The sequence below is a fragment of the Acinetobacter sp. ANC_7512 genome, from assembly GCF_056779935.1.
Genome location: NZ_JBWYIX010000012.1, coordinates 1 through 57,671, shown reverse-complemented (window position 1 = coordinate 57,671; position 57,671 = coordinate 1). Strand labels below are relative to the sequence as shown.

Sequence of the window (57,671 nt, the reverse complement as noted above, 5' to 3'; positions counted from 1 at the left end):
CTTTTAAAAAAACAAATTACTCGTCAGCATTTACGTGATTTTTTTCAGCAAGATTCTAATCGCTTTCAAAATTGTGCGATTCATTTCGAGCCACTCATTTTTGATTATAGTAAGCAGCGTGTTGATCGCTCTGTGGTTAATGCTTTAGTTGATCTGGCCCAAAGCTGTGACTTAGCGGGTTGGATTAAGCGCTTATTTTCTGAAGAGCGGATCAACTACACCGAAAGTCGAGCCGCCATGCATTGGGCATTACGCTTGCCGCAAGATCATGCTGAACATTCACAGATCGCCAATCAAGTACATCAGCAACTTGATCGTATGTATGCTTTGGTTGAGAAGATACATATGGGTCAGTATCGTGGTGCATCAGGTGAAGTGATTCAAGATGTTGTCAATATTGGGGTGGGGGGATCGGATCTGGGTCCACTGATGGTCAGCCATGCGCTATCAGATTTTAAGAAAACCACTCAAAAACCATTGAATGTGCATTTCGTATCGACCATGGATGGAAGTCAGCTGTCTGACTTGCTGCATAAATTGCGTCCTGAAACGACGCTGTTTATTATTTCTTCCAAGTCATTTGGCACCATTGATACCTTATCCAACGCACAAACGGCGCGCTTGTGGCTTGAAAAAGCATTGGGTGAAGAGCTTACCATTTTAAAACACCATTTTATTGGGGTGTCAACCAAGCCTGAGAAAATGACCGAATGGGGAATTTCCCTTGAAAATCAACTGCTCCTTTGGGATTGGGTGGGTGGTCGTTATTCATTATGGTCATGTATTGGTTTGCCTATTGCATTAAGTATTGGCGTGGAGGGGTTCAAGCAACTGCTCGCAGGGGCTTATGCGATTGACCAGCATTTTCAAAGCACCGATTTTTCACACAATCTTCCGGTGTTGATGGGATTACTGGGAATATGGAATATTAACTTTCTAGCAATGAAAACCCATGCAGTTTTACCCTACGATGGACGACTTAAATATTTTGCTGCGTATTTGCAACAATTGGAAATGGAGTCCAACGGTAAATCTGTGCAACGCAATGGTGAGAAAACTACGTCAGATACCTGCCCGATTGTATGGGGTGAAGTCGGCCCTAATGCGCAGCATGCTTTTTATCAGTTACTGCATCAGGGTACACAGGCGGTTAGTAGTGACTTTATAGCACCCATTGAACGTTATAACGGTGACCAATATACCTATGTGGATAATGCCGAGGCACTCAAGCAACAGCATTATCTCGCGTTATCCAATTGTTTAGCTCAGTCACGATTATTAGCTTTTGGCAATGATGCTTTAAATCCTCAAGAGCTTGAGGGTTTACCGCTCTATAAACAATATGAAGGTAATCAGCCCAGCACGACAATATTGATGGATGAGCTCAATCCTTACAGTTTGGGTATGTTGATTGCTTTGTACGAGCATAAAGTGTTTGTGCAATCTGTCATTTGGAATATTAATCCTTTTGACCAATGGGGGGTTGAAAAGGGTAAAGAAATTGCCAATCAACTCTTGCCGATTCTAAATGGTGAACAAAACGATTTGTCTAAGCTTGATGCGTCGACACAAGGTTTAATACAAATATTGATAGGCAAAGATAAAGTCTAAAGTTTTAGTGATGGGTCGTGCAGGTTAGATTGGTTCGCCTACCTGTGTTGAGTTGTTCAATGCAGGGCATGAGGTTGTCGTACTGGATAATTTATCGAATAGCTCACCAGAATCTTTGAATTGGGTTCAAGCTTTAACCTCTAAATCTTTAGAATTTATCGAGGGTGATATTCTTGATCAAGCGATTTTGGATCAAATTTTCCAAGATCATCAGATTGACGCCGTGATTTATTTTGCTGGTTTAAAAGCTGTCGGGGAAAGTCAGCAAATCCCATTGAAGTATTTCGAGAATAATATTTCTGGCTCGATTAGCTTAGTCAAAGCCATGGAACGTGCCCAAGTCTTTAAGTTGGTCTTTAGTTCTTCTGCAACCGTTTATGATGAAGCCAATGTCTCTCCACTCAATGAAGAAATGCCAACAGGGATGCCAAGTAATAACTATGGTTATACCAAACTGATCGTTGAGCAGTTATTGCAGAAACTCGCGCAAGCAGATGCATGTTGGTCGATTGCTTTATTGCGTTATTTCAACCCTGTCGGTGCGCACAAAAGTGGTCAAATTGGTGAAGATCCACAAGGTATTCCAAACAACTTAATGCCTTATGTGACTCAAGTGGCTGTGGGTCGTCGTGAAAAACTATCAATTTTTGGTAATGATTACGATACCGTCGATGGCACGGGTGTGCGTGACTATATCCATGTGGTGGATTTGGCGAATGCCCATTTATGTGCACTAGAAAATCGTTTAAATGCACAAGGCTGTCGTGCTTGGAATTGGGACAGGCAATGGCTGTTCGGTGCTGCAAATTAAAAATACCTTTGAAAAAGTGAATGGTATTGAGATTCCTTTCGAATTTTCACCGCGTAGTGCAGGGGATGTCGCAACATCATTTGCAGATAATGCGCGTGCAGTTGCTGAATTGGGTTGGACGCCAAAATTGAATTTGGAAGATATGTTGGCAGATAGTTGGAATTGGCAAAAACAAAATCCAAATGGCTATCGTGAATAAAAAAATGGAGCGTTACAACGCTCCATTTTTTATGCGGTTTTAAGCCTGAATGAGTTGAGTGAGCTCATCGATATAAGCTTGCATCGGCTTTGGATTTTTGTCTTTACGGCTTTCAATATTTAAACGGAGTAAAGGCTCTGTATTTGAAGCACGTACATTTAAACGCCAAGCACCAAAATCTAAACTGACGCCATCCGTTTCATCAATTTTGGGTTTTTGGTCAGCAAAATGATCAAAGATGTTTTGAATGGTTTCTTTTGTGTCCGCAACTTTAAAGTTAATCTCGCCAGAACAAGGGAACTTTTCAATCATTTCCTCAACCAGAGCAGAGAGAGGTTTTGCCGTTTCAGAGACAACTGAGATTGCTAATAACCATGGAATCATGCCACTGTCGCAATAGGCAAAATCACGGAAGTAGTGGTGCGCTGACATTTCACCGCCATACACTGCATTGTGTTCACGCATTTTATCTTTAATGAAGGAGTGGCCTGATTTCGATTGCACAGCTTCACCTTGATACTGTTCAACAATATCGAAGGTATTCCACACCAAACGCGGATCATGCACAATTTTTTCGCCTTTTTGTTTCAGTAAAAAGGCTTGTGCCAAGAGACCGACGATGTAATACCCTTCAATGAATTGACCTTTTTCATCAAAAAGGAAACAACGATCAAAGTCACCATCCCAAGCGATGCCCATGTCAGCATGATGTTGAAGTACAGCATCGGAGGTGCTTGCACGGTTTTCAACTAAGATAGGGTTGGGAATACCATTTGGGAAGTTGCCATCCGCTTCATGATGAATTTTGATAAATTCGACTGGAATATTCAAGGTTTTAAATTTATCTTCGATCGCATCGATCACATGACCTGCTGCACCATTACCCGCATTGACTACGAGTTTTAGTGGTTTGATTTTAGCAGGGTCAATATAGGTCATCAAATGATCAATAAATTCAGGCAAGATATTATAATGCTGAGTTGTGCCTTTAATTTCGACTGCTTTGAACTGATTTTTTTCAGCAAGAAGTTGGATATCTTTTAAACCCGAGTCTGCACCAATCGGACGAGCATTTTCACGTACAAGCTTCATGCCGTTATAGTCCATCGGGTTATGGCTGGCTGTTATTTCGATCCCGCCTTGCACATCAAGATGGAATGCACCGAAATAAACTTCCTCAGTCCCAGTCATGCCTAAATCTAAAACATCAACACCTGCATCATTCAGGCCATTGATTGTAGCTTGTTTAAGTGCTTCACTGGTTAAGCGAACATCGCAACCGACTACCACTTTTTGAGGTTGATAAATTTCGCCATAAGCACGTCCAACACGGTATGCGATATCTTCATTGAGTTCTGTGCCCAATTTTCCGCGGATATCATAGGCTTTGAAACAGGTTAATTTTTCCATGTTAAGGTTCTAATCTATTGAGCAAATTGAATACGAAAATTATAGCGATTTTGATCTAAGTACGGCATGGGTTGAGATGAAAAATTACATTTAAATTCAGTAAATTAATTTACGTTATGATGCTTATTGTTGGTTGTAAATCAAGCAGCGCTCATAAGTGGATGAATTTTTTTGGAAAAAATGTAGTGAAACTTTATTGAATGTAAAAAATTGAATTTATAAAAATTTAATAATAAAAAAGCCCTGATATTGATCAGGGCTTTTTTGAATCTGGAGCGGGAAAGGAGACTCGAACTCCCGACCCCAACCTTGGCAAGGTTATGCTCTACCAACTGAGCTATTCCCGCGGAGTCTATCAATTTTTTAAGTGAAAAAACTGAATGAAAAAATTTTGAGCGGGAAAGGAGACTCGAACTCCCGACCCCAACCTTGGCAAGGTTATGCTCTACCAACTGAGCTATTCCCGCATGCCGTGTATAATACAGCATGAAAAATCAGGGTCAACAACTTTATAAAAAAATATCGTGTGATTGAATAAAATTAAAGCATTTCAATGTATTTCGCTTAATTTTTGATAGGTCTTAAGCTCAACATCATAGCGCATCTATCCAATGGCTGTGTGGTTTATTTACTTTTTATTCTAAAACTTCACGGTATACTGCTGGCAACCAATGAATGCGTGTGGAATGTAAGCATGACTTTAGAGCAACAATTAATTGAACGTTTACAACAATTGTCTCCTGTGCACTTGGACGTGGTGAATGAGTCATCAGGTCATGGTGGCTATTTCCCTGGTAAAGAATCGCATTTTAAAGTCACTGTTGTAAGTGAAGTGTTTCAAGGCTTACGTTTAGTACAACGCCATCAAAAAGTATATGCACTGGCGGGTGACCTATTGAGTCCAGGAAAGATTCATGCTTTGGCGATTCATGCTTATGTGCCAACTGAATGGACTGGTCAAGCGCCAAATAGTCCTGAATGTGCACATGCACCGAAAGCTTAAATTTTAAAAGTAGGAGAGTGGCTGCAATGGATACACACTTAGTCATTAAAATCGTGCATATGTCGAGTTTGCTCTTGTTGATCATTGCTGTATTAGCACGTGCGACAACCTTATATTTTGGCGTCGAAAATCAACAACCCAATCCGAAAGGACGTAAGGCTTATGTTGCGCTTCAACATTTGGCATTTACTTTGGTCATTGGGACAGGCTTGATTTTACTGTCTTTGAATAATTTTCAAGTTCAGCCTTGGTTCTATGCCAAAGTGGTCTTAGTGATCGTGATGTTATCTTCATTAATTAAAGCATATCGCCAAGATGCGTCTGTACTGTTAATTCAACGTCGTGCGGGAGTATTGATTAGTTGTGTCGCATTTATGGCTATTATTGGCATCGTGATGATTAAGCCAACTTTCGGTTAATTGTTAGACACAATCGCTTAGGCTCTCACCCCTCTAGGTTAAACTTGATTCATAGAATGAATTGAGCCTAGAGGGAATGATGCATACACGTGTGGTGTTTAATCAAAAAGGTGGCGTTGGTAAATCCAGTATTACGGTAAACTTGGCTGCACTCAGTGCACATCAGGGTTTTAAGACGCTTGTCATTGACCTCGATCCTCAGGCCAATTCTAGTCAGTATCTATTGGGGGATGATGCGACTTATAATGTCGATAAACCTGCACTAGAACCCAATATTGAAAATTTTTTCGAAGGTGTATTGGCGAATCAGTCCAGCAAAGGTTTGATTGGTCAAGCCATTGGAAATTTGCTCAAAAATAAAAATAAAGGCTTAGAAGCTTATATACATCAGTCACCATTCCCATCTCTCGATGTTTTGCCGGCAAGTCCCTCGCTTGGTGCTTTAGAGCATAGTCTCGAATCCAAACATAAAATTTATAAGCTGCGTGACGCGATTCAGCATCTAGCAGGGACTTATGATCGGATCTATATCGATACACCGCCTGCATTTAATTTTTTTACTTTGTCGGCATTAATTGCAGCAGACCGAGTGTTGATTCCATTCGATTGTGATGTCTTTTCTAAGCGTGCCTTAAACACGTTGATCGAAAACATTATAGAAACTCAAGATGATCATAATGATCGATTGGAAATTGAAGGTATCGTCGTTAACCAGTTTCAAGCGCAAGCAAAGCTTCCTCGTGAAGTGGTACAGCAGCTTAGAGATGAACAACTACCTGTGCTCAATGCGATGTTGCCACCGTCGGTATTAATGAAAGAGTCTCATCATAAAAATATGCCGTTAATCTATTTAAATACAGATCATAAATTGACGCAGGCCTACCAATCATTGTTCAATGAAATCGAGAATAAATAAGATTTGAGAAGAGTATGAACTCACGCGCGATGAAAATGGTCATGCAACTTAGTGCATTCGGTACGGTTGCTGTATTGATGACTGCTTGTGCGACAACGGTTAAACCGAGTTATGTTTCTCCGACGCAATATCAAGCATTGAACTGTGTACAACTTGGTGCTGAATTCAATCGTATTCAGCAGTACATCAATAATGGTGTACAACCGCCTAAACGTACAGGTGTTGGCGTTGGTCTAGGTGTTGGTGGTGGCTGGGGCCGTGGCGGTTGGGGCTTTGGTCCTTCAGTTTCCGTCAATATGGGACAGTCATCGAATACCAAAAATACTGAATTGTCGCGATTATATGGTGAGCAAGATGCGATCTCACAAGCGGCAACATTTAAAAATTGTCCTTATGTTCCTAAGCGTCAACAGCAAGCTCAGTAATTTAAAAGGGCTGTTCAAACTGAGCTTGAGCAGCTTTTTTTTAGCAAAATGTTTCAATGTAAATTTATTAAAATCAATATTTTATAAAATTATTAACTGAAAATAGACGCGACATTCATCATTCCTTCACTTTAAAAACTTGTCTTTAAATTCGTTTTTCGTTTAAGGTGTGCCTCCTCTAAATCTCTGATTTTAATCTATGGTAGAAAGTTGGCTTTATATTTTTGCAGTGTTCGCGGTATTACTTATTCCCGGTCCAACCAATGCATTATTGGCTAGCGCAGCACATCACCATGGCGTATTAAAAGCATTCTATTTCGTACCTCTTGAATTACTGGGTTATATCTACGGCATTAGCATTTGGGCACTGTTGGTGCATTTAACCCTACCAATTTGGCCGATGCTGATTCATATCTTACATTTGGTGAGTGCAGTTTATGTGATTTGGATGGCTTTTCATTTATGGAAAGCTTCACACCTTAAGCAATTGAGCCAAAAAAACATTCGAATGAGTCGCAGTCATCTTTTTAAATCGACTCTGAAAAATCCAAAATCTATTTTGTTTGCAGTTGGTATTTTTCCAGCATGGACTTGGGATTCTTTTCAAAACTATTTTTTAGTTTTGGGTGTATTCACCTTATGTTTAATTCCATGTGCTTTATTTTGGATGTATTTTGGTCGTAAAGTCTTGGCAGGGAATCAGACGGTGGTCAGCGCAGATCGCTTATACAAAGGTTCTGCCATGTTACTTATGCTCAGTATGTTACCTGTCATTATTGGATTTTTCTAAGCCATTCAATATTTTGTAGTGATAAAAAAAGCAAATTCTTGGTGGAGAATCTGCTTTTTGAAGTCTAAGATCATTACATCATTTCGGGATTTTTCTTTGGGAAAAACTTGTGGCGAATAAAGCCAATGATCCCCGGCAATACGCTTAGAATAATGATTCCGAAAATTAAATGGGTGAAATTGTCTTTCACGATCGGCATATTACCGAACAAGTAACCCAAGGTGATAAACGAAGAAATCCACAAGAAAGCACCAACGACATTGTAAGTAATGAAGTATTTGTAGTTCATGCTTCCTGCACCAGCGACGAAGGGTGCAAATGTACGCGCGAATGGGACAAAACGCGCAAAAATAATGGTTTTACCGCCGTGTTTTTCGAAGAATTTTTGCGTATAAACCAAATGTTTTTTATTGATAAATCGAGATTCAATCTCAAAAACACGTGGTCCGATATATTTTCCAATATGATAATTTAAGGTATCACCCAATACTGCTGCCGTGAATAACAAGACGCCCAAAAGCCACGGATCCATTGCACCTGTTGAGGCTGCTAAAGCACCTGCTGCAAACAGTAAACTGTCCCCGGGTAGAAAAGGCATGACCACCAAGCCCGTTTCTACGAAAATAATCAGGAATAAAATTCCGTAAATCCAAATGCCATAATTGGTAATAAATTCAAGTAGATGATCATCTACATGCAGAATAAAATCGATTAAATCCATGAGGGGTGAACTGAGCAAAAATGTGTTCAAATGCTAACAGCCAACGGCGCTGATGTCAGTAGTCAATTGATTTAAATTATAGGTGAATGATTGTTCTGATTATGCAACGCTGATTCTTTATATTGATTATATATCCTAAAAATAAAAGCTACTAATCTAGAGTCATTACCAAAAACAAAACATAGATAGGTCAGCCCAATGTTTAATCCAAATCAAGTGATTCAAAAAATTGTTGCTCAACTCACAGTGCATGCAACTTTAACCCTCGTCGCACGTGTCCTTTTAGCATATATCTTTATTGTGGCGGGATGGGGCAAACTCGCAGGTTATAGCGCGACAGTTGGATATATGGAAGCGATGGGTGTGCCAGGTGCATTATTGCCAATAACCATTTTGGTTGAACTGGGGGGAGGCTTAGCACTGTTGTTTGGGGTGCAAGCACGATTATTTGCAGCAGCTTTAGCTGGTTTCAGTTTAGTTACCGCATTTATTTTTCATGGTACGCCTGAAGATTCGATACATTTCATGAAAAACTTTGCTATGGCGGGTGGTCTAATCTTTCTCGTATTGCATGGTGCAGGTCAATGGAGTGTGGATCAGCGTTTTGAAAAATAAATGACGAATACGCAATGCAGGTGAAATGAGAGAATTATTCACCTGCTGCATCGTGATCTGAATGTAACGCCAAAGCTTGTATGATCAAAGCAATCGACTGAAATTGTTGAATAAAAAGACATTATTTAATAATAATGTATTGAAATATAGAGAGATTTGAATAGTGTGCGAAAGCTTAATAAAAATGATAGAATAGCGCGCTAATCCTTCGTTAGCCTTTCATAGTTGTTATCATGACTACCAATACTCAAATTACCGAAGATCGTATCCTGATTTTGGATTTCGGCTCTCAATATAGCCAATTGATCGCACGTCGTGTACGTGAATCAGGCGTATATTCTGAAATGTATGCTTTTGATATGTCGGAAGAGGACATCCGCGCATTTAATCCAAAAGGGATTATTCTTTCAGGTGGTCCTGAGAGTGTTCACGTTGAAGGCAGCCCACGTGCGCCAGAAGTTGTGTTTAACTTAGGCGTACCAGTATTGGGTATTTGTTACGGTTTACAAACGATGTCTGCTCAGTTGGGCGGTAAAGTTGAACCGGGTACAGTTCATGAGTTTGGCTATGCTGAAGTCGATATTAAAGTACGTGATGCTTTAATTGGCGATCTTGAAGATTCAGCAGACAAATTGAAAGTATGGATGAGTCATGGCGATAAAGTGACTCAAATTCCAGAAGGTTTCCAAATTACTGCAAGTACACCAAGCTGCCCAGTGGCAATGGTGTCTGACGAAGCTCGTCGTTTCTACGGTATCCAGTTCCACCCTGAAGTAACCCATACTGCTAAAGGTAAAGAGTTACTTGAGAACTTTGTACAAAAGATCTGTGGTTGCCGTAGCCTATGGAATTCTGAAAACATCATTGATTTGCGTGTTGAACAATTACGTGAACAGATTGGTGATCAGAAGGTTCTTCTTGGTCTTTCAGGTGGTGTAGATTCATCTGTTGTGGCTGCATTGCTTCACAAAGCAATTGGCGATCAATTGACATGTGTATTCGTTGACAATGGTCTTCTTCGTTTAAATGAAGGGGATCAAGTGATGGAAATGTTTGCGAAAAACATGGGTATCCGTGTGATTCGTGCTGATGCTGAACAACGTTTCCTTGATGCTTTGGCAGGTGAAGTTGATCCTGAAGCAAAACGTAAAATCATTGGTCGTGAGTTCATCGAAGTATTTGCTGAAGAAGCACGTAAGCTTGACGGTGTAAACTTCCTTGCGCAAGGTACGATTTATCCTGATGTGATTGAATCTGCTGCAAGCAAACAAGGTAAAGCGCATGTGATAAAATCACATCATAACGTGGGTGGTTTACCAGAAGATCTCGCTTTTGAATTGGTTGAGCCAATTCGTGATTTATTTAAAGATGAAGTACGCCGTTTAGGTACGACTTTAGGTTTACCATTTGAGATGCTTTATCGTCACCCATTCCCAGGACCAGGTCTTGGTGTTCGTATCTTGGGTGAAGTGAAGAAAGAGTATGCTGACATTCTTCGTTTAGCCGATGACATCTTCATGCAAGAACTTCGTGCAAGTGGTTGGTATGACAAAACTGCACAAGCATTCGCTGTATTCCAACCAGTAAAATCTGTGGGTGTAGTCGGTGATGGTCGTCGTTATGCATGGGTGATTGCACTTCGTGCGGTTGAAACGGTTGACTTTATGACGGCTCGTTTCGCACATCTCCCTTATGATCTTGTTGATAAAATTTCGACGCGTATCATGAACGAGATTGCAGAAGTTTCACGTGTTGTTTATGACGTATCGTCTAAACCACCAGCTACGATTGAATGGGAGTAATTTAGGGCTTTCAAGAAACAACGTTTCTTGCCTAAATTACGCCAAGAGCTATGCTCGCGGCAGTGAGGGATTTCGGACAGCATGGCTGTCCGCTTGAATTACCCCAAGCGCTGCGTGAGCGGCAGTACCTGAAAAGGTACATCCAATAAAAAAGGACGCTTAGGCGTCCTTTCTATTTATTATCTAAAATTTAATTCAGAAGAATTCTATGTTTGAAGAATTAGTCAAAATACGTAAAGCATAGGAAGTCATTAGCCCAAATAACGTTGTTTTAAGAAATTTCCCAAACTCTTGTTGTGGCAAGGCAAGCAATTTGATTGCTACTTACTTAGAATCTAAAGGATAAGGTGAATTTCAATATATTTTAGGAAAAAATATAAAGGAAACAGAAAGTCATGCTTGGCTTTTAAATGTAAGAAGTAGATATATAGTTGATCTAACAGCAGATCAATTTGGATTGGATAAAATTATTTATACATTAGAGCATGAGTATCCTTTATCGCAGTTATTTCCAAAACAATTAAATCAAGGGCGGGCAAGCATTCTATTTTTAATACATACAAAACTCTAATTGTCCTACCTATAGTATTCAGCGTATTAAGTCTAAGGTGGTTCAATTTGCATGACCTTGTTAATATCTATAACAAAGATAGCCATTTGCCAAACTTTTAGGATAACAACATGACCAATAATACTTATACCGAATTGTCTCATTCAGAAGACTGTGAAAAGCACGCCAACCAATTTATTCAGGAATTTCCACTGCGCCGTGCAGAAATTGGTCAAGGAACAGTGATCAAACGCGCTTTACCAAGTCGCCATAAGCGTATGATTGGCGCATGGTGCTTCTTAGATCATGCAGGTCCTGTGACATTTGAAGCTGGACAAGGTCTAGATGTTGGACCACATCCACACATTGGTCTTCAAACCTTTACTTGGATGATTGAAGGGACCATGTTGCATAGCGACAGCTTAGGGACAACAGATCAGCTGATTCAGCCCAAGCAAGTCAACCTCATGACAGCAGGTCGAGGTATTTCACATACTGAAGTCGCGCCAGCGAATGAAACAAAAATGCATGCTGCACAACTTTGGATTGCATTGCCTGATGACAAACTTACCATCGATCCAGCTTTTAACCACTATCCAGAATTACCCGTCGTCAATCAGTCAGGTATCGAATTTACGGTATTGGTCGGTGAGTATCTAAATACAGTATCACCAGTCAAAGTACATACTGAGCTTTTAGGTGTTGATTTATTTGCGCAAGCAGCCACAAAGGCACGTTTACCTTTAAATCCAAAGTATGAATATGGATTCATGTCGCTTGAAGGTACAGCAACTATTAATGGTCATCATTTAGATGAAGACAATATGGTGATTTTAGAGCCAGGGCTAGAATATGTGGAAGTAGAAATCCATGACAAGAGTCGTGTACTGCTTTTGGGCGGTGAGCCATTTGAGTCGCCAATTTTATTATGGTGGAATTTCGTTGGACGTACGCAAGAAGAAATCAAAATTGCACGTGATCAATGGATAGCAGAAGATCCACGTTTTGGGTCAATTCCATCATACCAAGGCGAGCGTTTGAAAGCTCCGATATTGCCTGATAGCATGCGTCCATCTAAATAATAAGACAAAGAAGGAAAATAAAATGGCAACGATCGCAAATGCAAAGGTCACCACACTACCTGAAAAATGGGGTGGTGAAATTCAATCTGGTCAGCACACATTTCTCACCGATAAACCTGAATCATTCCAAGGTTTAGATCGTGGGCCTGCACCGTATGATTTTATTTGTTCAGGATTAATTTCCTGCACAATGATTACATTACGGATGTATGCTGAGCATAAAGGACTGGATTTAGGCGAATTTAGTGTCGAGGCAGATTTTAAAGCCAATAAGGAAGGGCAGGAATGGATTGAGCGTCGTTTAAGTTTTAAAACTAACTTGGATGAAGCGCTACAAGAAAAAGTTTTAAATGTGTGCCAAAAAACACCAGTTACTAAAACAATGCTCAGAAGTGTCGAAATTAAAACAACAATTATTTAAATATAGACAACTTAATAGGCATCAACATTCTGTATTTTTGTAATTTACAGCTAAAAAGAAGACATTTTGTGTAAAGCAGGATGTCTTTTTTTTATTCAAAATGGCTATATAGAGAGAAATAAAATTAGGTGGTCTTATGCTGACATTACATCATTTAGAAAAATCACGTTCTTCAAGAATTATTTGGGCGCTAGAAGAGTTGGGTGCTGAATACCAAATTCAACATTATAAAAGATTGCCAACTTACGCCGCTCCACCAGAATTGAAGAAGGTTCATCCTTTGGGGAAATCACCAGTGATTACTGATGATAATTTAGTGATCGCAGAATCGGCGGTGATTTTAGACTATCTGGCAGATCGCTATGATACTCAGCATCAATTTAAACCCCAGTCACAGCCGGACTTAACACAATATCAGTATTGGATGCATTACGCTGAAGGCTCATTAATGCCACTTTTAGTGATGACCTTAGTTCTCTCGTTTGTACCTCCTAAAGTACCTTTTGTGATTCGACCAATTGCCAATAAAATTATTGATGGGGTGACTGATGGATTTATACAACCGCGTCTCGCTGAACATATTGAATTTTTAGAACAGCATTTGGCGCAACATGAATTTTTTATATCTCAGTTTTCATTTGCAGATATCCAAATGAGTTTTCCCTTAATCGCGATGGATGAGCGCTTAAATGGAAAATATCCGAACATTCATGCGTATGTAAAACGCATAAAACAAAGACCTGCTTATCAGCGAGCGGTCATCAAGGGTGGTGATTAAGATGGCAGATCAGGCAGTGAAATTAATCTTCCTGCCCGGAGCATCTGGCAGTACTGCATTTTGGAAACCTGTTCAATCACATTTTGAATCTGAGTACGACACGCACATCATTGCTTATCCCAGTTTTGGTGAATATCCTGATCATCCACATGTAAATTCAATGTCAGATTTACAAGATTATGTATTTGATCATCTTCAGCGCACAAGTATTCTGATCGCTCAATCTATGGGTGGGGTCATTGCTGTTCAAGCGGCGTTGAGGTATCCAAAATTGATTCAAGGTTTGGTGTTGGTCGCTACGTCAGGTGGCGTTGATTTAACACCATTTCATGTTAAAGATTGGCGTGCAGAATATCAAAATGAATATGAAGTGCCGCACTGGTTTATTGATGATGAAACCAAATTAGATGAACGGCTTGCTGAAATTGAATGTCCTGTACTATTAATCTGGGGCGGAGATGATGACATTAGTCCTGTCGCAGTAGGTGAGTATTTAAATCACGCTTTTAAGTATTCAGAGCTGAATGTGATCCCGAACGGACAACATGATTTAGCTAAAGTTTATGCGTCAGAGTGTATTTCTTTTATCCAACGCTACTTAGCAAAATTTTAGGTTTGCTCTAGACTAAAAAAGGATGCTAATCGCATCCTTTTTTATGATTATCGTTTTACAACGATTGAATCAATACCGCTGTGTTGTAGGGTTTGCTGAGCGATGACAGCAGCTTCTTGAGAGTCATAAGGTCCAGAGACAACCCGATACCAGGTTTGACCGCCTTCCGTGGTTTTAATGACATCTGCAGATAAGCCGTTGAGAATAATTTCAGCACGACGTGCATCAGCACTATCTGGATCTGGATAACTTCTGACTTGTAAAAGGTAGCTACTCGCTACGGGTTGAGGTTCTGCATTTTCAATCAGTTCACCCTCTGTCGTTGTAGCATCAGCAACCACAGGTGCTTCCACGATGACAGGTGCGGTGTTCACTTGCTGATTTTCAGGTACAGCTTGATCGGGGATTGGAGTCACTTGTTGTTGAGGCAATAAATCGTAGAAGCGATAATCTTTATTCGTATCTTCTTGATAATGTTCAGATTGAATATCATTGCTTTTGGGTTGGACTGGCGCCCACGGTTTCCATAGCATTAAGGCTACGGCAAAACTCAGTACAATTAAAATCAGAACAAGCATACCTAACCATTTTGGTATTAATGGTTGTTTAGGTTTGTTAGGTCTTTCTGATACACCACGCTGCGTTTTTCCAAACACTTGGAAACCTCTCTTATTTTAAGATCATGCAATGGAAAATTGGATTACCATCACATGGAGTTTTTATCTCATTTTTTTCAATAATAAAAGTCTAAAGAGGTGAATCTTTTAAAAAGATTCACCTTCGATGACTTACATGCTTTCAGGTGCAGAAACGCCTAAAAGCTCTAAACCATTTTTCAAGACTTGACGAACATTTACCGATAACAACAAACGTGCTTGGGTCAGATCAGCATCATCACCGAGTACTTTATTTTCGTTGTACCAACCATGGAACAATGCTGCAAGTTCTTTTAAGTAGTTACCTACTTGATGCGGTTCATGGCTGTTTGCAGCACGTGCAATAATTTCAGGGTATGCTGCAAGTTTTGCTAAGATTTCAGTTTCAGCTTCTAATTCAAGCTTTGCGGCAAAACCACGCGCAGTGGTCGCATCGAAGTTGATGTTCAAGCTGCTTGCTTTTTCTAGCATACGACAAATACGTGCATGAGCATATTGAATGTAATACACCGCATTGTCTTTACTTTGAGAAACCGCGAGATCTAGATCAAAGTCGATGTGCTGTTCAGACTTACGCATGACATAGTAGAAGCGAGCAGCGTCGTTGCCGACTTCTTTACGTAGATCACGCAATGTGACAAATTGACCTGAACGAGATGACATTTGAACCATCTCACCACCGCGCCATAGGCTGACGAATTGTACTAATAACACAGTCAGTTTTTTTGAGTCATATCCCATCGCATCAATCGCCGCTTTTACACGTGCGATATAACCGTGGTGGTCTGAACCCCAAATATCAATAATGTCAGTATAACCACGCTGAAGTTTATTCAGATGGTAAGCAATGTCAGAAGCGAAGTAAGTGGTTTGGCCATTACGACGTTTTACAACACGGTCTTTTTCATCACCAAATTCTGTTGATTTGAACCAAATGTTGCCATCTTTCTCATAGAGGAAGCCGCGTTGATCAAGTGTTTGTAATGCTTCTTCAATTTTTTCAGTCAATGATGCTTCACTGAACCATTGGTTGAAAGTCACACCAAATTCACCAAGATCATCTTTGATATCATCAAGAATTGCTTTTAACGCAGCTTGATGAAAAACGCGATAACCTTCACCTATTAACGTCTGCGAGTTAAAAATTAGACCATCAATGTGTTTTTCTTTATCGCCAGAAATTACAACCTTGTTACCTTCGGCATCAAGTTCTTCAGCATACTGCACATCTTCTGGCACATCTTTATAAACATCAGCTACAGGGCGAACATATACATCGCCGTCTTGATCAATAATGCTTTGTGCGATTTCTTTGACATAGTCGCCTTGGTAAGCATTTTTAGGGAATACTAATGTTTGACCAGTTAACTCAAGGTAACGTAGATAAGTAGACGTCGCTAAAATATCCATTTGACGACCAGCGTCATTCACATAGTATTCACGATCCACTGTAGCACCAGTTGCTTCAAGTAAATTCGCAACCGTCATGCCATATGCTGCGCCACGACCGTGACCCACATGTAAGCTTGATGTCGGGTTCGCAGAGACAAACTCAACTTGGATTTTTTTCGTAGCATTTACTTGTGTACGACCAAAATCATTAGCTTGTGCCTGAATAGCATCAAGAACAGCAAAACGTTGGTCTGCATTCAAGAAAAAGTTGATAAAACCAGGACCAGCGATTTCCGCTTTACTGATATCCGCAACTTCTGGCAGTGCAGCAAGAATTTTTTCTGCTAAATCACGAGGCTTCATACCTGCAGCTTTAGACGCGATCATTGCGATATTCGAAGCGAAGTCACCATGGCTTCGGTCTTTGGTTCGCGTTAAGTTTCCGCTGTTGTTAAAGTCAGATGGGAGGACCCCTTCAGCTTGAAGAGATTGCACTGCATGATCGAGAGCTGCTTGTATTGCCGTATTCATAATTTATCGAAAAATTAATGTCGCAGAAAAACGACAAATATAGCAAATTTAGCGCTCATTAGCGAAGCAGATTTGCGTTGAATAAAACTTATCCGACATAAAAAATAATAAAATCAGTTTTTTTAATCACTATGCGCTATTTGCAGAATTAACGATGATGAAATTAATCTTTTACATCTAATGCATATCGATGATTGAATTGAGCCTGATTGTCTTTATCTCATTTAATGTGAATTTAAATAGAAATCAGGCAATTTTATGACTCGAAATTAAGCCATACACGTGACAGGCTTATTTAGTAATTCTGCTTTACCATTTTGGAAAGTGTATAACTTAGATGCATGGAAGATTTTAATGGTTTTGGCTTTTTGAGCAGCAGTTTGAAATGTCGCTAATTTTTTTTGATTCGCCAAACTAAAAGGATTTCCGTAATTCTTATTGTCGAGTAGTACTTGGATCGTTCCAACTTCAGGCTGAAGACTATTTAAAATTTCTGATCCTTCCGCATTTTGTATGCTGAGACTTGGTTTTTGGACACTATTCTTACAATTTAAGCGCAGGAACAGCATGTGACCATCAACTGCTTTGTTTTGTAAGTCATAAATTCCTTGAAGGTCATTTTCGATATATACCCACTGACCAATCGGCATATTTTGTTTAAGTTTCTCAATTTGCTCGAGTGTTGTTTTACTAATATCGACAATGCCTTTTTTATCAATTTCAGGGGTCTTATCGGCGCGTGCTAAACCCACCATTGAAAGTGCTTTATCACCGACCTTTGAGGTCGTGTCAGTGATGGTTTGGCAACCCGTTACATTTAGCAGTGAAATAATAGTTAATGGCAAAATGGCAATTTTAGCTGTAATTTTCATGTGGGTCTAATAATGAAGTAAAAATACGATTGAATCCGATATTAGCTGAATCGTTCAGATTAGTTTGCAAAAAAAAGTTAATAAACATGAATAATACATTTGAAATGTGACAGTTTTATCTAATTTTCTATCAATAGAATGATGGATTGAAGTTATAAAATTTAAAAATACTGCCAATATTATTATCAATTTTATAAATATACATTTGTCTTCATTTCGGCTTAAGCTATTTCTTAAATAAATGGTAAAAATGAAATGAAAAAGGTCTGAATTTAGGCCTGATCCATGAGATTAGAGATGACAACTGAACACACTGAAGTAAAACACCCTCTTTATACCCCTTATGCTGGCTTTACTTTGCTTGAACTACCTCTTCTTAATAAAGGCTCTGCGTTCACTGAGGAGGAGCGAGCGAGTTTTAATCTAAACGGTTTGCTGCCTCATGTGATTGAAACGATTGAAGAGCAACACCAACGTTCATATCAACAATTTACGTCATTTCATGACGACATTAATAAGCATATTTATCTGAGAAATATACAAGACACCAATGAGACTTTGTTTTATCACCTCATAGAAAATCATTTATCAGAGATGATGCCGATTATTTATACCCCAACGGTAGGTGAGGCTTGCCAACGATTTTCTGATATTTACCGCCGTCATCGTGGTGTATTTATTTCATATCCTGATCGTGCCAACATTGACGATATTTTACAAAATGTGAATAAGAACAACGTCAAAGTCATTGTAATCACAGATGGTGAACGCATTCTTGGTTTAGGTGACCAAGGGATTGGTGGGATGGGAATTCCAATCGGAAAATTATCTCTCTATACCGCATGTGGTGGTATTAGCCCAGCGTATACATTACCCATTACATTGGATGTAGGAACCAATAATGCACAGTTGCTAAATGATCCAATTTATTTAGGTTGGAATCAGCCTCGTATTAGTGGCGATGAATACTATGACTTTGTGGATGACGTACTTCGTGCGATTAAACGCCGTTGGCCAAAAGCTTTGATTCAATTTGAAGATTTTGCTCAAAAAAATGCAATGCCATTGCTGGAAAAATATCGTAATCAATATTGTTGTTTTAATGATGATATTCAAGGCACTGCTGCTGTTGCAGTCGGCAGCTTAATCGCAGCAAGTCGTGCTGCAGGAAAGCAATTACGTGACCAGAAAGTGGCATTCTTGGGTGCTGGTTCAGCGGGCTGTGGTATCGCTGAGCAAATCATTGCGCAAATGGTGGCTGAAGGTTTGAGTGATGCTGAGGCAAGATCAAGAATCTATATGGTCGATCGTTTTGGATTATTGACCGATAATCAACCAAACCTTTTAGATTTTCAGCGTAAACTGGTTCAAAGTTCAGAAAATGTATCCGCGTGGGCTGATGCGGAAGGCATCATTTCATTGCTAGATGTTGTAAAAAATGCACACCCGACTGTGTTGATTGGTGTTTCTGGACAACCGGGTCTGTTCACTGAAGAAATTATTCGAACTATGGCATCCAATTGCGAGCATCCTATTGTATTGCCATTGTCGAATCCAACGTCGCGTGTAGAAGCCGTACCAGCAGATATTATTCAGTGGACGGACGGTCGCGCTTTGATTGCAACTGGTAGTCCATTTATGCCAGTTAATTATCAAGATAAGCTACACAATATTTCTCAGTGTAATAACTCTTATATTTTCCCAGGGATTGGCTTAGGGGTGATTGCTGTGCAGGCAACGCGTGTTACAGATAATATGCTGATGGCATCAAGTATGGCGTTAGCAGATTGCTCTCCAAAATTGCAAAACCCTGACGACGACTTACTTCCTGATCTCAATGATTTGCAGAAAGTCTCCCGAATCATCGCGTTTAAGGTTGCAAAAGCGGCAATTGAGGATGGTGTTGCTTTGCCATTGAGTGATGAGCTGATCGAAAAAAGTATTGAAGATAATTTCTGGAAACCTGAATATCGCCGCTATAAGCGAATTCCATTTTAAAAAACTTGAATTTTCAATATAAATTGATTGGAAATAAATAGGAATCAATGCGTTGGTTCCTATTTTTTTGTTTAGAATAATTACAATATTTAAAAGCAAGATTGAGCGGAATACGCTACAATTTTCAAAAATCATAATAATAGCTTTAATCATTCTATGCTCAATAATATCAATTCAATTATAGAAGGCTTGGGTCTGAGCCCGCAAAAGCGCGCGTTACATATTAAATTTTCTAATCCAATATTAGATAGCCAAGTTTTCATTCAACGAATTCAGGGTCAACACTTTATTAATCAAGGCTTAAAAGCTGAAGTATTATGCTTATCGACGAATGCGCATTTACAACTTAAGCAATTCATTGGTTGTTTAGTGGCTGTCGATCAAGTTACGGATCTTGGAAAATTAGCTCGGACTACTGGGATTGTGACAGGGGTGAGCCATGGTCAAAGTGATGGAGCGTTGACCTTATATAAGTTGACTGTTGAAGATGCAACTTCACTTTGGCACAAACGCCGTAACAGTCGCGTATTTATGAACAAATCCGTGGTTGATATCACTGAGATTATTTTTAAAGAGTGGCAGACGAAAAGCGTGTTATTTAGTGCCGCTTTGAGTCTGTCAACGGCGGGTTTAAAAGCATCATATGATATACGTCCATTTGTGATGCAAGCCAACGAATCAGACTATGATTTTCTAACACGCTTATGGCGGAGTGAAGGCATTAATTGGTTGATTGATGAGACAGATCAAACTGTGCCATTCTCAGTGAAAGAAATTCAATCACAAAAATTAAGGCTAATAGATGAAAATAGTCAGTACGAGCCTTTAGATCGACGCACGCTCAGATTCCATCGCAGTCATGCAACAGAACGTTTTGATACGATTACCAGCTTTATTGCTCAACGCTCAATACAATCTACAGCAATTCAGGTACAACGTTGGCAGGGCGATATACTTGCGCAAGATCAAGATGATTATCAACTCAGTGCTCATCAACATAGTGACCAGTTGGACAATGAAACCTTAAGTCTAGAACAAGCATGGACTGTGAGTCCTGCTTGGATTGCTGATTTAAAAGGTGAAGATCAAGCCACTCCATCAAACAATTCACAACTGCAAAAACTGAATACACAACTCAATCAATACCAAGATTTGCAGGCTAAATACTTTACTGCGGTGAGTAGCGTTCGAGATGCCAATGTTGGGTATTGGTTTGAATTTATGGGTCATCCAGAAATAGATCAACATCAAGGGGCAGATCGCCAATTTATTATTTTAGGAAAACATTTTTTTAATCAAAATAATTTACCTAAAGATTTAAATAATCAAATTGAAACATTAATTGATTTAAGTCGTTGGAAAAAGACAAAAACAGATGAGCGTTTATCTACAGAACTGAGTTTAGTGCGCCGAGCTATACCTATTGTTCCAGAATATGATCCATTGAAACATCGTCCAGTTGCTTATCCTCAACGGGCAAAAGTGGTTGGACCTGAAGGTGAAACGATCTATGTGGATCAATGGGGACGTATTAAGGTTCGCTTCGTATTTACACGTAATGATGACCATCAACATGATGGTGGGGCAGGGGCGAATGATAATGATACAGACTCTGCATGGGTTGATGTTTTAACCTCTTGGGCTGGGGAGGGTTATGGATCAAGATTCCATCCACGTATAGGTGAAATTGTAGTCATTGACTTCTTTGATGGAAATGTTGATCGACCTTTCGTTGTTGGGCGTTTACATGAGGCTGAACGTCATCAAACCATGTTTGATGTTAAGGGGCAGTTACCTGATACAAAAAAACTCAGTGGAATTCGCACGGCAGAAGTTGGTGGTTCTGGATTTAACCAACTCCGATTTGATGATACGACAGGACAAATTAGTACTCAGTTGCAAAGTAGTCATGCGGCAACTCAATTGAATCTGGGTAATTTGAGTCATCCTAAGGATAAGGAGAAAAGTGATGGACGTGGAGAAGGATTTGAGCTGAGAACTGATGCTTATGGTGCTGTTCGTGCAGGGAAAGGAATGCTCATTACGACTTATGCACAAGAAAAAGCAATTGCTGACCATCTTGAAGCTGCACAGGCTCAATCATTGTTGAGTCAGAGTGAGCAGAGTATGAAAGTGCTCAGTGAAATTGCAGTAAAACAACAATCGGATGCATTAAATGTAATTAGTAGATTACCTAAATTTATTCAATCATTAGAAATCAAAAGTAGTGCTCAAGCTTTGCAGTCTACAGTGAGTTTATTTAAAGAGGGAATAGCGAAGGATCCAGTAAATGCATTGAAAGATTGTGGTGGCTTTATTAAGGATATTGGTACTTTAGGTGGTAATGCTGCTGGTATTGTAGATGAGTTTAATAGTTACTTTGAGCATGCTCAAGAAGCGGTTGATAATCTCAAGGAATTTATTGATAACGTACAAGAATATGGTTCTGAGGCGATAAAGAGGAAATTTGAAAGTATTAAAAATGGGATTAAAGATAACCCATTTCAAGCACTTCAAGATGTGAGTAAAGCAATTTCGAGCGTTGACTTGAATATGGAAGATCAGCTTGTGTTATGCACTGGTTTTGGTGGTGCAAACAAAAAAGATGATATTAATCCAATAAAAGCCTTAAGCACACTGACAGGTTTTATGGAGGGATATACTCAAGGATTAGAAAATAGTTCTGATCAAAAAAAACAAGAGCAAGGGCGTTTATTTAGACAGGCGCTCATGCTTTTGGCTTCACCCAATGGGATTGCATTAACAACGCCTGAGGACATTATTCTTCAAGCATCACAAGATATTGCGGAGAGTGCACAGGGTTCAATTAATTTAAGTGCGCAAAAAAATATTGTAGGGCATGCTCAAGACAAGATCAGTTTGTTTGCTGCACAGAAAGGATTTCGAGCGTTCGCAGCTAAAGGTAAAGTTGAATTACAAGCGCAAGATGATGCGATTGAAGCTATTGCACGTAAGGTGATTAAGCTTATTTCAACCGAAGATAAAATTGAAATTACGAGCCCTAAAGAAATTGTACTGACCGCAGGTGGCTCGCAACTCAAGATTAATGCTAGTGGAGTATTTAGCACGACGGGTGGAAAATTTGAGAGTAAGGCAGGGCAGCATTTGTTTACGGGTGGAGCCAATATTTCTTATGAGTTTCCGCAATTACCAAATACACCTTTATTCAGCAATAAGTTAGACATTTATGATTTATTTTGGGAAAGTGATTTTAGTAAACTGAGTTATAAAGCATTTATACCAGACACCAATTCTTTTGTTTCAGGTCAAATTGATGAGCACGGTCGAACTGGCAAGATAAACACAGCAGATCCCTCAAAAATACAAGTTCTTATTGGCCCTGATGAAGAATGGGGAATAACAATAGATGGCTTTGATGAAGAAGATTTTTTAGGTAGTTCAAATAGAGCAACCCTAAATTTTAAAGATAATAATAAATAATATACGGTCTAAGTTATGACAAACTCTAGGAAATCATTAGTAACTATTAAACTAGTAGATATATTTGGGAATCCTATTTCTAAAGTTCAATATCAGGTTAAAAATAAAAAAACAGGTCAACTAATAGCTGCGGGAGCAACAAATTCGGCTGGTTGTATTGTTGAGATTAGTAGAGATAAAGGCACTAGCTTAGATGTATATATCAAAAGTATGTTTAATGGAATGATGCTGAATGTTAAAAGTTTTGTGATGTCAAAAGATCGTATGCTGGTCACTATCGCAAGTCCCAAAGTGCTATTGGATTTGAAAACACTCAATAATCAAGGTGCTGCTGGTGTATATAGAAGAAAAACTCATGTAGTACGAAAAGGTGAGACGCTAACTGCAATTGCTAAAGCAAATGGAACTACTGTTAGAGCATTGGAAAGATTAAATCAGTTAAAGAATCCAGATAGACTAAATATTGGGCAAATTTTAAAGCTGCCTGTTAATATACCAGCTACAGGTGATAGGAGTATTCAAGATAAACCCAAACCCATAAAGCAATCTAAACCTTCTCCAAAAAAGCAACAAACAAGCACATCGAGTACCGAAAGAAACGACGGCTTTAGTGGCTTAACGAATGAGGCAAAAGAGTGGCTGAACAAAGTTTACGAAGATGGTAAGAAGGCTATTACTGAAACGGTAGATTCAGCTGTCAAAATTTTGACGGTAGAGGATAGAAGTCAAGAAAGTGGGACCCCAAAAACATCAGCCCCCAATATGTGTAAAACTGATCCTCAATGTATTTCAAGTGGAAAGAGTGAATTAATACAAGAAATCAATATTCGTTTAGCTGGTTTTGGCGGGGCTTTACCAAGCGATGAATTCACTGAGTTAACTGCCAAATGTATTAGACAATTCCAAAAAGATTATATGGGCGTTCCTGAAACGGGCAAAATTTGTGGAAGTGTTTTAGCGGCACTTGATAAGTTTTACTATGAATATCCAGTAAGTAGTTTTATGAACAAAGCTTCATGCCCATGTGGTAGTTGTTCGGGTTATGGTAATAATAGAAGAGGTATTAAATCTGGAAGTAATATTGCTAACGAATATCCTGGGTTACATAGATCACTTATCTGGATTGTGAAAGCTTTGAATTTCTATTTAAAAAATGAATTTAAAACTAAAAACTTAGAAATTGCTTATATTGAATCTGGATATAGGTGCATTGAAAATAATAAGAAAAAAAGCAGGACTAGTGTTAATCATATGGGTTTAGCACTAGATTTGCATATCAATAAAAACGGAGTTCGAACCCGTGATTTGGCGGATATGGAATTTATACGTAAGAATATTATGGCGGTAAAAATGGATGCCACTGAACGGAGAGCTAGCAATAAAATTTACTTAGAACCTAAAGTATTTAATGATGGTTCTTCAGGAGCACAAACATGGGTACATTTTGATATTACTAGGTTATCAAACATATATTTTGAAGATGAGTTTTTTAAAAAAACGGTAACTGAATTGAATGGTGGTTCAATAGTTGATATAGCAAAATCGCTAAACTTGAACTCATTATTAAGTTGTGCAGGTTTTACTGCAACTTCTACACAACTCTCTAAAATTACAGACAAAACTATTGATCAATTAGTGATTGAATTGGGCGATGCTATAGCAAGTGGTGAGGGGAGTTATGAAGCATGGAATGCGGGTGCACCTGAAAATAAAAGAGTAAAGTTTGGAAAAATGAATGATTTGCCTGGGACAATAACAGGAAAAACAATTAATCAGCTATTGGATGCTTCAACCAAATATACTTGGCAAGATGAACGACGCCGGTTTGCAACTGGGAAATATCAAACAATACCTTCAACATTATCTGCAGCAAAATCGAGAATGAATCTTACTGGTGATGAACTTTACGATGCAGATATGCAAGAAAGAGTATTTAAAGAGCATTTATTGAGAGGAAGATCTGCAATTTACAATCTAATTTCAAATGGAAGCTCCACAGTTGAAATGGCCATGATTGATGCCTCTAAAGAGTGGGCTTCAATTGCATTGCCTAAAGGTCACAAAAATAAATCTAATGTGGTTTCTGACGGTACAATAGGTTATCACGAATCAAATACTAACAGAGCAAATAGTCATTCAACTGCTAAGGTTAAAATGATATTTGAAGAAATTAAACAATACCACTCTGCCAAATAGGTTGAAAAATGAATATGTTTAAATATTTAATAACATTAATATCTGGATTTTTAATTACGAGTTGTACTTATTCAAAAGAGCAGAGTGAAGATTCCTACTCTACAGCAACAGTTTTAACAAAAAACAATGTTTCTAATTGTTTTATTGAGGAGATAAATGTAGATTTTTGTAGTGAAGACAAACTCAGAAAATATAATATACATATTAAAGATCAACCTAATTTTTTTCATAATAAAATTATTTTAGTGGATGATGGAAAAAGAGATATAGGTAAAGGAGAGAGAAGGCACATAAAAAATATTATTCTTCTTGATCCGAAAACTAATAAAGTTATACCGTTGCCACAGAGTTTAGGGAACTTCGTTGATGAAAGATTACAAGTAATTTTTGATGAAAAACCCCAAATTAGGTTTTCAAAAAATGATAATAAAATTTGTCTTTCGGGAACGACATTTGCAAAAAGCGACAATAATATTAATGTTGAAAATGACTGTTATATATTTGAAAAAAATAATTTTAAAAAGATGGAAGTAGAAAAAAATGAAAATAAAAAAAGTTATAAAACATCAATAATTTACAATTCAGATTTACATTTTAAATGTATTAATGATATTAAAGTTAAAGAATGTGAGAATTTAAATCTATTTTCAACGAGTATTTTATTCAAGAAGTATGACTTTATAAATATTAATGATGGACCAAGTGCAATATTGGAGAAAGATAATTTTAAGATTATTATTTCACCATTTGAGGATGAGAGTGGTCCAAACTTAAGAATCATGAAGGTTAACAATAATCAAATGGTAGAAGAAAAATATATCTACGCAAATAAAAAGGTTTTAATCGACAGCGATTTCAAAGTTGAATATTCTGAAGGATTAGGAAAAAAAACTTATAACTTTAAATAAAATTAAAGAAAGCCGACTTACGTCGGCTTTCTACTGCTTAATCTTCCAATATTTTTTCTTATAACTCTTCACTTAGAGCAAAGTAATATGTTCCATTCAGTGGTTAAACAAAGCGCAATAAACGAGCATTTACATTTTGAAGCTAGAAGTTCAGCAATATTGGGTAGAGACTTGACAGGTAGATTTGATCCCATCTCATTTTTTCAACTAAATTATTATAGGATTTTCAATATGATGAAAATTTCAAAGTTATCAGTAGTAATGTTGGGATTCGTGGCTCTATCCTGTGAGTCTAAGACTTTAAATTCACAAAATTTTAAACAAGATGCAACTCAAATTCAGGAGCCAGTTTTATATATTGATCAATATGGTAAATATTCAAAAATAAGTAATACGATGAAAATTACATTAGTTGACTATGGTAATAAAAGTAAAAGTTACTCTGGAGGTAGTTATATTTTAAAAAAATATGGTGTTGAAGTACAAGCTGGTAATAGAGTATTCGATGTTTACCAAAGTACTATTCCTGAGAAATCCAATGTTGATTTAAAAATATTATACAATGATAAAAATCTTGTAGCATGGAGAATAAGAGAATTTAGCACAATAGATTATGTTAAAAGACCATATAAAAATTTTTCGACTAATTTTTTTATATTCAATAAAAGTGTTAATAGTGTGATGGAAGTTCCTGTGGTTAATTCTCCATCAGATAATTTAAATTCAAATTTTGAAAAAATTTTAGCAGGTGATGAGTTTATATTTGACAATAATACAAAGAAATATATTTATAGAGCAAATATTAAGAATAAAAACGATAAAATTGAAGATTTTGATGTTGTTTTTAACTCTAATCTAAAGTGTGTTTCAGCCTCTGTTGGTTGTGGTAGTTTGGGTTTTAAAGTTTTAAAAAAGTAAATGTTAAAAGTGATTATACATTTATTTAAAAGAAAGCCGACTCTCGTCGGCTTTCTATTGTTTAATCTTCGAATACCTTTTCTAGCAACTCTTCACTTGGGGCGAAGTAATAAGCTCCATCTAAAGGCGCAACAAAGTGCAATAAACGATCATGAATACCATCGCCACTAGTTCCAAACATACGTGTCAGCATGCGATCAATACGAGTTAAATCTTTCGTATAAGCGATAAAATACAAACCTTGATCACCACGTCCATCCCCATATGGCAAAGAGTGGCGAAGAATTTCAAGCTCCTCACCTTCATCATCTTCAACAACGGTGCGAGCCACATGTGCATTGTCAGGTTTAATATCGTCATCAAGCTCAATGCTTTCGAGTTTGGTGCGCCCAATCACTTGCTCTTGTGCATCAACTTTAAGTTTTTTCCATTTATCTAAATCATGACGATAACGTTGAGCAAAAACGAATGAGCCATCAGTGAAAATTCCTGCATCTTCACCTAATAAAGCTGTTTCAGCACGATCATCTGGAAATTGAGGATTTTCGGTGCCATCAATAAAACCAGTTAAATCTCGACCATCAAAATTTCGGAAGCACACGCGCTCATCTAAAACCTCAACTAAATCCTGAATGCCTTCAAAAAAAGCTTGGCTTAAGGCAAAACAAATATCAGTGCGCTGTGCTGCGATATGGATTAAAACATCAGCAGGGACCACAGGCATGGTGAAAGAGCCTTGAATTGGTTCAAGCTGTTTAAAACCTTTTGGTTGGTGAGGGTAAAGTTGTGACCAAAGTTCTGGTCCAAAAGCCACCGCAGTTTTAATTTGAGCATGAGGATGTTGAGTAATTAAGCGATCACGAGTCGTAAAGAGATCTTCAAGTTTTTCTTTTAGTTGATCTATTGATAAATCTTTTAAACGCAAAGTGATAAAGCGAGCATGATCTGAAGGTAATGGTAAGATTACGGATTGGGAAGTCATTCATGGCTCCTGAAATTATAATATCCTAATTTTGCTGATCACATTGTGCCTGATCATCATAGTGCTGAACAGACAGACGTTTAAAAAAACATTCAAATTTTAAATCTTAAAAAAGTCGAATTGTCATATAATCTCATCAAAATAAATCTCCCAAATCGTTATGTCTTATCAAATGTGGTTTGCCTACATGCTTGCATGTTGGGTTATTAGTATTTCGCCTGGTGCAGGTGCTATTGCATCTATGTCTAGTGGTTTGAATTATGGATTCAAACGAGGTTATTGGAATGCAATTGGTCTGCAACTTGCACTTTTGGTTCAAATTGGAGTTGTCGCTGCGGGAGCAGGCGTACTATTTGCTACGACACCTTTGGCATTTTTGATCGTCAAATGGTTTGGGGTTGGGTATTTATTATATTTGGCATATTTACAGTGGAAAGCCCCAGTGCAGTCCATCGAAATTCAGACTGGTTTAAAGCAAAAGTCAGCGATGAAGCTAGTAATCAGCGGTTTCTTTGTCAATATGAGTAATCCAAAAGCAATTGTCTTCTTATTGGCAGTGTTGCCACAGTTTCTGGATCTTTCAAAGCCTCAATGGCCACAATACCTCATCATGGCTTGTACGATGATTGTTATCGACCTTATTGTTATGGCTGGATATACAGGTCTTGCAGCGAAGGTATTGCGTTTACTTAAATCACCTCGTCAGCAAAAAGTGATGAATCGTACCTTTGCAGGTTTATTTGCAGGTGCGGCTTTTTTATTGAGTTTAGTGCATCAATAAGACACAATAAAATAACGATTGAGGGTTATTTTATTGAAAATTATAATCTTAATTTTGACTATTCTGTTGGGGGGCGGCTTAATTTTAACTCCCTATATTTGGGCGTATTTTTATTTACAGCCTGAAAGTGTGTGGGAATGGATCAAGTTTGTGATGTGGGGCGCGGGTGTTGGCATATGCGCCACATTTGGACTTACATTGATTTTAGTTTTGGTCACCACCCTTATAAAAAAAATGATTGTGGATGATACTTCGCAATATAAGATTGTTTTCAAACAAATGGTTTATTTGATGTGGATCAATGTAGTCTTATTTATGACGGCTGCAATCGGTTTACTATTCGAATGGTTGCCTTTCTATATTGTTGAATATTGGTTTATGCCTGAGACCTTTTTTGGCTTTTGGCATGTGATATGGATAAAAGGCCTCATTAATTTATTGGTTATGGTGGTTTTTTTATTCTCTTGTTATATCTTTCTCTGTCTTCATAAATATTTTATAAAGCAGCAAGATTAATGAATAGCCCAAATAAATCAGGCTATTTTTTTAAATTTTTGAATGATAAAAATCACAGCAAATACGATTGCCATGGTTAATACAATGCTTAAACCTGTCGCAATATTTAAACCTGCACTCGACCATAAACCCACAGTCACACCAATTTGAGCCACAATAAAAGACCATAGCACCATATGTTTAGGTGAGTGTGCTAAAAGTCTTGCGGTTAATGCAGGTATAACCAATAAAGCACCCATGAGTAATGAACCTACTGCACGTAAAGCTAGTACTGTAAATAAGGCAAGAAGCAGCATAAAAATAAGGCGCTGCCATTTCGCATTCACACCTTCACTTACCGCAATATCAGGATCAATCGCAATTTGAATTTGATATTGCCAACTTTTATAGAGCACAGAGAGTGCAATGACAATCACCAGTGCAAATGTCGGTAAGTCGGACCAAGATATTGTTAAAAGATCGCCAAATAAATAACTGAGCAACTCTGGTCTTAGCGCAGGGAGGTGTTGGATGACCAATAGTCCTGAGCAAAGCAGCGTTGCTGAACATAACGCAAGTAATGCATCGTTGGGCAGGCGAGGATCATGCAATACCCAAAGGACTGCGACCAAGAGTAACGCGGTAAACGTAACCCCCATCCATAAGGGGAGGGTGAGTAAGCCAGCAATCGCCACACCCAAGAGAGTTCCATGAGCCATTGTGTCTGCAAAGAATGACATACGGCGCCATAACATAAGACAACCGAGCGGTGCAGTTAGAAACACTAATAATGTTCCCATAATCCATGCGGGTAATAGAAGTTGTAACCATTCCATCATGATCTAAGCTTCCGGTTCTGGATGAATATGGGGACGAGGATCGTGTTGACATGGCGTTGCTGTATCACCATGTGCACAATGATCGTGATGATGTTGGTAGAACACTCGATTAGTGCCGAAAATAGCTTGATACTCAGGGTCTTGTTGAATATTTTCAGGCAAACCGCTACAACATATATGTTTATTGAGGCATACCACACGCTGTGTACCTTGCATCACCCACTGCAAATCATGAGAGACGATTAAGATCGAGCAACCGTAGCGCTCAGGTAGACTTCGAACATAATCATAAAGTTCAGCTTCAGATTGAATATCTAAACCTTGCATCGGTTCATCGAGTACCAATAAGTTGGGTTGACGCAGTAGAGCGCGTGCTAAAAGTACACGCTGGCGTTCCCCACCAGACAGCTGTTGGACTTTCGAATCTTGTAATTTTATGATCCCAGTATCTCGAATAATTTCTTGTTTAATCGCAAGATCACACTTTTCTAAATCAAGTAAATCTTTCACTCGAAGTGGCAAGCTGTGGGATGGATTGAACTTTTGAGGGACGTAAGCAAGCTTTAAGGCTTTATGATGTTTAATTTGACCAGAATTGGCCTTCACAATTCCGAGAATCACTTTGATAAGCGTAGATTTACCCGCCCCATTGGGACCAATGAGGGTAATAATTTCTTTGTCATGAATCTGAAAGTCAACATTCTTTAAAATGTCTCTTTCATCAATTCGCACATTAATTTGCTGCAGTTCAATTAATGGCAATGCAGAACTTACTGAGAGCACTGCTGACATAATCCTGAAATCTCAATAATGCTATGTTGAGCCTGAAAATGATCAGAGGAAGCCAATTGATCAAGTTGTTGAATCAAACCAAGAGCTGAAGCCTCTTTCACTGTATTGCATTTAGAGCAAATGAGAAAAGCGGCTTGATGTCCAGCACGAGGATGGCAACATGGAATATAGGCATTAATTGAAGTTAAACGATGAATAAAACCTTTTTCGAGCAAAAAATCGAGGGTGCGGTAAACAGTTGGAGGTGCTGCTGGACGTTCAGCATTACCTTTTAATTTCGCCAACAAGTCATAAGCGCCCATAGGCCCTGAGGCCGTTAAAATTAACTCTAAAACTTCTTTGCGAAGCGGAGTCAATTTAGCGCCTGAAGCAGCGCAGCTTGCTTCAGCTTCTAATAAACGAGCTTCAACATTCGGGTGATCATGCACACCGTGTAAAGTATCATGATGTTCGTGTGAACATGCGCTCATGGACTGACCTCAAGACTTCGAAAAGGGAAGGGGATATCTCATAAATAGTATCATGAGACCTTGCAACTTACGAACAGCATAGGCATTTTTAACTGTTTGTTATATTATAACGTCAAAATTCGAGTGGTAATTAATTTCATGTTGCGTCTGCTAGCACTATGCTTTACAGCATTATTCACAACCTTGGCTTGGGCACAAGCACCCTTAGTGGTTTCGACACACCCAGTGTATTTGATTGCAAAAGAAATCACTCAAGGTATTGAAGAACCAAAATTGTTGCTAGAAAATCAAACAGGGCATGATGTTCATCTGACCCCTGCGCACCGTAAATTAATTCAAGATGCAGGATTGGTTATTTGGCTTGGTAAAGCGCATGAAGCACCATTAGAGAGTGTTTTGGCGAAAAACTCTAAAGCAGTTGCCTTATTGAATACAGGAATATTGCAAACATTGCCGCTTAGAAATAGTCGAGGGGACGTAGTAAAAGGAACTGTCGATACTCATGTATGGTTAGAACCAAATAATGCAGTTCGTATTGGCTTTTTTATAGCGGCATTACGCTCACAACAACAACCTGAGTTTAAAGACAAGTATTGGAGTAATGCTAAACTTTTTGCACATGAGATGCTGAAAACTTCACAAAGTGTAAAACTCAATCATGGTGTTCAGCCGTATTGGTCATTACATGATGCATACCAATACTTGGAGCGTGCGCTGTTGCTAAAATTCGCTGGTGCTATGACAGAAGACCCACATATGGCACCTACAATTGCTCAAATCAAATATTTAAAAGACAATCGCCCACAGCAAAAGATGTGTCTTTTGGCTGAAACTGTAGCTAATAAGAATCAATATAAGTCTCTAGGTCATGTGAATTTTCTCGCAGTTGATGAGAGTTTTGCTAAACACCAGAATTTTATAACAGCATGGCAGACTCTAGCGATACAAGTACGTGCATGTGTAGAAAAAGCACAAAAGTGATGTAAAAACAGCCGATAATTGTATAAGTGCTCAGCAATAAACGATCTAAAAATACCAGACTTAGGTCGGGAAAAGATTGCATGTTCAGGGGTGTAACTCTATAATGCCTGCGATTAAAAATAATCATCAGCTAAACTTGTCAAGCATTATTGCTGTGAGTGGATAATAAATGAGCCGAACTAGTCGCTTGATTGACCGACGATTAGCGAAAGCTTTAGTCATCTTGCAAGCATGTATGATACCTGTTTCAGCCTTGATAGCGTGGGTCTTGAAAGACTCGACTGCGGCTTTGAGTGCAGCATTAGGTGCATTCGTATGTTGGCTAGCCAGTTGTTATTTTTCATGGCAGTCGTTCAGAGCTGCAGGTGCAAGAGCTTCGAAACAGGTTCTATCGAATATGTATCGGGGGTTGCTCGGTAAGTTTGGAATTGTGATTGTTGGCTTCATTTTGATTTTAATCAATGTGAAACCGTTGTCAGCGGTCGCATTGTTTTGTGGTTTCATACTCGTTCAGACCATGTCGTGGGTCGCACCTTTTTGGGCGTCGCGTCTATCAAAATGAGTTGAATTGCAACGAAAAATTGAAAAGTTTTTTAGATGTTTAACGAGATATCAAGCAGCACGCGATATTCGTTAACTCTAATTTGTATTTGACATTAACCAGGTGTGATTTATGGCTGCTGAAGAACATACCCTTACCTCGTCTGAGTATATTCAGCATCACTTAACGAACATGACCTATGGTAAAGCACCAGATGGTACGTGGAAGTTAGCTGAGACTGCTGAAGAAGCGAAAGAGATGGGGTTCACTGCTATTCACTTGGATTCTATGGGTTGGTCAATCGGCCTTGGCGTCATTTTCTGTTTGTTGTTCTGGTTAGTAGCGAAAGCTGCAAACTCTGGTGTTCCGACCAAGTTCCAGGCTGCAATTGAAATGATCGTTGAGTTTGTTGACTCAAGTGTTCGTGATACCTTTCATGGTAAATCACGTTTAATCGCGCCTCTAGCTCTTACCATCTTCGTGTGGATTTTCCTCATGAACTTGATGGACCTTATCCCTGTTGACTGGATTCCTTATACAGCTCAACACATAATTGGTGGGCTATTCGGTATCGACCCGCATCATGTTTACTTCAAAATCGTTCCTTCTACTGACCCTAACGTAACCCTTGGTATGGCGTTATCAGTATTTGCGTTAACTATTTTCTATAGTATCCGTGAAAAAGGTCTTGTCGGTTTCGGTGCAGAATTTGCGCTTAACCCATTCAATCCAAGTAACCCATTTTTAAAAGCATTATTAATTCCAGTAAATATTCTTCTTGAATTAGTAACTTTTATCGCGCGTCCAATTTCATTGGCTCTCCGTTTGTTCGGTAACATGTATGCGGGTGAATTGATCTTCATTTTGATCGCATTATTACCGTTCTGGATTCAATGGGCGTTGTCTGTGCCTTGGGCAATCTTCCATATTCTTGTTATCACGTTACAAGCATTCATCTTCATGATGTTAACGATCGTGTATATGAGTATGGCTAGCGAGAAGCATTAATTAATATTTGCTCGACTACACTATGTAGTTGGGCTAAAGTTTTTTTGTTTGATTTAAACTCAACCTCTGAGGATTTTTTCATGGATTTAGTAGTTGGCTTATCTGCTGTTGCAGCTGCTCTTTTAATCGCGTTCGGTGCTTTAGGTACTGCGATCGGTTTTGGTCTTTTAGGTGGTCGCTTCCTTGAAGCTGTTGCTCGTCAACCAGAATTGGCTCCACAACTTCAAACTCGTATGTTCTTAATCGCGGGTCTTCTTGATGCTGTGCCTATGATCGGTGTTGGTATTGGTTTGTTCATTATCTTTGCAAATCCGTTCATCGGCCTAGTAGGTTAATTAGCTAAATTCCGAAATCAACTATTTGAGGAATAGCAATGAATATTAACTATACTCTGTTTGGTCAAGCGATTGCGTTTGCGATCTTTGTCGCATTCTGTATGAAATTCGTTTGGCCTCCACTAATCAATGCGATTAGTGAGCGTCAGCGTAAAATTGCTGATGGCTTAAATGCAGCTGAAAAGGCGAAAGCTGATCTTGCAGATGCGCAAGCTCAAGTTAAAGCTGAATTAGATGCAGCGAAAGCACAAGCGGCTCAATTGATCGAACAAGCGAACCGTCGTGCGGCTCAATTGGTTGAAGAAGCTCGTACTCAAGCATCTGCTGAAGGTGAGCGTATTCGTCAACAAGCGAAAGAAGCTGTTGATACAGAGATCAATGCTGCTCGTGAAGAATTACGTCAACAAGTTGCAGCTCTTGCTGTTGCTGGTGCAGAGAAAATTCTGAACCAACAAGTTGATGAAGCAGCTCACAATGCCATGCTTACTCAGCTGGCTGCTAAACTTTAAGCGAGGCGATTATGGCTGAACTCTTGACGTTAGCACGCCCGTACGCTAAAGCAGCATTTGCTTTCGCTTCTGAGCAAGGTGCAACTGACAATTGGTCAAATGTGTTACAAGTGCTTAGTGCTGCGGTGCAAGATGAAGCATTTTCCGCTTACTTGAGTCGCCCTGAGCTTACTCCTGTGGAGCAAGTAAGTTTATTTGCTAAGGTTTTAGGTGCAGATCAAACTACTGAAGTGTCTAACTTTTTGACACTTTTGGCTGAAAATGATCGTTTAACTTTGTTACCTGAGATTGAAGCAGAGTACGAACTTCTTAAATCACAAAATAACAATGTGGTAGATGTCGTGATTGAATCTGCATTACCACTTTCTGCTGAACAAGAGCAATTACTTGCATCTGCGTTAGAGAAACGTTTCAACGCAGCTGTAAATGTTTCAGTAGAAATTAACCCAGCGTTAATCGCGGGTGTTGTTATTCGTGCAGGCGACCAAGTGATAGATGATTCTGCGCTTAATAAGCTTGAAAAAATGCGGACTCGTCTTCTTGCATAATTGCGTAAAAAGAAGACTGAACTTAATAAAGATTGAGGTATAGCGCAATGCAACAACTGAATCCATCCGAGATCAGTGCGCTCATTAAACAGCGTATCGGCGATCTGGACACCAGCGCGACCGCTAAGAACGAAGGAACCATTGTTATGGTTTCCGACGGTATTGTGCGTATTCACGGCCTTGCTGATGCAATGTACGGTGAAATGATCGAATTCGACGGCGGCTTATACGGTATGGCACTGAACCTAGAACAGGATTCAGTGGGCGTCGTTGTTTTAGGTAACTACTTAAGCCTTCAAGAAGGTCAAAAAGCTCGTTGTACAGGTCGTGTATTAGAAGTTCCGGTTGGTCCAGAACTTTTAGGCCGTGTAGTAGATGCTTTGGGTAACCCAATTGATGGTAAAGGCCCAATTGATGCAAAATTATCTGATGCAGTTGAAAAAGTTGCACCAGGCGTAATTTGGCGTCAATCGGTAGATGAGCCTGTACAAACTGGTTATAAATCAGTTGATACAATGATTCCAGTTGGTCGTGGCCAACGTGAATTAATCATCGGTGACCGTCAAACTGGTAAAACAGCAATGGCGATCGATGCGATCATCGCACAGAAGAATTCTGGCATTAAATGTATTTACGTTGCAGTTGGTCAAAAACAATCAACTATCGCAAACGTTGTACGTAAGTTAGAAGAAACTGGCGCTATGGCGTATACGACTGTTGTAGCAGCAGCGGCAGCGGATCCAGCAGCAATGCTTTTCCTTGCTCCGTACTCTGGCTGTACAATGGGCGAATACTTCCGTGACCGCGGTGAAGATGCGTTAATCATTTATGATGACTTATCTAAACAAGCAGTTGCGTATCGTCAAATTTCATTGCTTTTACGCCGTCCACCAGGTCGTGAAGCGTATCCAGGTGACGTATTCTATCTTCATAGTCGTCTACTTGAACGTGCTTCTCGTGTATCTGCTGACTATGTTGAGAAATTCACTAACGGTGAAGTTAAAGGCCAAACTGGTTCATTAACTGCATTACCGATTATTGAAACTCAAGCGGGTGACGTATCTGCATTCGTACCAACGAACGTAATTTCGATTACTGATGGTCAGATCTTCTTAGAAACATCATTATTCAACGCAGGTATTCGTCCTGCTGTGAACGCGGGTATCTCTGTATCTCGTGTTGGTGGTTCTGCTCAAACTAAGATCATCAAAAAATTGTCTGGTGGTATTCGTACTGCTTTAGCACAATATCGTGAATTGGCTGCGTTTGCTCAGTTCGCTTCTGACCTTGATGAAGCAACTCGTAAGCAACTTGAGCATGGTCAACGTGTAACTGAATTAATGAAGCAAAAACAGTATGCTCCATATTCAATTGCTGACCAAGCTGTTTCTGTATATGCATCTAACGAAGGCTACATGGCTGACGTAGAAGTGAAGAAAATTGTAGACTTTGATGCTGCATTAATTTCTTACTTCCGTTCTGAACATGCTGCGTTAATGCAACAGATCGATGAAACTGGTGATTGGAACAAAGACATCGAAGCAGCATTCAAAGCTGGTATTGAAAGCTTTAAAGCGACTCAAACTTACTAATTTTCAAACTGTTGAAATTTAGTGTCGGTTTGGTTCACGGAATCAACCTTCGAGGGCTCGAAAGGGCCTTCGAATACTAGGTTAAGCGTATGGCAAATTTAAAAGAAATTCGCGCCAAAGTAGCTAGTATCAAAAGCACGCAGAAAATTACTCGCGCGATGCAGATGGTAGCAGCTTCTAAGATGCGTCGTGCGCAAGAGCGCATGGCTCAGGGCCGTCCGTATGCCGAAAATATGCACCGTGTAATTGCTCATTTAGTACAAGCGAACCCTGAATATAAACATCGTTATATGGTTGAACGCCCAGTTAAGCGCGTTGGCTATATCATCGTGTCATCAGATCGCGGTCTTGCTGGTGGTTTGAACATTAACTTGTTCAAGAAAGTGGTAAAACACGTTCAACAGCAACAAGAGCAGTCAATTGAAGTTCAATTTGCTTTGATTGGTCAAAAAGCGGTTTCGTTTTTTAAAAACTACGGCGGTAAAGTACTTGGTGCAACCACTCAAGTGGGTGACACTCCAAGTCTTGAACAGTTGTCTGGTTCTGTACAAGTCATGTTGGATGCATACGATAAAGGCGAATTAGATCGCATTTATTTGGTGTCTAACGGCTTTGTGAATGCCATGACTCAAAATCAAAAAATCGAACAACTTGTTCCTTTAGCAGCTGCTGAAGATGACAAGACTCTTAACCGCCAATACGGTTGGGATTATATCTATGAACCAGAAGCTGAAGAGCTTTTAAATGGTTTATTGGTTCGTTATATCGAGTCTGTGGTATACCAAGGTGTGATCGAAAACATCGCGTGTGAGCAATCTGCTCGTATGGTTGCAATGAAAGCTGCAACGGATAACGCGGGTGAATTGATCAAGAACCTACAACTTATTTATAACAAGCTGCGTCAAGCCGCGATTACTCAGGAAATTTCTGAGATCGTTGGTGGTGCCGCTGCCGTTTAACATTATTTTGAATTGAGGAGACAGCAATGAGTAGCGGTCGTATCATTCAGATCATCGGCGCGGTTATCGACGTCGAGTTTGAACGCAACAGTGTTCCTAAGATCTATGACGCTCTTCAGGTTGATGGCACTGAAACTACATTAGAAGTTCAGCAACAACTTGGTGACGGCGTTGTACGTACAATTGCGATGGGATCTACAGAAGGTCTTAAGCGTGGTTTGAACGTAACTAACACTAACGCTCCGATCTCTGTACCAGTTGGTCCAGCGACGCTTGGTCGTATCATGGACGTTCTTGGTCGTCCGATCGATGAAGCTGGTCCTGTTGCAACTGAAGAGCGTTTACCGATTCACCGTCAAGCGCCTTCTTATGCAGAACAAGCTGCTTCTACTGACCTTTTAGAAACTGGTATTAAAGTCATTGACTTACTTTGCCCGTTCGCGAAAGGTGGTAAAGTTGGTCTGTTCGGTGGTGCCGGTGTTGGTAAAACTGTAAACATGATGGAGTTGATCAACAACATCGCTAAAGCGCACTCAGGTTTATCTGTATTCGCTGGTGTTGGTGAGCGTACTCGTGAAGGTAACGACTTCTATCACGAGATGAAAGACTCTAACGTTCTTGACAAAGTAGCAATGGTTTACGGTCAGATGAACGAGCCACCAGGTAACCGTTTACGCGTAGCGTTAACTGGTCTTACTATGGCTGAGTATTTCCGTGATCAAAAAGACGAAAACGGTAAAGGCCGTGACGTATTATTGTTCGTAGACAACATCTACCGTTATACACTAGCAGGTACTGAAGTATCAGCACTTCTAGGTCGTATGCCATCTGCAGTAGGTTACCAACCGACACTTGCAGAAGAGATGGGTGTTCTTCAAGAACGTATTACTTCTACTAAGTCTGGTTCGATTACATCTATCCAAGCTGTATACGTACCTGCCGATGACTTAACGGATCCATCTCCAGCGACTACGTTCGCTCACTTGGATGCGACAGTTGTATTGAGCCGTGACATCGCTTCACAAGGTATTTACCCTGCGATCGATCCACTTGACTCTACTTCACGTCAATTAGATCCATTAGTTGTTGGTACTGAGCATTACGAAATCGCTCGTTCAGTTCAAAACGTTCTTCAACGTTATAAAGAATTGAAAGACATTATCGCAATTCTTGGTATGGACGAATTGTCAGAAGAAGACAAACTTACTGTATACCGTGCACGTAAGATTCAACGTTTCTTCTCTCAACCGTTCCACGTAGCAGAAGTGTTTACTGGTGCTCCTGGTAAACTTGTACCGCTTAAAGAAACTATTCGTGGCTTTAAAGGTCTTCTAGCTGGTGAATACGATCACATCCCAGAACAAGCGTTCTATATGGTTGGTGGTATTGACGAAGTTATTGCTAAAGCCGAGAAACTTTAATTAGCTACCTAATTTAGGAGGTTCTCATGGCGACTATGCAATGTGACGTTGTAAGTGTTAAAGAGTCTTTGTACTCAGGCACTGTAACTATGCTAATTGCTAAAGGTGCTGGTGGTGAGTTAGGTATTATGCCTGGCCATGCTCCACTAGTAACTTTACTTCAACCGGGCGCGATTCGCGTTCAGTTGGAGAATGGTACAGAAGAATTAATCTATGTATCTGGTGGTGTTCTTGAAGTTCAACCGCATGTTGTTACGGTTCTTGCAGATACTGCAGTCCGTGCAGAAAACTTAGATGAAGCTGCAATCGTTGAAGCACGTAAAAATGCTGAAACTTTGTTAGCAAATCAAAAGAGCGATTTGGACGCTGCTGCTGCTTTGGCTGCGCTTGCAGAAACAGCTGCACAGTTGGAAACCATCCGCAAAATCAAAAACCGCGCTCAATAAGAGACGGTTCGAGATTGAAAAACCACCCGAAAGGGTGGTTTTTTTATTGGTTTAATTTTTCCCATATTTGTTTTGATAAATATTTTCGTAGAAAAAAACTAGGTCTTTTGATCTTCCATAGTGATTACCTGATCCATAAGTCGCAACTACATATAAAAACCCAAACCTTTCTAATTCAGATAATGAAAAATTACATTCTTCATTTTTAAGGTGATAATTTTTATTAGTCTTATTTTTTTCAGTCAATGTGTAAGCTTTATCTAACCCTTTTAAAAAAAAAGATGTTAATTGAGGGATGATATGAGCATACCTTAAAAAATTCTCACGATTTATTTCTTTGACATCATATAGAAGAGCTAAGCGAGCAAGCATCTTAGATTGATGGACTAAATATGTTTTATCCAAAGCATTAAGTAACTCACCACCAATTTCTAAATTATTTTGATCTTTAAATATTCTTAATAAACTTCCTGGTTCTAGGTTTTCACCTTCCTTTATGAACTCCAAGATATTCTTTAATTTTTGCTCCTCGTTATAACTTCTAAAAAGTCGGTAAATCGCAATGCCTGATGAAGCTAAAGGGAATGCTTTGAGAATTTCTTGAAAAATAGTATCAGTTGTTTCTAGAACTGTATTATCAAAATAATTTTCCGCTGTTTCAGCTAAAGTTTTTATTTTATCCATATAATTATTCCTTATTATTAATCTTGATAAATAGAAAACTCGCGATTCCCCGAAAATCTTTATCTTGAGGATCTCATCAAAACATTCATCTAAAGTTGGCACTTCAAGCTTCTTATAAGTTACTCGAACGCCTATTTTAAGAATATTGGCTTTACCAATACGATGGTTATTTCGCTGTAAAGTAGAGTTTAAATCCGTTTCAAAATAATAAGAAATCACTTGAAAACTGCTTTTTTTTAAGCAAGTTGAGTATAACCCGTACTTTCTACTTTGATCGATATTTTTGATTACAATCTTACTAGTCGAGGTAAGAGTAGGAGTTATGTACATCTACTTATAACTTTACCAAGCACTACGTAACGATTTGCACCAAACTGTAAACGATACCCGAGTTGCATAAAAATAATGCTAAGTTGATTGATGTAAACAAAATTTTTGAGCACTTTGAGCTTATCTAAAGTTTGCACAGCTAACGCGCACTTCAATGAATACGTTTAAATCAATAAATAGCATTGAACTGTAAATTTTTATTGGCATGAAGGGATGAATTATGAGTTATCAATCCATTAACCCATTTACCAATACTGTATACAAAGAATATCCATCACACCAACAACAAGATATTGATCGTGCTTTGGATTCAGCCGAATCTATTCTTAAATCGGAATGGGTCAAAAATGTAGATGAGCGCGTAAAAGTTTTACAACGTTTGGCAGAATTATTTAGAGAAAAAAAGAGTGAATTAGCCAAGCTCATTACTTTAGATATGGGTAAGCTCATTGAGCAAAGTGAAAGTGAAATAGAATCTTGTGCTCAAATTGCTGAGTACTATGCAAAAAATACCGAACAATTTCTGAAATCAGTCCCCTATAAAACTGAGTTAGGTGAAGCTTGGGTGGAACATCATCCATTAGGTATTATCATGGCTGTCGAACCATGGAATTTCCCATTTTATCAATTGGTCCGTGTATTTGCACCAAACTGTGGTATTGGAAATCCTGTATTGGCCAAACATGCAGGTATCGTTCCGCAATGTGCAGAAGCATTTGAAAAACTTGTGTTAGAGGCAGGAGCACCTAAAGGTGTTTGGACCAATCTATTTATCAATACCGATCAAGTCGCAGATATTATTGCAGACAAACGTGTGCGCGGTGTTGCATTAACTGGTTCAGAAGGAGCAGGTAGTGCGGTCGCTGCGCAAGCAGGCAAACACATTAAAAAGTCTACGCTTGAATTGGGTGGGAATGATGTCTTTATTGTGTTGGATGATGCGGACTTAAATAAAGCGATTGAGATTGGTTGTAAAGCGCGTGTAAATAATACAGGGCAGGTGTGTACTGCAGCAAAACGATTTATTTTGCATAAAGACATCGCTGATCAGTTTAGAATAGGTTTGGTTGAAGCATTTAAAGCACTCAAAATTGGCGACCCATTAGACCGTAGTACAACATTGGGACCACTCTCATCGGAAAGTGCGCTTAAAAACTTGATTAAACAAGTGGATAAAGCAGTTCAGCAGGGTGCAACTTTGGTTATCGGTGGCAAAGCAATTGAACATGATGGTTATTTCTATGAGCCGACAATTTTAGAAAATATTAGTCGAGATAATGAAGCTTGGTACGAAGAATTCTTTGGGCAAGTTGCTCAGATTTATGTTGCGGAAAATGAGGATGAGATCGTTGAAATCGCCAATGACTCTAATTATGGTCTTGGAGGTGTCATTCACTCTCAAGACATAGAGCGTGCAAAAAAATTAGCTTCGAGAATTGAAACAGGAATGGTGTGGATCAATTGGTTAACGGATACTGCTCCAGAATTACCATTTGGTGGCATAAAGAATTCTGGTTATGGTCATGAACTGGCAGATTTAGGTTTTCATGAATTTGTACAAAAAAAATTAGTGGTGGTGAAACAATAGAGTCTTTGAAATAAAGCGATCCTCGGGTCGCTTTATTGTTTGGAGTCTAAAATTAAATGGTGATATTCACCTGCACCTTTTATTTTAATATGATGTATTTCATCAAACCCTTCCTCAAAATCAGGTACTTCTAACTTCTTATATGTTGCTCGAACACCGACTTCAGGAATATTGGCTTTACCGCTTCGTTGACGATTGCGTTCTAGCGTACTTTTCAAATCTGTTTCAAAGTAATATGAAATCACTTCAAAGCCTGCTGATTTAGCACGTTGAATATAACGAGCACGGTCTGCTTTGGTTGGATTGGTATTGTCGATCACCGTTTTGGTTTTAGAGGCTAGACATGCTTCAAAGATCATGTTTTCCCGATGGCGAGTTTTTAGCATGTCTAAGTTAATTCTTAAATGTGAATGTGCCAAATGTAAAAGATAGTAGCTTGATTTGCCCGAAGCTTGAACTCCAGTGAAGATGATCAGTTGCATGGTTCAATTACATTAAAAGTATAAAGCTGAATTAAATCACGGCTTAGACTTTGCTACAATTCAGGTATAAGTCTAATAAATCCTAATAAAATAATGTATGGTCAAAGTCTAATTATCGCGCTAAGCATATTCACCTTCAGTCAGCTCACCGCATGTCAAAATTATTATTTAAGTCAGCCCAATGAACCTACTGAAGCGGCCTTGGTTGCCAACTCGTATAAAAATGGTTTAAGTGCTGAAATCGAGTTGGATTATCTCAGCGTATTTCAAAATCTGAGACAAGCATATCGTCGATGTATCGGTTTCACACGTGATGATGACCTAGTCTTTACTGAAAATAAGCTTGAAGAGCATATTGAAATGGCAACCCTATTTGCTCGAACAGAACGTGGTGAATATGTTCATAAGGCAACTGTAGAAAAGTTATCACCTACATTGACAAGATTTACCTTGTATTTGCCTCAACGTTATCCTTTTCCCAATGCGCGTTTTGAACAGGATATTAAACGAGCATTGGGCAAAGATGAATACTGTAATATTTAAACCTTGTTAAGCCCCATCTGAACTCATTTGTTCAGGATATTCCTTGCGTTTACCACCTTCATAGCTGGCAAAACGAGGTGTTTCACGTGAAAACGTTGGAGCATCGCTTGGCCAAGGCCAGTCACCAAAATGGGTCTCACGATATCGTTTGAATGCAACATCAAGTTCTTCTTTGCTGTTCAATACAAAAGGCCCTCGCATTGCAACTGGTGCACCAATAGGTTCACCTTCTAACCATAAGATTCTCGCTTCTTGATCACCTGCTTCAAGTTGAATTTCGGTGTCAGCTTTAAGCTCTACAAGATGTTTGAATTGAATGGTTGAATCAGCAATATTTAAAGTTGAACCCTGATAGAAGTAAGCAAATCGAGTGGAGGTCGCGGTGGTAGCTGGAATTTCAAGATGTGCGCCAGCTTCTAAAGTAATTAAGTATATATTCACTTTATTTTCTGCTGCAGCTGCCCAAGAATGTGGTGGGCGACTTAATGCATTTTGATTTTGATATTGTCCTGAAATAACTCGTACATCAATGCTGCGAGACTGGTGATCAGTCACTTTCACATGAGGAATTTGTTCACGCCAAAACATTTTATAATCAGCAGGTTGTTTTTTTTGTTCTGGAGATGAGTTAAACCAAATTTGAAATAATTCAAAAGGGTTCTCTCGATCCTGATGAATTAATGGGAACATTTCACAGTGTTCAACACCATTTCCCGTACTTAACCATTGCACATCGCCTGCAGCATATCGTCCACCATTACCCAAGGAATCAAAATGGTCGACATAACCTTGTTCCACCAAAGTAATGGTTTCAAAACCTGTGTGAGGATGTTCGGGAAAGCCAGGAACAACACTGCCATAATACATATTGAATTCTTGATTGATTGCAGGATGAACTGGTCCCATTTCAGCATTCCCGGCAGGGTAGTGATCAATATGATGAGCAGTAAAGATGAAAGGATCTTTTAAATCTAAACGAAAAGTAATAGGAGTTATATTATAGATGGGTGAGGTAGACATGCCGACTCCATGATATTTGAATTATTTAAGATCCAAATTAAAGAGAAATCCCTCACTCCACCATGTCTATTTTGTGAGAATAATGTATATCAATCCTCGGCTTGATTATTTTCTGTAGATGATCCGGACTGAGTCAAAAGCATACTGGCTAATTTCACCATTTCGCCTTGGATATTACCCATTTGCTTTTCTAAAGCTGCAAAATCGATGTTGTTTAAATTCACTTGGCCGTTTAGTAATGGTGAAGCTAATACATTTTGATTTGCCGTTAAAATATTAGAACGAATCTGGGAAATTTCTTGGCTTTTTAGGTCAAGTCCTGTCAATGCCTCATTAAATCCTAGTAATTGAGATTTCAAACTTTGCACTGACTGATCTAACTTTTGTGGATCTTTATTATTTACAGCTTGTTCTAAATCAGATTGTAGCTGTTGAATTTGCTCAATATATCCACCTGCTTTCAGCTGTACATCTGCCACATCACGTACAATGTAAAACATATTGCCTGACTTTAAGTCAGCTGGATCAGTGACTTGGGCAGGAGAAGATTCTTGAACATTAGCTGCTGTTGATTCATTTTCTTGATCGGGTTGGGTTTGCGGCTGACAACCTAACATCACGAGACCGAAGCCAAATAATGCAAAAGGGGTAATAATGCTTTGAAATACTTTCATTAATAAAACCAAATCGTTAATCACTTCATTCCAAGATACGATACAAATATGAGTTAAATCTGAATATTTGCAAAGCAATAACAAAAATTTTGATGTGAAAGAGTAACTTATGATTTTGACAGATTAATGAAGATATTTATTGAATTGAATAAGAAATAATCAAGTGACAAGATCGTCACTTGATCTTGATGAGATTATTTCGCCAGTTCAGCATTAATTGCATCAACAATACGCGCATCATCTGCAGTGATGTCTGGTGCAAAACGAGCAACGACTTCCCCTGTTTTTGAAACTAAGAATTTCTCAAAATTCCATAATACTTCAGGGGGATTATTAGGCGTTAAACCATAATCAACCAGATCTTTCCACCAAGGCCCCTCACCAATACGCTCTGGAATGGCGTTTGTTAAAGTTTCATATAGCGGATGTTTATTCTCCCCAACCACTGGAACTTTCGCAAAAAGAGGGAAGTCCACTTGATAATTTACTGAACAAAATTGTTCAATCTCTTCATTGCTTCCTGGTTCTTGTTCAAGAAAGTCATTGGAAGGAAAACCAAGAATTTCGAATCCTTGTTGTTTTTTTTCACTATAGAGTTTTTGCAGACCTTCGTACTGAGGTGTAAGGCCACATTTAGACGCTACATTCACGATCAATAATACTTTGCCTTTGTATTGTGATAAATCAACAGGCTGCCCCTGAATTGTATTTACTGGAATGTTATAAACTGAAGCCATTTCAATGTCCTAATCATAAAGTACTTAAAATATGTAGATTGAAAATACCATGGCATATAGATCTCACCAAGGTGTCTACAGTGAAAAAAAACAGGCCTAACGGCCTGCTTTATGAGTTAAGATTTTGTCCCGACTTGGCTTTTAAGATTCTGCATGTCCTGTAACAAGCTTTGTTGTAACTCAACAGCTTTCTTTTGTAGTTCAGTGATTTCATTCATATCAGGCTTTTCTTTAACACCTGCTTCTGCGAGGTCCAATCCAAGCTCATTCGATTCTTTCATTTTATCTCGAAGAGATGCACCTTCAGTACTTTTGAGCGCAAGTTTGTCGAGATCATCATTAAATTGATCCACATAGTGATCCATCTTCTCAACCACTGCGTCTAATTCAGCTTTATTATTGTTTTGCGCAGCTTGTGTCACTTCGTTTTGAAATGCCAAAGCCTCTTGAGCTTTTGTATTTGAAATTTGATCCAGTAAATCTAAGTCATGTTGAATATCTGCATTTACATTGGTACTTAATGTATTGCTTTGAACTGTTTCAGCGGCAGTAGGTGAGGATTGATCGTTAGACTTTTTATCACAAGCGGTTAGAAAAACAGCTGTAGTGCATAGTGATGCAATGAGAAGTTTTTTCATAATTTATCCTTTTTATATGCTCGGTTCAATGCACTCACATTCACGATGAAGCACATTAAAAAATATTCAGTTAACCCGTTGATGGGAAAATTCAAGCATTTACGATCTCATAGCTCACACACAGCTTCTAGTGTTGTTTTGTAGAGGAATCCCTGTAAAAAAGTGAAAAGTGTTTTAAAATAGAACAGCACTCTACTTAATTTTTTAAGTAAAAATCTCAGACTTAGATGGCTGTTCTGCAGTCATTAACAATGAAGGGGGAGTGTGTTTCATGGAATGAAAAAGTCTAAAAATTGATGAAAACTTGATCTTAACGATTAAATAAAAATTAGGATGAAAATATGACATTTGAAAAAAAGCATTTGCTCTGGGCTTTATCATTGCCAGTCATTGCTGTATTGATTTGGTCGTTGAATATAGCCATTACACGATATGTTGCAGAGTATATTTCACCTGTCAGTATTAGTTTTTATCGTTGGATTATTGCTTTTTTGATTTTAACACCCTTTATCCTGCCTAAAGTCATCAAACAGCGTACTTTGGTACGACAAAATATAGTGAAATTAGCAGTGCTGAGTGCATTTGGTATGGTGCTTTATCAGGGGTTGGCTTACACCGCAGCACATTACACGACTGCAACCAATATGGGCATAATTAATGCCTTTATTCCAATTTTCACCATTTTTGTTTCACTGATGATTTTAAAAGAGTTTCCAACTCGATTTGCAGTGGTGGGTAGTATTTTATCATTTATCGGGCTGATTTATGTCATCGGTCAGGGGCGTCTAGATACACTGATGCATCTGGGTGGGCATTGGGGCGACATGATTATGATCGTCGCGGTATTCTTCTATGCTTTTTATGGTGTATTTCTCAAAAAGTGGCAACTCGAGCTCCCTTTAATGATTAGTCTTTATATTCAGATTGGTTTTGCAGTGTTGTACCACTTACCATTCGTTGCCGTATTGGGTCTCGATGCAATTGATCTGGATAACGGCTTGAGCGTGTTATATGCGGGAATTTTCCCTTCGATTATTGCGCCGTTAGTATGGATGTTGGCTGTTCAACATTTAGGCCCAAATCGAACCAGCATCTTTATGAACTTAATGCCAATCTTTACCGCCATCATTGCTTATATTTGGTTAAAAGAAGCATGGACGATTTATCACAGTTTAGGCGGAATCGTGATTTTGATAGGTATTGCTTTAGCACAGAAAAAAACTTCATTCATAAAGGCTAAGAGTGTTTAAAAAACAGACAATCGAGTTATTTTTTTATTATACTTAAAATCTATAAAAGCTTATTGATCTAAATTAACTATCATTAGGCTTTTTAAAAAGTAAAATTAATAATTAAAAATAGGTACTTAATTATATCAATTGAACTAATAATTAATCTTTATAAGAAAAATGATGATTTGAAACTCTAAGTCTTAGTAATTGTGTAATATTTTTTTTTGTAGCATAATATGCGTACTGCAGAGAAAGCGATAATACACTCTTTTTTCTGTACAGATGAATTTCTGAACCCTCTGGATGTGATTAGCACATCCTTTTATATGCTCAGTCAATACCTTTATGACTGAGCTTTTTTTTGTCTTAAATAATAAGTTTTAAGTCTCAGCATATCATGCTGTTTAAGCACGAATGACATCACCAGTTTCTGCATCTAATATTCGGCTTGGTTCTTGGCTCAGGCCTAAATCTCCATTTAAATAATTTAATTCAGCACCAAAGTACTGATTGACTTCTTGTAATGAGCGAGCGGGGTCTAAACCAGCAGGATTTGCACTGGTTGAAACAATGAACCCATCAAATGCGTTACACAGTGCGATGCAAAGAGGATGGTTGGTGACTCGAATAGCAACCTTAGGATGTTTGCCTCGAATCCAAAGTGGTATTTGCTCATCAGCTGGGAGAAGCCATGTGGTGGCGCGATCCTGATAAGATGTTTGTGACCAACTTTCAATCACCGCATCACGGCGGTCTTGAGGCAGCTTTGATAATAAATGTTCAACCTGACTGACTTGACCAGCCAGTAAGATCACTCCTTTTTCGATAGGGCGTTGTTTTAATCTTAAAATTTCTTTAAAAGCATTTTCATTAAAAGGGTCGCAACCTAAGCCCCATACTGCTTCTGTAGGATAAGCCAAAACATGACCTTGTTTTAGACATTGAGCAGCCTCAGCAACTGAGGTTGTTAACATAAGCGTTCACCATTCTCTTGATTGAAAAGACTATTGTGAACCTTAATTTTAATTACGGCAACGTAGGTATAACCCAGATTGTTGAATACAGCGTCCTAAAAGTTCTAACTCCATCAAGTGGCTGGTGAGTGTCGCTGTGTCTAAATCAAGGGTAGCTGCAATTTGATCGAGATCGCGTCCAACCCAATCTAATTGTTGAAATACAGCTAACAAATGTATAGGAATCGAATGCTCATCATCCTCATGCTTCTCTAGCTTTGGATGGTCTACTGAATGAACTATTTCGTCATTTTGGAACTCATTAGGATTGTTTTTTCGTAACAGAGATGCTTGTTGATGCTGCCATTGAGTCGGCAGGGCTAAATCTTCAATGATCTGATCAGGATGATCAACTAAGATGGCACCTTCACGAATCAACTGATGGCAACCTTGATGAAATTCACTATAAATATGACCTGGAATCGCAAAGGTCGTTTTACCTTGATTTGCAGCAGCTTGGGCCGTAATTAATGAACCACTGCCCAATTGAGCTTCCGCTACCAATATCCCTAAACTTAAGCCACTTACAATTCTATTTCTGCGTGGAAAATTATGCTGAAGCGGTTTTGTCCCGGGTAAAAACTCAGAAATGATGGTCCCGTTCTGCTTCAAGATTTGATCATGTAATGGGCGATTTTGTGATGGGTAAATTAAATCTAACCCTGTGCCGATAACGGCGATTGTTCTGCCATGTTGCAAAGCACCCTGATGGGCTGCTTCATCAATGCCTTGTGCTAGGCCACTCGTGATATAAAAACCTTGATCACTCAGATAATACGCAAAATCATATGCGACTTGTTTGCCATGTGGACTTGGTTTACGGCTTCCAACAATGGCAATTTGTGCTTCAGATAAATGTTGTGCTTTACCTTTCCCAAATAAAATTGGGGGGCGGTCATGATAGGGCAACAATTGCTGAGGATAGTCTGGATCTTGCTCAGTGAGCATAAAATCAGAATGTTGATGAATTTGATGCAGAATTCGCTCAAATTCTTGTTGCTGTTGATCAGAGAAAAATTGAGATGCACGCTCGATATGGTTTTTATGTAAGTTGAGCTGATGCCATTGATTTAGATGATTTTTCTGTACAGCATCTTGAGCTGAACCAAAATGCTGAACAAGTTTTTGATAAGCACTGAGTGAATGTTGAACGAGGTACCAGAGTTTAATATAAGCCAACTGATGGTCGTTAATCTCGTTCAACATATCCGCACCTAATTTTAATTTTCAACCATTGGTGATGGTTCTAATACAGCACCTACTTTAATTGGAAGTGCGCTGTCTAGCACGTAAGCGTAACTTAATTGATCGAAAGTTTTAAAAATCATTAAATTGCCCACACGCTGATTAGGCAGTTGAATATTTTCTTTGGTCTTCGGGTCTTTAACCACTTCGCCTTGTTGGAAAATACTTAACACGTGACCATTTTTTGCGCCGTGAACGCTTCCGCGGTTAATGGTGACAACACTATGTTGAGCTGCTGTACCAATAGAACCCATAACACGAATCACTTGACCGCCTGGCTGAATATCCGTTGTTGCCGTTGGATAGAAGAGGCTTGGTAATTCATTTTGAAATTTAGGTAAAACGTAATCACCGCGACGAACTTCGGCATTAAAACTTTGTTTAAGCTCTAAGGTTGAAATTTCATTTTCGTTGGCAACAGCGACTGCAGTAGCTACCTCAATCAGTTCAAGTGCACCTGTGTATTTTTTCCCTTTTTCATCTAAGAAAACATACGGTTCAGCTTCACGATAAACACCGTAGCTTTGTCCAGGGTTAATCCCTTGACCACGTGCATAAACTGTTTGACCTTCCCCAGCAACGATACGACGATCTGCCGAACCGAGAATATAAGGTGTGCTTTGCAAAGCATCAGGCGCAACGATAATACTTCTTTCTAGCCAAGGTTGAATATCATCCAAGGGAATAATTGGAATGGTATTCCCTAAGCTTTCTACACGTACTTGAGGTTTTAGATTGATAGCACCAAGATGACGACGAATAACGCCTTCACAACCGTCACCTTCATCTTTACCAATCAGTGGACGCCCATCTAATGTACAGAGTAGTAAGCGATCACCCGGGTAGATCCAGTGTGGATTTTTGACATGTTTATTGGATGCCCAAATTTCTTTCCAACGCCAAGGTGAGCGCAAAAATTTACCTGAAATATCCCACAAAGTGTCGCCTTTTTTGACCACATAAACGTGAGGAGCACCGGCCTTAATCGATGGTGGGCTTACATTTGGACTGGCTTGTGTCATTTGCGCGGTAAACAAGCCCGCACTAATGCAAATTGCAAGTGAAAGGCAGTGTTTCTTTAACCCCAGAGCATGTGAAAAAGCCATGCCATTGAAAACCTTTTTCATTATCATAATTCCTAAAATTATGTATCTATTTGCGCTATAATACGCATATTACACGTATTATTTGATGAAGCATTAACTTCATTTAATTTTTAAGATCAATGGCATAGCCGGTGAGGAGCAGCATGGCCTTATTACCAATTTTAAGTTTTCCTGATCCCCGTTTGCGTACTATTGCCAAACCTGTAGAGGAAGTGACGGATGAAATTCGTCAACTTGCTGCAGACATGTTTGAAACCATGTATGAAGCACCAGGTATTGGTCTAGCTGCAACCCAAGTTGATCATCATATTCAGCTTATCGTCATGGACTTGTCTGAAGATAAAAATCAGCCGATGGTTTTTATTAATCCTAAAGTCACCCCATTAACTGAAGATACCCAACCTTATGAAGAGGGTTGTCTATCAGTTCCACAAATATACGATAAAGTTGAGCGTCCGTCACGCGTCAAAATTGACGCAATTAACTTAGAAGGGCAAGCTTTTGAATTAGAAGCTGATGGTCTTTTGGCAGTATGTATCCAGCACGAAATGGATCATCTGAACGGAAAATTATTTGTTGATTATTTATCTCCTTTAAAACGCCAAAGAGCGCGTGAAAAGGTAGAAAAAGTCGTTCGTCAGCGTCAAAAAGAAAAAGTTGCTGTAAAGCGTTAATTTTCTAAGAACTTTAAATATATTGATAAAGCCCAATTTCGATTGGGCTTTGTTATAATTGCTCAAATTTTATTTGGAATGACAATTTGTTCCGCAATGGGTTGCTGCTGAGTTTCGCAGCAGTATTATTACAGATCGCTGTTTTTCTTCAGCCTTTGCTTCCAGCGCAATATCAAATTGCGCCGGTCTGCGAAACGATCACCCGTGCCTTATTCGAACAGCCTAATCATTCTAGTATTACAACGCTCGTTCATCATGCTCATCATGTTTCCACTTCACATGCGTTACATGAACATCATGAGTCTAAGCGCTATGTTGAATCCTCGCATAGTGGGCACGATCATCATGACCCAAACCATCAATGCCAATACTGTACTGTATTTGGTAATTTGATTTTGCCACCTGAGCTGAACGTGAAAGAAGTTTTTGTACGTTTGAATATACGTTTGATCGCATTCCAAAAAGCGTTCAAACATATTTATTTCGACTTACAGCGTTTATTCCTTTTACCTCAAGGTCGGGCACCACCACTCTTTTCTTAAATATTGTCTTTATTTTTAGGGTCTTGAATGACTCTAGCATTGTCATATTTAAATTTTGAGTGAATATATCATGGCTCAGCCAAAATTCTATTTACAGCCACTAGCGGCTGCGATTTCTATTGCCTTTATTTCGCAAACTTCATTTGCTGAAGTCCAATCTACAACTTTAAATCCAACACCTGATACACACACGACGAACTTAGCGCCAATTGTTGCTACAGCTCTACAAGGTAATGATGCTAATGGCTTGATTGTACGTGCAAACCCGAAGCAACCCATTCAGCCTATTCCTGCGTCGGATGGCGCAGATTACTTACAAAGTATTGTAGGGTTTAGCAGCGTAAATAGTGGTGCAGGTACGAACGGTGATGTGACCTTTCGTGGAATGTTTGGATCACGAATCAAAATTCTAACAGATGGAACTGAAAATTTAGGCGCATGCCCGAGTCGTATGGATTCACCGACTTCGTATATCTCACCTGAGAGCTATGATCGAATCTCGGTGATTAAAGGTCCCCAAACTGTCCAGTACGCCAACACAGGTTCAGCAGCAACAGTGATTTTCGAGCGACGCCCAGAACAATTGAATGATGAAAAAAATTATCGAGGTCAGGCAAGTGTATTAATGGGCTCTTTTGGGCGTTTAGACCAAAATATTGAGGCAGCGGTAGGAGATGAACAAAAATATATTCGAATCAATAGCAACCGATCAGTCTCAAATAGTTATCAAGATGGTAATGGGGCGACCGTACCATCAGATTGGAAACGATGGAATGCAGATTTAGCATTGGGCTGGATACCTAATGCAGATACATGGATCGAGTTAACTGGCGGTAAGGCTGATGGTGAGGCTGTATATGCTGGGCGAGATATGGATGGTTCTAAATTTGCCCGCGAGAGCTTGGGATTAAGATTTGAGAAAAAGAATCTCTCAGAGGTAGTCAAAAAAGTTGAGGCGCAAGTCAATTACAACTTTAATGATCATGTGATGGATAATTTTAGTTTACGTGATGTCGATGGCGCAGATCGCGCTATGAATGTGACACGTCGTACTTTAAATGCACGTTTAGCCACAACGATGGAGTGGGATAAAGCAATATTCATTACGGGTGTTGATACTCAGAATAATCAACATGCTGGTGGAATGTATCATTCAAGCATGCCAATGATGAATACTCCACTAACAGAGGATATGAAGTTTCAATCTTATGGCGGGTTCACTGAATTATCATATCCATTCAATGATCATAATAAGTTGGTCACAGGTGTTCGGGTTGATCAGGTTAAGATTAAAAACTTAAAAATGGTTCAAGAACGTCAGGAAACATTACCAAGTGGTTTTATACGGTTTGAAAATCAGCATCCAGAGCATGATGCTAAAACCTATGTTGGTCTAGGCTATGTAGAGCGCGTACCAGATTATTGGGAGTTGTTTAAGACAGATTATCAAGGCAATGCTGTTGCTACCTTCAAGGATTTAGAAACAGAAAAAACCTTACAGTTGGATGTTGGATACCAACATAATCACGGGGCACTCAGTTCATGGGCATCAGCTTATGCCGGTTTGATTAATGATTTCATATTATTGAATTATGACCCAGCAAAAATGACTGGTCATGGTAAAAATGCTGCTGATTCTAGAAATGTCGATGCGACAATCGCAGGGGCAGAAGCTGGTGTAGGTTATCAATTTACCAATGCTGTTCAGGCAGATCTTAGTGCGATGTATGCTTGGGGAAAAAACACAACTGATCATCAACCTTTACCTCAAATATCTCCGCTGGAAGCACGTTTAAATTTAAGATATGTGCAAGAGCGTTTTAACTTAGGTTTATTGTGGCGTGTGGTAGATGGGCAGGATCGTGTCACTATTAATCAAGGTAATATTGTGGGTAAGGACTTTAAAACGAGTTCAGGTTTCTCGACGCTGTCTTTAAATGGTACTTATCAAATTCATCAAGGTGTTGATTTGAGTATTGGAATTGATAATGTTCTGGATAAAGTTTATACGGAACACTTAAATAAAGCAGGTAGTGCTGGATTTGGTTTTGCACAGAATGAGCAATTTAATAATATAGGACGTAATTATTGGGCGCGTGTGAGTATGAAGTTCTAGTCATATTCAGTTTATTTGACGTATTAAGCCTAACACCCATTTAGATCGCCGTCTGAATGGGTGTTTTCTTTAAAATTGTCAGACATAAAATATGAATGTCCTTAAATGATATTGTGATGAGGTTATCATTATTTTAAAAATAATAAAAAAGATGTAATGGATAATAAAATGACAACAATGAGTCAAGTTCATCAACTACATGGTCGTAAAGTAAAATTTGATTTCAATCATATTCCAAAGCATTGGATTGAAAATGACCCTGTTTCCACCCATATGTTGAATACAGCACATATGATTTTACCTGCGGGTGAGTTTTGGTTTTGCCGTGTATTTAATAAAGCTTTACCGTTCGTCAAAGACGAACAATTAAAAGCTGACGTGAAAGGTTTTATTCAGCAAGAAGCGATTCATGGTCGTACTCATCAACATGCACAAGTTTATTTTGATCAACATGGATTAGATGTAAAGCCGTTCATTCAACGCATGCATTATCTTTTTGAAATCCTTTTGGGAGAAAATCCAGTAGGTATCAAAATGATGAAAAAAGTGGTTGGTGAAAAACGTTGGTTAATCTTACGACTGGGTGTGATTGCAGCCATTGAGCACTATACTGGTGTGGCAGGGCAGTGGAGCTTGGACAATTCTTCATTGGATAAAGCCGATCCAATCATGGCTGATCTATTCCGTTGGCATCTTGCTGAAGAAGTTGAACATCGTACGGTTGCGTATGATTTGTTTAAACATATGTTTGAATCAGAGTTTAATTTCCAAATTTCAAAAAATGCTTTGATGACCTTTATCTTCCCTATTATGGCAGCGGTTTGGGTTGAAGGCGGCAAAACAATTTTGAAACAAGATAAAGATGCAGGTAAGTTTAGACATATGGGTACTTTAAGACTCATTATGCAAATGGAAAAAATTAGTCGTAAGACCGATCATATTCCTACCTTCAGTCATTTAACTTTAGCTACTATCCGTTGGTTTAGTCCAAAGTTTCATCCTGTGCAAGAAGGTAATACTCAACAAGCTTTGGATTATCTAGCACGCTCTCCATCAGCACTTCGAGCTGAGCAAGAGGCAACATTAAAAATGGCTTAAAAATATACATGCAAAAAACCGAGCCTTAGCTCGGTTTTTTATTTATTGATGCATACTTGCCAGCTGTTTTCCTGCATTTTGATATAAATGGAGAGCTTGTTCTTGTTGTGATCGCCCTTTACGCTGTAAATAAAGATCAAGCTTTGGTATTTTTTTTGCGCCAGCATAAATCACAGTATTTTTAGTCAGTAGATACAGTGGATACCACGGCAGTATTCGAGGCTTAAGCCCTAAATTTTTCATTTTTTTACGGCCCATAAAGATTTGGGTAACATCTAAGTGATTCTGGTAGGCTTTCTTCTGCATGAAACGTTTAAAATGTTTATATTCGCGTTCAAATGGTTCTTTGGATAGGCTTACTGCAAGCTGACGACTACTTTCATCCACTTGAGGATGAGCATAATTCATCCATTGCAATAATTTCCAGCCTTCAGACTCTTTATCAATCAGCCAGTGTTCGTCAACACCCATTAACCAGCCCGTATATTTCCAAAAATGCATAATCGCATCGACTTCACTTTTATTTGGAAAAATACCGATTGCTCGAATACCTAAAAGCATTACACCGCTGAAAGCAATATTTGTCATTGCCTGATCATATTGGTTAATCGGCATTCCCCAGATATCCCAGTCCCAATCTTTAGATTTTTTTAGATGGTAGCGAACTAAAGAATGGATGAAACGCACAAAAATTGTTGAAGTAAAGCCATCATTAAAGCGTTGAAATCCATTCGGCTTAGTAACATCTAGCCACCATTTATGCGTTTCTGCTAAGCGCTTGCCTGCATATTTGCTTAGAGCACCTGTTAAAATTAAAGGTTGATTAAAGCCAGGGTATTGATATCCAGTCATTAGCGCGAGATCACGCATAATAAAAGTTACATTCGAGCCTAAACGATGTGTGAATTGAATTGCACGATCAATTTTTTCTTGATCGAACCAAACAGGCTGTTGTTCCACGAGATCAAAGAATGCTTTGATTTCAGGGACTGGTTTGGGAAGAGCATCTAAGCCTTGATATAAGGCTGTTTCAAAAAGCTTTCGATTTTCGCGTGGATTGCTCATCACCCAATCCATTAAGCGATCCATCGGCAGATCACCCGTATGTAAACTTTCATTTAACTCTAAATATTCAGCATAAGTTGGAATGAAGTTTTGATCGGTCATTTTGTGTAGAAGCTTAGACAATAGATCGCTACGCTTCATTCGCTCATATGAAGCCATACGTTTTGGAATGCTAAAATTTGACATGGTGTAATTAATCTGGTTATTGTTTGATCAAAGATTAATATGAATATTTATTCGCATTCAATTCGCATTATTAGAATGGCAGCTATGAGAAAAAGACCACAACAACAAAGAGCAAAGCTGGTAGTCGATAGTATTTTGGAAGCGACTCTGATATGCATTTCTGAAATGGGCCTAGATCAAATCACGACGCCAAAAATATCTGAAAAATCAGGGGTGAGCGTAGGCTCTATCTATCAATATTTCGAAAATAAAGATCAGATAATTTTAGAATTGTTACGCCGTAAGAGTGAAAACTTAGGTTTGTCACTTAAAGCGCTGGCGATGAATCAAGAAGAAATGGATTTAAAAACCTTAGTCGATGTTAGTCTTCAATTCGGATTTGATGTAATGAGAGAAGATAATGGTTTCTTCTTTGAAGTCCTGAAACATTGGCATGGCTACAACAATTCCGAAGCAGCAAAGGTTTTAGAAAAACATTTTTTTGAAGTTGGTTTATATGTATTTAATCGTTTCTATCGTCATTGGGACTTCGAAACACTTAAGCATAAATCTTTTGTAATTATTAATAGTACCTTGTTCACAATGATGAGGTTTGTAAGCAACAATGATTTTCTTATTTCAGAACAACAGCTTAAAAGAGAACTAAGTGCAATGATTTTGTCTTATTTAGACAGTGATAAGAGTTAAAAGCTCATACAAATAAAAATTATATATAAAAAACATATAGTTAATGTTTATTTGGTTTATTAACTATACAAACAAATAGAAAAGATTGAAAAAGTAGTTGCGTAAGAAAATAAATAGCCTATAATGCACATCCATCGGCGGTGATGTTGATTAAAACTTGTTGAAAAACAAGGGTTTAGCTTAATAGGTTGGATCTAAGTTTTGAGAATGAGT

Annotated in this window: 55 protein-coding genes, 2 tRNA genes and 2 pseudogenes (1 of these 59 running past the window's edge); 38 read left to right on the top strand and 21 right to left on the bottom strand. The window is 38.8% G+C overall.

Annotated features, from left to right (window positions below):
- Together pgi and galE are read left to right on the top strand one after the other, a co-directional pair.
- Positions 1-1,611, top strand: partial view of a glucose-6-phosphate isomerase gene (pgi, locus tag AC1M9H_RS11805; protein WP_481613458.1) — the 3' portion only. It extends 63 nt beyond the left edge of the window; 1,611 of the gene's 1,674 nt are visible here — the last part of the coding sequence; its start codon lies beyond the left edge, outside the window; it ends in the stop codon at positions 1,609-1,611.
- A gap of 28 nt (positions 1,612-1,639) precedes the next feature.
- Positions 1,640-2,621, top strand: a pseudogene (galE, locus tag AC1M9H_RS11800) (UDP-glucose 4-epimerase GalE).
- Positions 2,622-2,660: 39 nt separating this feature from the next.
- On the opposite strand, the gene AC1M9H_RS11795 reads toward galE, so the two are convergent.
- The 3 genes from AC1M9H_RS11795 to AC1M9H_RS11785 form a co-directional block, all read right to left on the bottom strand.
- A complete protein-coding gene (locus AC1M9H_RS11795) occupies positions 2,661-4,031 on the bottom strand; it encodes a phosphohexomutase domain-containing protein (protein WP_481613457.1) in 1,371 nt (456 codons plus the stop codon).
- 271 nt (positions 4,032-4,302) lie between these two features.
- A tRNA-Gly gene (locus AC1M9H_RS11790) sits at positions 4,303-4,378 on the bottom strand.
- A 47-nt stretch (positions 4,379-4,425) separates the two neighbouring features.
- A tRNA-Gly gene (locus AC1M9H_RS11785) sits at positions 4,426-4,498 on the bottom strand.
- A 227-nt stretch (positions 4,499-4,725) separates the two neighbouring features.
- On the opposite strand from AC1M9H_RS11785, the gene AC1M9H_RS11780 reads away from it, so the two are divergent.
- The 5 genes from AC1M9H_RS11780 (at position 4,726) to AC1M9H_RS11760 (ending at position 7,584) form a co-directional block, all read left to right on the top strand.
- Positions 4,726-5,034: a BolA family protein gene (locus tag AC1M9H_RS11780; RefSeq protein ID WP_035268950.1), complete on the top strand. Its 309-nt coding sequence runs from the start codon at positions 4,726-4,728 to the stop codon at positions 5,032-5,034.
- 26 nt (positions 5,035-5,060) lie between these two features.
- Positions 5,061-5,453, top strand: coding sequence for a SirB2 family protein (locus AC1M9H_RS11775; protein ID WP_481613456.1), 393 nt, complete (start codon positions 5,061-5,063; stop codon positions 5,451-5,453).
- Positions 5,454-5,532: 79 nt separating this feature from the next.
- Positions 5,533-6,369: a ParA family protein gene (locus AC1M9H_RS11770; protein WP_481613488.1), complete on the top strand. Its 837-nt coding sequence runs from the start codon at positions 5,533-5,535 to the stop codon at positions 6,367-6,369.
- A 35-nt stretch (positions 6,370-6,404) separates the two neighbouring features.
- Positions 6,405-6,794: a hypothetical protein gene (locus AC1M9H_RS11765; protein ID WP_481593780.1), complete on the top strand. Its 390-nt coding sequence runs from the start codon at positions 6,405-6,407 to the stop codon at positions 6,792-6,794.
- A gap of 199 nt (positions 6,795-6,993) precedes the next feature.
- On the top strand, positions 6,994-7,584 hold the full coding sequence (locus AC1M9H_RS11760; protein ID WP_092767920.1) for a LysE family translocator: 591 nt from the start codon (positions 6,994-6,996) through the stop codon (positions 7,582-7,584).
- Between the two features lie 73 nt (positions 7,585-7,657).
- On the opposite strand, the gene AC1M9H_RS11755 is transcribed toward AC1M9H_RS11760, so the two are convergent.
- Entirely contained in the window at positions 7,658-8,305 is a 648-nt protein-coding gene (locus AC1M9H_RS11755; protein WP_035268957.1) for a DedA family protein, read from the bottom strand.
- Between the two features lie 198 nt (positions 8,306-8,503).
- Between AC1M9H_RS11755 and AC1M9H_RS11750 the strand changes: the two genes are divergently transcribed.
- The 6 genes from AC1M9H_RS11750 to AC1M9H_RS11725 all read left to right on the top strand — a co-directional run bounded on the left by AC1M9H_RS11750 (position 8,504) and on the right by AC1M9H_RS11725 (position 14,166).
- The gene (locus AC1M9H_RS11750; RefSeq protein WP_481613455.1) at positions 8,504-8,920 is read left to right on the top strand and encodes a DoxX family protein; all 417 of its coding nucleotides are present in this window, start codon (positions 8,504-8,506) and stop codon (positions 8,918-8,920) included.
- A gap of 233 nt (positions 8,921-9,153) precedes the next feature.
- Complete coding sequence (gene guaA, locus AC1M9H_RS11745) at positions 9,154-10,722, top strand: glutamine-hydrolyzing GMP synthase (RefSeq protein WP_481589363.1); 1,569 nt, start codon at positions 9,154-9,156, stop codon at positions 10,720-10,722.
- 681 nt (positions 10,723-11,403) lie between these two features.
- Positions 11,404-12,354: a pirin family protein gene (locus tag AC1M9H_RS11740; RefSeq protein WP_481613454.1), complete on the top strand. Its 951-nt coding sequence runs from the start codon at positions 11,404-11,406 to the stop codon at positions 12,352-12,354.
- A 22-nt stretch (positions 12,355-12,376) separates the two neighbouring features.
- Positions 12,377-12,775 (top strand): OsmC family protein, encoded by a 399-nt coding sequence (locus AC1M9H_RS11735; protein WP_035268969.1) that lies wholly within the window; start codon positions 12,377-12,379, stop codon positions 12,773-12,775.
- Between the two features lie 136 nt (positions 12,776-12,911).
- On the top strand, positions 12,912-13,553 hold the full coding sequence (locus AC1M9H_RS11730; RefSeq protein WP_092767910.1) for a glutathione S-transferase family protein: 642 nt from the start codon (positions 12,912-12,914) through the stop codon (positions 13,551-13,553).
- A 1-nt stretch (position 13,554) separates the two neighbouring features.
- On the top strand, positions 13,555-14,166 hold the full coding sequence (locus AC1M9H_RS11725; RefSeq protein WP_481613453.1) for an alpha/beta fold hydrolase: 612 nt from the start codon (positions 13,555-13,557) through the stop codon (positions 14,164-14,166).
- Positions 14,167-14,213: 47 nt separating this feature from the next.
- Here the strand turns inward: AC1M9H_RS11725 and AC1M9H_RS11720 are convergent, their stop codons facing one another.
- The 3 genes from AC1M9H_RS11720 to AC1M9H_RS11710 form a co-directional block, all read right to left on the bottom strand.
- A complete protein-coding gene (locus tag AC1M9H_RS11720; RefSeq protein WP_035268975.1) occupies positions 14,214-14,822 on the bottom strand; it encodes an SPOR domain-containing protein in 609 nt (202 codons plus the stop codon).
- A gap of 132 nt (positions 14,823-14,954) precedes the next feature.
- Positions 14,955-16,745 carry an arginine--tRNA ligase gene (gene argS / locus AC1M9H_RS11715; RefSeq protein WP_481610225.1) on the bottom strand — a complete coding sequence of 597 codons (1,791 nt, stop codon included), beginning with the start codon at positions 16,743-16,745 and terminating at the stop codon, positions 14,955-14,957.
- A 269-nt stretch (positions 16,746-17,014) separates the two neighbouring features.
- Complete coding sequence (locus AC1M9H_RS11710; protein WP_180028962.1) at positions 17,015-17,617, bottom strand: hypothetical protein; 603 nt, start codon at positions 17,615-17,617, stop codon at positions 17,015-17,017.
- A gap of 297 nt (positions 17,618-17,914) precedes the next feature.
- On the opposite strand from AC1M9H_RS11710, the gene AC1M9H_RS11705 reads away from it, so the two are divergent.
- From AC1M9H_RS11705 to AC1M9H_RS11685, 5 genes are all read left to right on the top strand, one after another.
- A complete protein-coding gene (locus tag AC1M9H_RS11705; protein ID WP_035268988.1) occupies positions 17,915-19,615 on the top strand; it encodes an NAD-dependent malic enzyme in 1,701 nt (566 codons plus the stop codon).
- A gap of 156 nt (positions 19,616-19,771) precedes the next feature.
- Positions 19,772-23,077 (top strand): type VI secretion system Vgr family protein, encoded by a 3,306-nt coding sequence (locus tag AC1M9H_RS11700; RefSeq protein ID WP_481613452.1) that lies wholly within the window; start codon positions 19,772-19,774, stop codon positions 23,075-23,077.
- A gap of 15 nt (positions 23,078-23,092) precedes the next feature.
- Positions 23,093-25,273, top strand: coding sequence for a LysM peptidoglycan-binding domain-containing protein (locus AC1M9H_RS11695; RefSeq protein WP_481613451.1), 2,181 nt, complete (start codon positions 23,093-23,095; stop codon positions 25,271-25,273).
- A gap of 8 nt (positions 25,274-25,281) precedes the next feature.
- On the top strand, positions 25,282-26,181 hold the full coding sequence (locus AC1M9H_RS11690; protein WP_481608097.1) for a hypothetical protein: 900 nt from the start codon (positions 25,282-25,284) through the stop codon (positions 26,179-26,181).
- An 87-nt stretch (positions 26,182-26,268) separates the two neighbouring features.
- Positions 26,269-27,099 (top strand): hypothetical protein, encoded by an 831-nt coding sequence (locus AC1M9H_RS11685; protein ID WP_481613450.1) that lies wholly within the window; start codon positions 26,269-26,271, stop codon positions 27,097-27,099.
- A 61-nt stretch (positions 27,100-27,160) separates the two neighbouring features.
- On the opposite strand, the gene AC1M9H_RS11680 is transcribed toward AC1M9H_RS11685, so the two are convergent.
- The gene (locus AC1M9H_RS11680; RefSeq protein WP_481613449.1) at positions 27,161-28,081 is read right to left on the bottom strand and encodes a Dyp-type peroxidase; all 921 of its coding nucleotides are present in this window, start codon (positions 28,079-28,081) and stop codon (positions 27,161-27,163) included.
- A gap of 160 nt (positions 28,082-28,241) precedes the next feature.
- Between AC1M9H_RS11680 and AC1M9H_RS11675 the strand changes: the two genes are divergently transcribed.
- Entirely contained in the window at positions 28,242-28,862 is a 621-nt protein-coding gene (locus AC1M9H_RS11675) for a LysE family transporter (protein ID WP_481610232.1), read from the top strand.
- A 33-nt stretch (positions 28,863-28,895) separates the two neighbouring features.
- Entirely contained in the window at positions 28,896-29,378 is a 483-nt protein-coding gene (locus AC1M9H_RS11670; protein ID WP_481613448.1) for a hypothetical protein, read from the top strand.
- A 17-nt stretch (positions 29,379-29,395) separates the two neighbouring features.
- Here the strand turns inward: AC1M9H_RS11670 and znuB are convergent, their stop codons facing one another.
- From znuB to AC1M9H_RS11655, 3 genes are read right to left on the bottom strand one after another with little or no spacing between them, the layout of a single operon-like run.
- Positions 29,396-30,196: a zinc ABC transporter permease subunit ZnuB gene (znuB, locus tag AC1M9H_RS11665; RefSeq protein WP_481597755.1), complete on the bottom strand. Its 801-nt coding sequence runs from the start codon at positions 30,194-30,196 to the stop codon at positions 29,396-29,398.
- Between the two features lie 3 nt (positions 30,197-30,199).
- Positions 30,200-30,988 (bottom strand): zinc ABC transporter ATP-binding protein ZnuC, encoded by a 789-nt coding sequence (gene znuC / locus AC1M9H_RS11660; protein WP_035268168.1) that lies wholly within the window; start codon positions 30,986-30,988, stop codon positions 30,200-30,202.
- Positions 30,967-31,458, bottom strand: coding sequence for a transcriptional repressor (locus AC1M9H_RS11655; protein WP_035268172.1), 492 nt, complete (start codon positions 31,456-31,458; stop codon positions 30,967-30,969). The genes znuC and AC1M9H_RS11655 overlap by 22 nt, the downstream gene beginning before the upstream one ends.
- Before the next feature lie 138 nt (positions 31,459-31,596).
- On the opposite strand from AC1M9H_RS11655, the gene AC1M9H_RS11650 reads away from it, so the two are divergent.
- From AC1M9H_RS11650 to AC1M9H_RS11605, 10 genes are all read left to right on the top strand, one after another.
- Positions 31,597-32,439, top strand: a complete 843-nt coding sequence (locus tag AC1M9H_RS11650) for a metal ABC transporter solute-binding protein, Zn/Mn family (RefSeq protein ID WP_481613447.1) — start codon at positions 31,597-31,599, stop codon at positions 32,437-32,439.
- A gap of 169 nt (positions 32,440-32,608) precedes the next feature.
- The gene (locus tag AC1M9H_RS11645) at positions 32,609-33,001 is read left to right on the top strand and encodes an ATP synthase subunit I (protein WP_035268179.1); all 393 of its coding nucleotides are present in this window, start codon (positions 32,609-32,611) and stop codon (positions 32,999-33,001) included.
- 111 nt (positions 33,002-33,112) lie between these two features.
- Positions 33,113-33,988, top strand: a complete 876-nt coding sequence (gene atpB, locus AC1M9H_RS11640) for a F0F1 ATP synthase subunit A (RefSeq protein ID WP_035268181.1) — start codon at positions 33,113-33,115, stop codon at positions 33,986-33,988.
- Between the two features lie 80 nt (positions 33,989-34,068).
- Positions 34,069-34,323 carry a F0F1 ATP synthase subunit C gene (gene atpE, locus AC1M9H_RS11635; RefSeq protein ID WP_035268188.1) on the top strand — a complete coding sequence of 85 codons (255 nt, stop codon included), beginning with the start codon at positions 34,069-34,071 and terminating at the stop codon, positions 34,321-34,323.
- A gap of 38 nt (positions 34,324-34,361) precedes the next feature.
- A complete protein-coding gene (locus AC1M9H_RS11630; RefSeq protein WP_035268191.1) occupies positions 34,362-34,832 on the top strand; it encodes a F0F1 ATP synthase subunit B in 471 nt (156 codons plus the stop codon).
- 11 nt (positions 34,833-34,843) lie between these two features.
- Complete coding sequence (locus AC1M9H_RS11625; protein WP_481596425.1) at positions 34,844-35,380, top strand: F0F1 ATP synthase subunit delta; 537 nt, start codon at positions 34,844-34,846, stop codon at positions 35,378-35,380.
- 47 nt (positions 35,381-35,427) lie between these two features.
- Complete coding sequence (atpA, locus tag AC1M9H_RS11620; RefSeq protein WP_035268197.1) at positions 35,428-36,972, top strand: F0F1 ATP synthase subunit alpha; 1,545 nt, start codon at positions 35,428-35,430, stop codon at positions 36,970-36,972.
- A gap of 89 nt (positions 36,973-37,061) precedes the next feature.
- On the top strand, positions 37,062-37,931 hold the full coding sequence (atpG, locus tag AC1M9H_RS11615; RefSeq protein ID WP_035268202.1) for a F0F1 ATP synthase subunit gamma: 870 nt from the start codon (positions 37,062-37,064) through the stop codon (positions 37,929-37,931).
- Between the two features lie 26 nt (positions 37,932-37,957).
- Complete coding sequence (gene atpD, locus AC1M9H_RS11610) at positions 37,958-39,352, top strand: F0F1 ATP synthase subunit beta (protein WP_035268203.1); 1,395 nt, start codon at positions 37,958-37,960, stop codon at positions 39,350-39,352.
- A 26-nt stretch (positions 39,353-39,378) separates the two neighbouring features.
- Complete coding sequence (locus tag AC1M9H_RS11605) at positions 39,379-39,798, top strand: F0F1 ATP synthase subunit epsilon (protein WP_035268205.1); 420 nt, start codon at positions 39,379-39,381, stop codon at positions 39,796-39,798.
- Positions 39,799-39,849: 51 nt separating this feature from the next.
- Here AC1M9H_RS11605 and AC1M9H_RS11600 read toward each other — a convergent pair whose 3' ends face one another.
- Positions 39,850-40,812 (bottom strand): hypothetical protein, encoded by a 963-nt coding sequence (locus AC1M9H_RS11600; RefSeq protein ID WP_481613446.1) that lies wholly within the window; start codon positions 40,810-40,812, stop codon positions 39,850-39,852.
- A 220-nt stretch (positions 40,813-41,032) separates the two neighbouring features.
- Between AC1M9H_RS11600 and AC1M9H_RS11595 the strand changes: the two genes are divergently transcribed.
- Positions 41,033-42,400, top strand: coding sequence for an NAD-dependent succinate-semialdehyde dehydrogenase (locus tag AC1M9H_RS11595; protein WP_481613445.1), 1,368 nt, complete (start codon positions 41,033-41,035; stop codon positions 42,398-42,400).
- A gap of 32 nt (positions 42,401-42,432) precedes the next feature.
- Here the strand turns inward: AC1M9H_RS11595 and AC1M9H_RS11590 are convergent, their stop codons facing one another.
- Positions 42,433-42,882 carry an AAA family ATPase gene (locus AC1M9H_RS11590; protein WP_481609183.1) on the bottom strand — a complete coding sequence of 150 codons (450 nt, stop codon included), beginning with the start codon at positions 42,880-42,882 and terminating at the stop codon, positions 42,433-42,435.
- Positions 42,883-42,975: 93 nt separating this feature from the next.
- On the opposite strand from AC1M9H_RS11590, the gene AC1M9H_RS11585 reads away from it, so the two are divergent.
- Positions 42,976-43,425, top strand: a complete 450-nt coding sequence (locus AC1M9H_RS11585) for a hypothetical protein (RefSeq protein WP_035268213.1) — start codon at positions 42,976-42,978, stop codon at positions 43,423-43,425.
- Positions 43,426-43,431: 6 nt separating this feature from the next.
- On the opposite strand, the gene AC1M9H_RS11580 is transcribed toward AC1M9H_RS11585, so the two are convergent.
- The 4 genes from AC1M9H_RS11580 to AC1M9H_RS11565 all read right to left on the bottom strand — a co-directional run bounded on the left by AC1M9H_RS11580 (position 43,432) and on the right by AC1M9H_RS11565 (position 46,494).
- On the bottom strand, positions 43,432-44,445 hold the full coding sequence (locus AC1M9H_RS11580) for a pirin family protein (protein ID WP_481613444.1): 1,014 nt from the start codon (positions 44,443-44,445) through the stop codon (positions 43,432-43,434).
- An 89-nt stretch (positions 44,446-44,534) separates the two neighbouring features.
- Positions 44,535-45,119 carry a hypothetical protein gene (locus AC1M9H_RS11575; RefSeq protein ID WP_481613443.1) on the bottom strand — a complete coding sequence of 195 codons (585 nt, stop codon included), beginning with the start codon at positions 45,117-45,119 and terminating at the stop codon, positions 44,535-44,537.
- Positions 45,120-45,313: 194 nt separating this feature from the next.
- Positions 45,314-45,856: a glutathione peroxidase gene (locus tag AC1M9H_RS11570; RefSeq protein WP_481613442.1), complete on the bottom strand. Its 543-nt coding sequence runs from the start codon at positions 45,854-45,856 to the stop codon at positions 45,314-45,316.
- Between the two features lie 116 nt (positions 45,857-45,972).
- Positions 45,973-46,494, bottom strand: coding sequence for a hypothetical protein (locus tag AC1M9H_RS11565; protein WP_481613441.1), 522 nt, complete (start codon positions 46,492-46,494; stop codon positions 45,973-45,975).
- 341 nt (positions 46,495-46,835) lie between these two features.
- Between AC1M9H_RS11565 and AC1M9H_RS11560 the strand changes: the two genes are divergently transcribed.
- Positions 46,836-47,744 carry a DMT family transporter gene (locus AC1M9H_RS11560; protein ID WP_481613440.1) on the top strand — a complete coding sequence of 303 codons (909 nt, stop codon included), beginning with the start codon at positions 46,836-46,838 and terminating at the stop codon, positions 47,742-47,744.
- Between the two features lie 386 nt (positions 47,745-48,130).
- Here AC1M9H_RS11560 and tsaC read toward each other — a convergent pair whose 3' ends face one another.
- Genes tsaC through AC1M9H_RS11545 form a run of 3 tightly spaced genes read right to left on the bottom strand, consistent with a single transcriptional unit; the run spans position 48,131 to position 51,111 of the window.
- Entirely contained in the window at positions 48,131-48,700 is a 570-nt protein-coding gene (gene tsaC / locus AC1M9H_RS11555) for an L-threonylcarbamoyladenylate synthase type 1 TsaC (protein WP_481592437.1), read from the bottom strand.
- Positions 48,701-48,748: 48 nt separating this feature from the next.
- Complete coding sequence (gene dprA / locus AC1M9H_RS11550) at positions 48,749-49,945, bottom strand: DNA-processing protein DprA (RefSeq protein WP_481613439.1); 1,197 nt, start codon at positions 49,943-49,945, stop codon at positions 48,749-48,751.
- Between the two features lie 14 nt (positions 49,946-49,959).
- Positions 49,960-51,111, bottom strand: coding sequence for a LysM peptidoglycan-binding domain-containing protein (locus tag AC1M9H_RS11545; RefSeq protein WP_481592439.1), 1,152 nt, complete (start codon positions 51,109-51,111; stop codon positions 49,960-49,962).
- Positions 51,112-51,233: 122 nt separating this feature from the next.
- Between AC1M9H_RS11545 and def the strand changes: the two genes are divergently transcribed.
- From def to AC1M9H_RS11525, 4 genes and pseudogenes are all read left to right on the top strand, one after another.
- Positions 51,234-51,764, top strand: a complete 531-nt coding sequence (gene def, locus AC1M9H_RS11540; RefSeq protein ID WP_035268228.1) for a peptide deformylase — start codon at positions 51,234-51,236, stop codon at positions 51,762-51,764.
- A gap of 335 nt (positions 51,765-52,099) precedes the next feature.
- Positions 52,100-52,306 (top strand): annotated as a pseudogene (locus tag AC1M9H_RS11535) (DUF2946 domain-containing protein); the annotation flags it as partial.
- A 70-nt stretch (positions 52,307-52,376) separates the two neighbouring features.
- Entirely contained in the window at positions 52,377-54,422 is a 2,046-nt protein-coding gene (locus AC1M9H_RS11530; RefSeq protein WP_481613438.1) for a TonB-dependent copper receptor, read from the top strand.
- A gap of 168 nt (positions 54,423-54,590) precedes the next feature.
- Positions 54,591-55,520: a metal-dependent hydrolase gene (locus AC1M9H_RS11525; RefSeq protein WP_481613437.1), complete on the top strand. Its 930-nt coding sequence runs from the start codon at positions 54,591-54,593 to the stop codon at positions 55,518-55,520.
- Between the two features lie 42 nt (positions 55,521-55,562).
- Here the strand turns inward: AC1M9H_RS11525 and AC1M9H_RS11520 are convergent, their stop codons facing one another.
- A complete protein-coding gene (locus AC1M9H_RS11520; protein WP_481613436.1) occupies positions 55,563-56,771 on the bottom strand; it encodes an oxygenase MpaB family protein in 1,209 nt (402 codons plus the stop codon).
- Positions 56,772-56,855: 84 nt separating this feature from the next.
- Between AC1M9H_RS11520 and AC1M9H_RS11515 the strand changes: the two genes are divergently transcribed.
- On the top strand, positions 56,856-57,458 hold the full coding sequence (locus tag AC1M9H_RS11515; protein ID WP_092768015.1) for a TetR/AcrR family transcriptional regulator: 603 nt from the start codon (positions 56,856-56,858) through the stop codon (positions 57,456-57,458).
- Positions 57,459-57,671 lie beyond the last annotated feature (213 nt).

Coding starts and splice junctions, on each gene's coding strand:
- AC1M9H_RS11795 (WP_481613457.1), bottom strand. CDS start 4,031: ATGGAAAAATTAACCTGTTTCAAAGCCTATGATATCCGCGGAAAATTG.
- AC1M9H_RS11780 (WP_035268950.1), top strand. CDS start 4,726: ATGACTTTAGAGCAACAATTAATTGAACGTTTACAACAATTGTCTCCT.
- AC1M9H_RS11775 (WP_481613456.1), top strand. CDS start 5,061: ATGGATACACACTTAGTCATTAAAATCGTGCATATGTCGAGTTTGCTC.
- AC1M9H_RS11770 (WP_481613488.1), top strand. CDS start 5,533: ATGCATACACGTGTGGTGTTTAATCAAAAAGGTGGCGTTGGTAAATCC.
- AC1M9H_RS11765 (WP_481593780.1), top strand. CDS start 6,405: ATGGTCATGCAACTTAGTGCATTCGGTACGGTTGCTGTATTGATGACT.
- AC1M9H_RS11760 (WP_092767920.1), top strand. CDS start 6,994: ATGGTAGAAAGTTGGCTTTATATTTTTGCAGTGTTCGCGGTATTACTT.
- AC1M9H_RS11755 (WP_035268957.1), bottom strand. CDS start 8,305: ATGGATTTAATCGATTTTATTCTGCATGTAGATGATCATCTACTTGAA.
- AC1M9H_RS11750 (WP_481613455.1), top strand. CDS start 8,504: ATGTTTAATCCAAATCAAGTGATTCAAAAAATTGTTGCTCAACTCACA.
- guaA (WP_481589363.1), top strand. CDS start 9,154: ATGACTACCAATACTCAAATTACCGAAGATCGTATCCTGATTTTGGAT.
- AC1M9H_RS11740 (WP_481613454.1), top strand. CDS start 11,404: ATGACCAATAATACTTATACCGAATTGTCTCATTCAGAAGACTGTGAA.
- AC1M9H_RS11735 (WP_035268969.1), top strand. CDS start 12,377: ATGGCAACGATCGCAAATGCAAAGGTCACCACACTACCTGAAAAATGG.
- AC1M9H_RS11730 (WP_092767910.1), top strand. CDS start 12,912: ATGCTGACATTACATCATTTAGAAAAATCACGTTCTTCAAGAATTATT.
- AC1M9H_RS11725 (WP_481613453.1), top strand. CDS start 13,555: ATGGCAGATCAGGCAGTGAAATTAATCTTCCTGCCCGGAGCATCTGGC.
- argS (WP_481610225.1), bottom strand. CDS start 16,745: ATGAATACGGCAATACAAGCAGCTCTCGATCATGCAGTGCAATCTCTT.
- AC1M9H_RS11710 (WP_180028962.1), bottom strand. CDS start 17,617: ATGAAAATTACAGCTAAAATTGCCATTTTGCCATTAACTATTATTTCA.
- AC1M9H_RS11705 (WP_035268988.1), top strand. CDS start 17,915: ATGACAACTGAACACACTGAAGTAAAACACCCTCTTTATACCCCTTAT.
- AC1M9H_RS11700 (WP_481613452.1), top strand. CDS start 19,772: ATGCTCAATAATATCAATTCAATTATAGAAGGCTTGGGTCTGAGCCCG.
- AC1M9H_RS11695 (WP_481613451.1), top strand. CDS start 23,093: ATGACAAACTCTAGGAAATCATTAGTAACTATTAAACTAGTAGATATA.
- AC1M9H_RS11690 (WP_481608097.1), top strand. CDS start 25,282: ATGAATATGTTTAAATATTTAATAACATTAATATCTGGATTTTTAATT.
- AC1M9H_RS11685 (WP_481613450.1), top strand. CDS start 26,269: ATGTTCCATTCAGTGGTTAAACAAAGCGCAATAAACGAGCATTTACAT.
- AC1M9H_RS11680 (WP_481613449.1), bottom strand. CDS start 28,081: ATGACTTCCCAATCCGTAATCTTACCATTACCTTCAGATCATGCTCGC.
- AC1M9H_RS11675 (WP_481610232.1), top strand. CDS start 28,242: ATGTCTTATCAAATGTGGTTTGCCTACATGCTTGCATGTTGGGTTATT.
- znuB (WP_481597755.1), bottom strand. CDS start 30,196: ATGATGGAATGGTTACAACTTCTATTACCCGCATGGATTATGGGAACA.
- znuC (WP_035268168.1), bottom strand. CDS start 30,988: ATGTCAGCAGTGCTCTCAGTAAGTTCTGCATTGCCATTAATTGAACTG.
- AC1M9H_RS11655 (WP_035268172.1), bottom strand. CDS start 31,458: ATGAGCGCATGTTCACACGAACATCATGATACTTTACACGGTGTGCAT.
- AC1M9H_RS11650 (WP_481613447.1), top strand. CDS start 31,597: ATGTTGCGTCTGCTAGCACTATGCTTTACAGCATTATTCACAACCTTG.
- AC1M9H_RS11645 (WP_035268179.1), top strand. CDS start 32,609: ATGAGCCGAACTAGTCGCTTGATTGACCGACGATTAGCGAAAGCTTTA.
- atpB (WP_035268181.1), top strand. CDS start 33,113: ATGGCTGCTGAAGAACATACCCTTACCTCGTCTGAGTATATTCAGCAT.
- atpE (WP_035268188.1), top strand. CDS start 34,069: ATGGATTTAGTAGTTGGCTTATCTGCTGTTGCAGCTGCTCTTTTAATC.
- AC1M9H_RS11630 (WP_035268191.1), top strand. CDS start 34,362: ATGAATATTAACTATACTCTGTTTGGTCAAGCGATTGCGTTTGCGATC.
- AC1M9H_RS11625 (WP_481596425.1), top strand. CDS start 34,844: ATGGCTGAACTCTTGACGTTAGCACGCCCGTACGCTAAAGCAGCATTT.
- atpA (WP_035268197.1), top strand. CDS start 35,428: ATGCAACAACTGAATCCATCCGAGATCAGTGCGCTCATTAAACAGCGT.
- atpG (WP_035268202.1), top strand. CDS start 37,062: ATGGCAAATTTAAAAGAAATTCGCGCCAAAGTAGCTAGTATCAAAAGC.
- atpD (WP_035268203.1), top strand. CDS start 37,958: ATGAGTAGCGGTCGTATCATTCAGATCATCGGCGCGGTTATCGACGTC.
- AC1M9H_RS11605 (WP_035268205.1), top strand. CDS start 39,379: ATGGCGACTATGCAATGTGACGTTGTAAGTGTTAAAGAGTCTTTGTAC.
- AC1M9H_RS11600 (WP_481613446.1), bottom strand. CDS start 40,812: ATGTACATAACTCCTACTCTTACCTCGACTAGTAAGATTGTAATCAAA.
- AC1M9H_RS11595 (WP_481613445.1), top strand. CDS start 41,033: ATGAGTTATCAATCCATTAACCCATTTACCAATACTGTATACAAAGAA.
- AC1M9H_RS11590 (WP_481609183.1), bottom strand. CDS start 42,882: ATGCAACTGATCATCTTCACTGGAGTTCAAGCTTCGGGCAAATCAAGC.
- AC1M9H_RS11585 (WP_035268213.1), top strand. CDS start 42,976: ATGTATGGTCAAAGTCTAATTATCGCGCTAAGCATATTCACCTTCAGT.
- AC1M9H_RS11580 (WP_481613444.1), bottom strand. CDS start 44,445: ATGTCTACCTCACCCATCTATAATATAACTCCTATTACTTTTCGTTTA.
- AC1M9H_RS11575 (WP_481613443.1), bottom strand. CDS start 45,119: ATGAAAGTATTTCAAAGCATTATTACCCCTTTTGCATTATTTGGCTTC.
- AC1M9H_RS11570 (WP_481613442.1), bottom strand. CDS start 45,856: ATGGCTTCAGTTTATAACATTCCAGTAAATACAATTCAGGGGCAGCCT.
- AC1M9H_RS11565 (WP_481613441.1), bottom strand. CDS start 46,494: ATGAAAAAACTTCTCATTGCATCACTATGCACTACAGCTGTTTTTCTA.
- AC1M9H_RS11560 (WP_481613440.1), top strand. CDS start 46,836: ATGACATTTGAAAAAAAGCATTTGCTCTGGGCTTTATCATTGCCAGTC.
- tsaC (WP_481592437.1), bottom strand. CDS start 48,700: ATGTTAACAACCTCAGTTGCTGAGGCTGCTCAATGTCTAAAACAAGGT.
- dprA (WP_481613439.1), bottom strand. CDS start 49,945: ATGTTGAACGAGATTAACGACCATCAGTTGGCTTATATTAAACTCTGG.
- AC1M9H_RS11545 (WP_481592439.1), bottom strand. CDS start 51,111: ATGAAAAAGGTTTTCAATGGCATGGCTTTTTCACATGCTCTGGGGTTA.
- def (WP_035268228.1), top strand. CDS start 51,234: ATGGCCTTATTACCAATTTTAAGTTTTCCTGATCCCCGTTTGCGTACT.
- AC1M9H_RS11530 (WP_481613438.1), top strand. CDS start 52,377: ATGGCTCAGCCAAAATTCTATTTACAGCCACTAGCGGCTGCGATTTCT.
- AC1M9H_RS11525 (WP_481613437.1), top strand. CDS start 54,591: ATGACAACAATGAGTCAAGTTCATCAACTACATGGTCGTAAAGTAAAA.
- AC1M9H_RS11520 (WP_481613436.1), bottom strand. CDS start 56,771: ATGTCAAATTTTAGCATTCCAAAACGTATGGCTTCATATGAGCGAATG.
- AC1M9H_RS11515 (WP_092768015.1), top strand. CDS start 56,856: ATGAGAAAAAGACCACAACAACAAAGAGCAAAGCTGGTAGTCGATAGT.